This is a genomic window from Kitasatospora sp. Root107 (genome assembly GCF_001424875.1).
In the GTDB taxonomy this organism is placed as follows: domain Bacteria; phylum Actinomycetota; class Actinomycetes; order Streptomycetales; family Streptomycetaceae; genus Kitasatospora.
Genome location: NZ_LMCT01000073.1, coordinates 151,654 through 209,154, shown reverse-complemented (window position 1 = coordinate 209,154; position 57,501 = coordinate 151,654). Strand labels below are relative to the sequence as shown.

At 71.1% G+C, this 57,501-nt stretch carries 50 protein-coding genes (2 of these 50 cut by a window edge); 31 read left to right on the top strand and 19 right to left on the bottom strand.

The genetic code is table 11. From position 1 onward, the window contains the following. On the bottom strand, nucleotides 1–415 hold the 5' portion of the coding sequence (locus ASC99_RS36555; RefSeq protein WP_082598929.1) for a maleylpyruvate isomerase family mycothiol-dependent enzyme. Its footprint begins 365 nt before the window's first position; only the first 415 of its 780 coding nucleotides appear in the window; its start codon is at nucleotides 413–415; the stop codon falls past the left edge of the window. Between the two features lie 303 nt (nucleotides 416–718). Here ASC99_RS36555 and uvrA point away from each other — a divergent pair, with 303 nt between their 5' ends. The 3 genes from uvrA to ASC99_RS36540 all read left to right on the top strand — a co-directional run bounded on the left by uvrA (nucleotide 719) and on the right by ASC99_RS36540 (nucleotide 5,421). Next, nucleotides 719–3,646: an excinuclease ABC subunit UvrA gene (gene uvrA / locus ASC99_RS36550; RefSeq protein WP_057240369.1), complete on the top strand. Its 2,928-nt coding sequence runs from the start codon at nucleotides 719–721 to the stop codon at nucleotides 3,644–3,646. A 120-nt stretch (nucleotides 3,647–3,766) separates the two neighbouring features. Then, complete coding sequence (locus ASC99_RS36545; protein ID WP_057240367.1) at nucleotides 3,767–4,210, top strand: Rieske (2Fe-2S) protein; 444 nt, start codon at nucleotides 3,767–3,769, stop codon at nucleotides 4,208–4,210. A gap of 179 nt (nucleotides 4,211–4,389) precedes the next feature. Continuing rightward, a complete protein-coding gene (locus ASC99_RS36540; protein ID WP_063857284.1) occupies nucleotides 4,390–5,421 on the top strand; it encodes a helix-turn-helix transcriptional regulator in 1,032 nt (343 codons plus the stop codon). A 106-nt stretch (nucleotides 5,422–5,527) separates the two neighbouring features. Here ASC99_RS36540 and ASC99_RS36535 read toward each other — a convergent pair whose 3' ends face one another. Further along, nucleotides 5,528–6,625, bottom strand: coding sequence for a hypothetical protein (locus ASC99_RS36535; protein WP_057240365.1), 1,098 nt, complete (start codon nucleotides 6,623–6,625; stop codon nucleotides 5,528–5,530). A gap of 293 nt (nucleotides 6,626–6,918) precedes the next feature. On the opposite strand from ASC99_RS36535, the gene ASC99_RS36530 reads away from it, so the two are divergent. From ASC99_RS36530 to ASC99_RS36480, 11 genes are all read left to right on the top strand, one after another. Continuing rightward, nucleotides 6,919–8,346, top strand: a complete 1,428-nt coding sequence (locus ASC99_RS36530; protein WP_082598935.1) for an APC family permease — start codon at nucleotides 6,919–6,921, stop codon at nucleotides 8,344–8,346. A gap of 23 nt (nucleotides 8,347–8,369) precedes the next feature. Continuing rightward, nucleotides 8,370–10,034, top strand: coding sequence for an NAD(P)/FAD-dependent oxidoreductase (locus ASC99_RS36525; RefSeq protein ID WP_057240362.1), 1,665 nt, complete (start codon nucleotides 8,370–8,372; stop codon nucleotides 10,032–10,034). A 47-nt stretch (nucleotides 10,035–10,081) separates the two neighbouring features. Continuing rightward, nucleotides 10,082–12,058 (top strand): excinuclease ABC subunit UvrC, encoded by a 1,977-nt coding sequence (gene uvrC / locus ASC99_RS36520; protein ID WP_057240360.1) that lies wholly within the window; start codon nucleotides 10,082–10,084, stop codon nucleotides 12,056–12,058. Between the two features lie 55 nt (nucleotides 12,059–12,113). Next, complete coding sequence (rapZ, locus tag ASC99_RS36515; protein WP_057240359.1) at nucleotides 12,114–12,998, top strand: RNase adapter RapZ; 885 nt, start codon at nucleotides 12,114–12,116, stop codon at nucleotides 12,996–12,998. Nucleotides 12,999–13,097: 99 nt separating this feature from the next. After that, nucleotides 13,098–14,168 (top strand): uridine diphosphate-N-acetylglucosamine-binding protein YvcK, encoded by a 1,071-nt coding sequence (yvcK, locus tag ASC99_RS36510; RefSeq protein ID WP_082598927.1) that lies wholly within the window; start codon nucleotides 13,098–13,100, stop codon nucleotides 14,166–14,168. Continuing rightward, the gene (gene whiA, locus ASC99_RS36505; RefSeq protein ID WP_057240357.1) at nucleotides 14,159–15,139 is read left to right on the top strand and encodes a DNA-binding protein WhiA; all 981 of its coding nucleotides are present in this window, start codon (nucleotides 14,159–14,161) and stop codon (nucleotides 15,137–15,139) included. The genes yvcK and whiA overlap by 10 nt, the downstream gene beginning before the upstream one ends. Nucleotides 15,140–15,426: 287 nt before the next feature. Beyond that, nucleotides 15,427–16,431, top strand: coding sequence for a type I glyceraldehyde-3-phosphate dehydrogenase (gene gap / locus ASC99_RS36500; RefSeq protein WP_057240355.1), 1,005 nt, complete (start codon nucleotides 15,427–15,429; stop codon nucleotides 16,429–16,431). Between the two features lie 138 nt (nucleotides 16,432–16,569). Beyond that, nucleotides 16,570–17,775, top strand: coding sequence for a phosphoglycerate kinase (pgk, locus tag ASC99_RS41630; protein ID WP_057240353.1), 1,206 nt, complete (start codon nucleotides 16,570–16,572; stop codon nucleotides 17,773–17,775). A 6-nt stretch (nucleotides 17,776–17,781) separates the two neighbouring features. Further along, a complete protein-coding gene (gene tpiA / locus ASC99_RS41625; protein WP_057240351.1) occupies nucleotides 17,782–18,567 on the top strand; it encodes a triose-phosphate isomerase in 786 nt (261 codons plus the stop codon). Between the two features lie 86 nt (nucleotides 18,568–18,653). Beyond that, nucleotides 18,654–18,890 (top strand): preprotein translocase subunit SecG, encoded by a 237-nt coding sequence (gene secG / locus ASC99_RS36485; protein WP_057240349.1) that lies wholly within the window; start codon nucleotides 18,654–18,656, stop codon nucleotides 18,888–18,890. A 265-nt stretch (nucleotides 18,891–19,155) separates the two neighbouring features. Continuing rightward, a complete protein-coding gene (locus ASC99_RS36480) occupies nucleotides 19,156–19,491 on the top strand; it encodes an RNA polymerase-binding protein RbpA (protein ID WP_082598926.1) in 336 nt (111 codons plus the stop codon). Between the two features lie 57 nt (nucleotides 19,492–19,548). Here the strand turns inward: ASC99_RS36480 and pgl are convergent, their stop codons facing one another. From pgl to tkt, 5 genes are all read right to left on the bottom strand, one after another. Continuing rightward, nucleotides 19,549–20,322 carry a 6-phosphogluconolactonase gene (gene pgl, locus ASC99_RS36475; protein ID WP_082598925.1) on the bottom strand — a complete coding sequence of 258 codons (774 nt, stop codon included), beginning with the start codon at nucleotides 20,320–20,322 and terminating at the stop codon, nucleotides 19,549–19,551. Continuing rightward, nucleotides 20,319–21,404, bottom strand: a complete 1,086-nt coding sequence (gene opcA / locus ASC99_RS36470) for a glucose-6-phosphate dehydrogenase assembly protein OpcA (protein WP_057240345.1) — start codon at nucleotides 21,402–21,404, stop codon at nucleotides 20,319–20,321. Before opcA ends, pgl begins: the two co-directional genes overlap by 4 nt. Continuing rightward, on the bottom strand, nucleotides 21,401–22,921 hold the full coding sequence (zwf, locus tag ASC99_RS36465) for a glucose-6-phosphate dehydrogenase (protein ID WP_057240428.1): 1,521 nt from the start codon (nucleotides 22,919–22,921) through the stop codon (nucleotides 21,401–21,403). The genes opcA and zwf overlap by 4 nt, the downstream gene beginning before the upstream one ends. Nucleotides 22,922–23,007: 86 nt before the next feature. After that, the gene (tal, locus tag ASC99_RS36460) at nucleotides 23,008–24,123 is read right to left on the bottom strand and encodes a transaldolase (protein WP_057240343.1); all 1,116 of its coding nucleotides are present in this window, start codon (nucleotides 24,121–24,123) and stop codon (nucleotides 23,008–23,010) included. A gap of 77 nt (nucleotides 24,124–24,200) precedes the next feature. Beyond that, nucleotides 24,201–26,297, bottom strand: coding sequence for a transketolase (tkt, locus tag ASC99_RS36455; RefSeq protein WP_057240341.1), 2,097 nt, complete (start codon nucleotides 26,295–26,297; stop codon nucleotides 24,201–24,203). Nucleotides 26,298–26,743: 446 nt separating this feature from the next. On the opposite strand from tkt, the gene ASC99_RS36450 reads away from it, so the two are divergent. Continuing rightward, nucleotides 26,744–27,685, top strand: coding sequence for a heme o synthase (locus tag ASC99_RS36450; protein WP_082598934.1), 942 nt, complete (start codon nucleotides 26,744–26,746; stop codon nucleotides 27,683–27,685). Nucleotides 27,686–27,723: 38 nt separating this feature from the next. On the opposite strand, the gene ASC99_RS36445 is transcribed toward ASC99_RS36450, so the two are convergent. Further along, nucleotides 27,724–28,365 carry a DUF2461 domain-containing protein gene (locus ASC99_RS36445; protein WP_057240337.1) on the bottom strand — a complete coding sequence of 214 codons (642 nt, stop codon included), beginning with the start codon at nucleotides 28,363–28,365 and terminating at the stop codon, nucleotides 27,724–27,726. Nucleotides 28,366–28,453: 88 nt separating this feature from the next. Between ASC99_RS36445 and ASC99_RS36440 the strand changes: the two genes are divergently transcribed. Further along, nucleotides 28,454–28,795: a hypothetical protein gene (locus tag ASC99_RS36440; protein ID WP_369824316.1), complete on the top strand. Its 342-nt coding sequence runs from the start codon at nucleotides 28,454–28,456 to the stop codon at nucleotides 28,793–28,795. Between the two features lie 55 nt (nucleotides 28,796–28,850). Here the strand turns inward: ASC99_RS36440 and ASC99_RS36435 are convergent, their stop codons facing one another. From ASC99_RS36435 to ASC99_RS39270, 3 genes are read right to left on the bottom strand one after another with little or no spacing between them, the layout of a single operon-like run. Beyond that, on the bottom strand, nucleotides 28,851–29,819 hold the full coding sequence (locus tag ASC99_RS36435; RefSeq protein ID WP_369824317.1) for a heme A synthase: 969 nt from the start codon (nucleotides 29,817–29,819) through the stop codon (nucleotides 28,851–28,853). Between the two features lie 57 nt (nucleotides 29,820–29,876). After that, complete coding sequence (locus ASC99_RS36430; protein ID WP_235502791.1) at nucleotides 29,877–31,136, bottom strand: acyltransferase family protein; 1,260 nt, start codon at nucleotides 31,134–31,136, stop codon at nucleotides 29,877–29,879. Between the two features lies 1 nt (nucleotide 31,137). Continuing rightward, on the bottom strand, nucleotides 31,138–31,293 hold the full coding sequence (locus ASC99_RS39270) for a hypothetical protein (protein WP_157531976.1): 156 nt from the start codon (nucleotides 31,291–31,293) through the stop codon (nucleotides 31,138–31,140). Between the two features lie 200 nt (nucleotides 31,294–31,493). Between ASC99_RS39270 and ASC99_RS36425 the strand changes: the two genes are divergently transcribed. Continuing rightward, a complete protein-coding gene (locus ASC99_RS36425; RefSeq protein ID WP_057240331.1) occupies nucleotides 31,494–32,741 on the top strand; it encodes a choice-of-anchor A family protein in 1,248 nt (415 codons plus the stop codon). Between the two features lie 7 nt (nucleotides 32,742–32,748). Here ASC99_RS36425 and ASC99_RS36420 read toward each other — a convergent pair whose 3' ends face one another. Further along, nucleotides 32,749–33,513: an ABC transporter permease gene (locus ASC99_RS36420; protein WP_057240329.1), complete on the bottom strand. Its 765-nt coding sequence runs from the start codon at nucleotides 33,511–33,513 to the stop codon at nucleotides 32,749–32,751. Then, the gene (locus tag ASC99_RS36415; protein ID WP_057240328.1) at nucleotides 33,510–34,433 is read right to left on the bottom strand and encodes an ABC transporter ATP-binding protein; all 924 of its coding nucleotides are present in this window, start codon (nucleotides 34,431–34,433) and stop codon (nucleotides 33,510–33,512) included. The genes ASC99_RS36420 and ASC99_RS36415 overlap by 4 nt, the downstream gene beginning before the upstream one ends. Before the next feature lie 176 nt (nucleotides 34,434–34,609). On the opposite strand from ASC99_RS36415, the gene ASC99_RS36410 reads away from it, so the two are divergent. From ASC99_RS36410 to ASC99_RS36375, 8 genes are read left to right on the top strand one after another with little or no spacing between them, the layout of a single operon-like run. Next, nucleotides 34,610–35,449 carry a metalloregulator ArsR/SmtB family transcription factor gene (locus ASC99_RS36410; RefSeq protein ID WP_157531975.1) on the top strand — a complete coding sequence of 280 codons (840 nt, stop codon included), beginning with the start codon at nucleotides 34,610–34,612 and terminating at the stop codon, nucleotides 35,447–35,449. Next, nucleotides 35,446–36,861 (top strand): Fe-S cluster assembly protein SufB, encoded by a 1,416-nt coding sequence (gene sufB / locus ASC99_RS36405; RefSeq protein ID WP_057240325.1) that lies wholly within the window; start codon nucleotides 35,446–35,448, stop codon nucleotides 36,859–36,861. Before ASC99_RS36410 ends, sufB begins: the two co-directional genes overlap by 4 nt. 54 nt (nucleotides 36,862–36,915) lie before the next feature. Then, nucleotides 36,916–38,148, top strand: a complete 1,233-nt coding sequence (gene sufD, locus ASC99_RS36400; RefSeq protein ID WP_057240324.1) for a Fe-S cluster assembly protein SufD — start codon at nucleotides 36,916–36,918, stop codon at nucleotides 38,146–38,148. 4 nt (nucleotides 38,149–38,152) lie between these two features. After that, nucleotides 38,153–38,470 (top strand): bifunctional 3-phenylpropionate/cinnamic acid dioxygenase ferredoxin subunit, encoded by a 318-nt coding sequence (locus ASC99_RS36395; RefSeq protein WP_057240322.1) that lies wholly within the window; start codon nucleotides 38,153–38,155, stop codon nucleotides 38,468–38,470. Between the two features lie 6 nt (nucleotides 38,471–38,476). Continuing rightward, nucleotides 38,477–39,241, top strand: coding sequence for a Fe-S cluster assembly ATPase SufC (sufC, locus tag ASC99_RS36390; RefSeq protein WP_057240320.1), 765 nt, complete (start codon nucleotides 38,477–38,479; stop codon nucleotides 39,239–39,241). Between the two features lie 29 nt (nucleotides 39,242–39,270). Further along, nucleotides 39,271–40,524: a cysteine desulfurase gene (locus tag ASC99_RS36385; protein WP_057240422.1), complete on the top strand. Its 1,254-nt coding sequence runs from the start codon at nucleotides 39,271–39,273 to the stop codon at nucleotides 40,522–40,524. 14 nt (nucleotides 40,525–40,538) lie between these two features. Continuing rightward, a complete protein-coding gene (gene sufU / locus ASC99_RS36380) occupies nucleotides 40,539–40,985 on the top strand; it encodes a Fe-S cluster assembly sulfur transfer protein SufU (RefSeq protein ID WP_057240318.1) in 447 nt (148 codons plus the stop codon). Nucleotides 40,986–41,005: 20 nt separating this feature from the next. Continuing rightward, nucleotides 41,006–41,401, top strand: coding sequence for a metal-sulfur cluster assembly factor (locus ASC99_RS36375; protein ID WP_255359311.1), 396 nt, complete (start codon nucleotides 41,006–41,008; stop codon nucleotides 41,399–41,401). A gap of 39 nt (nucleotides 41,402–41,440) precedes the next feature. Here ASC99_RS36375 and ASC99_RS36370 read toward each other — a convergent pair whose 3' ends face one another. Continuing rightward, nucleotides 41,441–42,766, bottom strand: coding sequence for an MFS transporter (locus tag ASC99_RS36370; protein ID WP_082598924.1), 1,326 nt, complete (start codon nucleotides 42,764–42,766; stop codon nucleotides 41,441–41,443). 366 nt (nucleotides 42,767–43,132) lie between these two features. Here ASC99_RS36370 and ASC99_RS36365 point away from each other — a divergent pair, with 366 nt between their 5' ends. Then, the gene (locus ASC99_RS36365; RefSeq protein ID WP_057240316.1) at nucleotides 43,133–44,713 is read left to right on the top strand and encodes a hypothetical protein; all 1,581 of its coding nucleotides are present in this window, start codon (nucleotides 43,133–43,135) and stop codon (nucleotides 44,711–44,713) included. 7 nt (nucleotides 44,714–44,720) lie between these two features. On the opposite strand, the gene ASC99_RS36360 is transcribed toward ASC99_RS36365, so the two are convergent. Beyond that, entirely contained in the window at nucleotides 44,721–45,176 is a 456-nt protein-coding gene (locus ASC99_RS36360) for an SRPBCC family protein (protein ID WP_057240314.1), read from the bottom strand. Between the two features lie 10 nt (nucleotides 45,177–45,186). Then, complete coding sequence (locus ASC99_RS36355) at nucleotides 45,187–45,633, bottom strand: VOC family protein (protein WP_057240312.1); 447 nt, start codon at nucleotides 45,631–45,633, stop codon at nucleotides 45,187–45,189. 203 nt (nucleotides 45,634–45,836) lie between these two features. On the opposite strand from ASC99_RS36355, the gene ASC99_RS36350 reads away from it, so the two are divergent. Both ASC99_RS36350 and ASC99_RS36345 read left to right on the top strand, forming a co-directional pair. Continuing rightward, complete coding sequence (locus ASC99_RS36350; protein WP_057240310.1) at nucleotides 45,837–47,012, top strand: hypothetical protein; 1,176 nt, start codon at nucleotides 45,837–45,839, stop codon at nucleotides 47,010–47,012. A 202-nt stretch (nucleotides 47,013–47,214) separates the two neighbouring features. After that, nucleotides 47,215–48,696 carry an alkaline phosphatase PhoX gene (locus tag ASC99_RS36345; RefSeq protein WP_057240308.1) on the top strand — a complete coding sequence of 494 codons (1,482 nt, stop codon included), beginning with the start codon at nucleotides 47,215–47,217 and terminating at the stop codon, nucleotides 48,694–48,696. Nucleotides 48,697–48,754: 58 nt separating this feature from the next. Here ASC99_RS36345 and ASC99_RS36340 read toward each other — a convergent pair whose 3' ends face one another. Further along, nucleotides 48,755–50,377, bottom strand: coding sequence for a helix-turn-helix domain-containing protein (locus ASC99_RS36340; protein WP_235502792.1), 1,623 nt, complete (start codon nucleotides 50,375–50,377; stop codon nucleotides 48,755–48,757). 197 nt (nucleotides 50,378–50,574) lie between these two features. Between ASC99_RS36340 and pruA the strand changes: the two genes are divergently transcribed. Beyond that, a complete protein-coding gene (gene pruA / locus ASC99_RS36335; protein WP_057240306.1) occupies nucleotides 50,575–52,203 on the top strand; it encodes an L-glutamate gamma-semialdehyde dehydrogenase in 1,629 nt (542 codons plus the stop codon). Between the two features lie 90 nt (nucleotides 52,204–52,293). Continuing rightward, on the top strand, nucleotides 52,294–53,223 hold the full coding sequence (locus tag ASC99_RS36330; protein WP_057240303.1) for a proline dehydrogenase family protein: 930 nt from the start codon (nucleotides 52,294–52,296) through the stop codon (nucleotides 53,221–53,223). A gap of 58 nt (nucleotides 53,224–53,281) precedes the next feature. Here ASC99_RS36330 and ASC99_RS36325 read toward each other — a convergent pair whose 3' ends face one another. Further along, nucleotides 53,282–54,496: a TerD family protein gene (locus ASC99_RS36325; protein WP_057240416.1), complete on the bottom strand. Its 1,215-nt coding sequence runs from the start codon at nucleotides 54,494–54,496 to the stop codon at nucleotides 53,282–53,284. A 194-nt stretch (nucleotides 54,497–54,690) separates the two neighbouring features. Between ASC99_RS36325 and pepN the strand changes: the two genes are divergently transcribed. Further along, on the top strand, nucleotides 54,691–57,174 hold the full coding sequence (gene pepN / locus ASC99_RS36320; RefSeq protein ID WP_057240302.1) for an aminopeptidase N: 2,484 nt from the start codon (nucleotides 54,691–54,693) through the stop codon (nucleotides 57,172–57,174). A gap of 46 nt (nucleotides 57,175–57,220) precedes the next feature. Here pepN and ASC99_RS36315 read toward each other — a convergent pair whose 3' ends face one another. Continuing rightward, on the bottom strand, nucleotides 57,221–57,501 hold the final stretch of the coding sequence (locus ASC99_RS36315) for a hypothetical protein (RefSeq protein ID WP_057240299.1). The gene runs 733 nt beyond the window's last position; only the last 281 of its 1,014 coding nucleotides appear in the window; the start codon falls outside the window, past its right edge; its stop codon occupies nucleotides 57,221–57,223.

Sequence of the window (57,501 nt, the reverse complement as noted above, 5' to 3'; positions counted from 1 at the left end):
CGGCGCGGTGTCGGATCTGCACCGTCCAGGCTTCATCGGGCAGCTCGGCGGCGGCCGCGGCGAAGCGCTCGTGGCTGGCCGCCAGATCGGCCAGCTGCTCGGCCAGCGGACGCGGCGCGCCCCGCTCGATGTCCTCGTCCCGGGCACTGGGGGAGGCGTACTGCGGGATGTCCTGGCCGGTCCGGGCGCCGTTCAGCAGGTTGACCAGCGAGTCGGCGTTCCGGGCGAGGTGGGTCAGTACGTGGCCCTTGGTCCAGCCCGGCAGGGCGGACGGTTCGCCGACCGCTTCGGGCGTCAGGCCACCGGTCTCCCGCAGCAGGGTCGCGGTGGACTCCTCGACGGCCCGCAGGCGGGCGGCCGCGATCGCCGCGGCGCTCTGGGCAGCCGTGCTGGAGTCGGTGCTGGAGTCGGTCATGTTGCGGCCTCCGAATCGGTGTGCACTCGAGCGTTGCCCCGAGGGGCGTGACTCGTTGACACCGTGACGGTACCGGGGGTGCCAGGCCCTGAGCAGGGGTTTTCCGGACGGGGAAGGTACGGATCCGGACCGGTCGTCACCCGTTCGGGTGGACTCGGCTGGACAGGCTCGATATTCGAACGCCTGAGCTAGTAGGCTGACAGGCGCACACTGGAAGAATTCACCCGATTGCGCTTGTTGGTCCCGGCAGTGGGCCACGCAGCCCTTCCCAGCCACCTCCCCCGGAGAAAGGCGCCAGAAGCAGTGGCCGACCGCCTCATCATCCGCGGTGCTCGCGAGCACAACCTCAAGAACGTCTCGCTGGACCTGCCGCGGGATTCCCTCATCGTCTTCACCGGCCTCTCCGGCTCCGGCAAGTCCTCGCTCGCCTTCGACACGATCTTCGCGGAGGGCCAGCGCCGCTACGTCGAGTCGCTGTCCTCCTACGCGCGCCAGTTCCTCGGCCAGATGGACAAGCCCGACGTCGACTTCATCGAGGGCCTCTCCCCGGCCGTCTCGATCGACCAGAAGTCCACCAACCGCAATCCGCGCTCCACCGTCGGCACCATCACCGAGGTCTACGACTACCTCCGGCTGCTGTTCGCCCGGATCGGCAAGCCGCACTGCCCGCACTGTGCCCGCCCGATCGCCAAGCAGTCGCCGCAGGCGATCGTCGACCGGGTGTTGGAGCTCAAGGAGGGCACCCGGTTCCAGGTGCTCAGCCCGGTGGTCCGGGAGCGCAAGGGTGAGTTCGTCGACCTCTTCGCCGACCTGCAGTCCAAGGGGTACGCGCGCGCCCGGGTGGACGGCGTCACCGTCCAGCTGACCGAGCCGCCGACGCTGAAGAAGCAGGAGAAGCACACCATCGAGGTGGTCATCGACCGCCTGACGGTCAAGGAGAGCGCCAAGCGCCGCCTGACCGACTCGGTGGAGACCGCGCTCAAGCTGGGCGGCGGCATGGTGGTGCTCGACTTCGTCGATCTCCCCGAGGGGGATCCGGAGCGCGAGCGGATGTACTCCGAGCACCTGTACTGCCCGTACGACGACGTCTCCTTCGAGGAGCTGGAGCCGCGCTCGTTCTCCTTCAACTCCCCGTTCGGCGCCTGCCCCGACTGCTCGGGCCTGGGCAACCGGATGGAGGTCGACCCGGAGCTGGTCATTCCGGACGAGGAGAAGTCGCTCGACGAGGGCGCCATCCACCCGTGGTCGCAGGGCCACACCAAGGAGTACTTCCAGCGCCTCACCGACGCGCTCTCCGGCGAGCTCGGCTTCCGTACCGACATCCCGTGGGCCGGGCTGCCCGCCCGGGCCAAGAAGGCGCTGCTGTACGGCCACAAGACCCAGGTCGAGGTGCGCTACAACAACCGCTACGGGCGCGAGCGTTCGTACACCGCGCCGTTCGAGGGCGCGATCCCGTTCGTGACGCGCCGTCACTCCGAGTCGGAGAGCGACAGCAGCCGCGAGCGCTTCGAGGGCTACATGCGCGAGGTGCCCTGCCCGTCCTGCCAGGGCTCCCGGCTCAAGCCGGTGATCCTCGCGGTCACCATTCTCGACAAGTCGATCGCCGACGTCTCCGCGATGTCGATCGCCGACTGCGCCGAGTTCCTCGGTGCGATGAAGCTCAACGCGCGCGACAAGCAGATCGCCGAGCGGGTGCTCAAGGAGGTCAACGAGCGGCTCCGCTTCCTGGTCGACGTCGGCCTGGACTACCTCTCGCTGAACCGCGCGGCCGGCACCCTGTCCGGCGGCGAGGCCCAACGGATCCGGCTCGCCACCCAGATCGGCTCCGGCCTGGTCGGCGTGCTGTACGTGCTGGACGAGCCCTCGATCGGTCTGCACCAGCGGGACAACCACCGGCTGATCGAGACCCTGGTCCGGCTCCGCGACATCGGCAACACGCTGATCGTGGTCGAGCACGACGAGGACACCATCAAGACCGCGGACTGGGTGGTCGACATCGGCCCCGGCGCCGGTGAGCACGGCGGCAAGGTGGTGCACTCCGGTTCGCTCAAGGAGCTGCTCACCAACGACGAGTCGATCACCGGCCAGTACCTCTCCGGCCGCCGCGCCATCCCGACCCCCGAGATCCGCCGCCCGCGCGACAAGAAGCGGCAGATCATCGTGCACGGCGCCCGCGAGCACAACCTGCAGGACGTCACGGTCGCCTTCCCGCTCGGCACCTTCACCGCGATCACCGGGGTGTCAGGTTCCGGCAAGTCGACGCTGGTCAACGACATCCTCTACACCCACCTGGCCCGGGAGTTGAACGGGGCGCGCAGCGTCCCCGGCCGGCACACCCGGGTCACCGGCACCGACCTGGTCGACAAGGTCGTGCACGTGGACCAGTCGCCGATCGGCCGCACCCCGCGCTCCAACCCCGCGACGTACACCGGCGTCTTCGACAACGTCCGCAAGCTCTTCGCGGAGACCCAGGAGGCCAAGGTCCGGGGCTACCTGCCCGGCCGGTTCTCGTTCAACGTCAAGGGCGGCCGCTGCGAGCACTGCTCCGGTGACGGCACCATCAAGATCGAGATGAACTTCCTGCCGGACGTCTACGTCCCCTGCGAGGTCTGCCACGGCGCCCGCTACAACCGGGAGACGCTGGAGGTCCACTACAAGGGCAAGTCCATCGCCGAGGTGCTGGACATGCCGATCGAGGAGGGCATGCACTTCTTCGAGGCCGTCCCGGCGATCCACCGCCACCTGCGCACGCTGAACGACGTCGGCCTCGGCTACGTCCGGCTCGGCCAGTCCGCACCGACCCTCTCCGGCGGCGAGGCGCAGCGCGTGAAGCTCGCCTCCGAGCTGCAGAAGCGCTCCACCGGGCGGACGGTCTACGTGCTCGACGAGCCCACCACCGGCCTGCACTTCGAGGACATCAGCAAGCTGATCAAGGTGCTGGACGGCCTGGTGGAGAAGGGCAACACGGTCATCGTCATCGAGCACAACCTCGATGTGATCAAGACCGCGGACTGGGTCGTGGACATGGGTCCCGAGGGTGGCAGCGGCGGTGGCCTGGTGGTCGCCGAGGGCACCCCCGAGGAGGTGGCCGCCGTCCCGACCAGCCACACCGGCAAGTTCCTCCGCGACATCCTGGCGGGCCGGGTCTCGGACGCGGCGGTCCCGGCCACGGCTGTGGCTCCGGCTGCGGCCAAGGCCCCGCGCAAGCGGGCCGTCGCGAAGAAGAAGTAACGCCACTGCTGTGGAGCCGTCGTACTGGGGTTCGCTCCGGTACGGCGGCTCTCTCAGTTTCCCCGCATAGACTGCGGCCGGTTCCGCCCGTACCGTCGACCCGCTGAGGGAGCGTCACCGATGACCGAGCCCACCCCCGCACCCACCCGCCGGACCCTGCTCTGCTGCGGCGCCGCGCTGGCCGCCGGAGGCGCGGCCGTCGCGGTGGCCGGCTGCGGCTCGTCCACCTCCTCCGACAGCGGGTCCGGCAACGGCTCCGCCGGGGCGGCCGCCCCGGTGACGGTCGGTGCGGTGGCCGACGTGCCGGTCGGCGGTGGCAAGGTGTACCGGGACGCCAGGATCGTCATCACCCAGCCGACGGCCGGTGAGTACAAGGCGTTCAGCGCCAAGTGCACCCATGCGGGCTGCGTGGTGGACGAGATCAAGGACGGCACCGTCAACTGCCCGTGCCACTACAGCAAGTTCGCCATCGCCGACGGTTCGGTCAAGGACGGCCCGGCCCCGAGCCCGCTCCCGGCCTACCAGGTCACCCTCAAGGACGGCGCCTTCCAGGTGACCAAGTAGGTGACGAAGTAGGTGACCGACTAGGTGACCGACCAGGCCAGGGAACGGCGGTTTCCCGGTGCCCGGACCCCCGTACCGGGCACCGGCACCTGGGATCATCCTGAGGGGTGGGCCCGGGTCGGGGACAGGGGTTTCAGGGGTGCCTTAAAGGTGCAGCCTGAAACGGACAGGGGGAAGCCGTGCTGCGTGTCCATCTGACCACCGAAGACCTGCTCCGGGTACGAGTGGCGCCCACGGTCGGGCCGCTGGCCGAGGCGTACCACAGCCTGGAGGCGCTGACCGGGCCCGGCGGCTGCGCCCAGTTCCGGCCCTGGCGGCAGAAGTTCGGCGGTGGTCCGCTGGCCGAGGAGATCCGCCCGCTCGCCTCGCTGATCCCGGGCCCCGGCCCCTGCTTCGATCTGGGGGCGCTGACCGGCACCGACACCTCCGTTCAGGAGGGCCTCGACCGGCTGCTCGGCGCCCCGGACGAGCTGGTCCGGCTGGAGCTGGGCCATGTCGCGACGCCCCGGGCCGACCCGCGCTGGATCCGGGCTCTGAAGGAGGGCGACCTGACCGCCCGTCAGCGGTTGGCCGACTCGGTGGCGGCCTGTCACCGCCTCACCGTCGGCCCGTACTGGGGCCGGATCCAGGCCCATCTGGACGCGGTCCGGGCCGACCTGGCCCGTGCGTTGCTGGGCGGCGGGGTGGAGCAGCTGCTCGGCACCTTCTGCGCCCCGACGATCCGCTGGCAGGCACCGGTGCTGGAGATCGGCTACCCGCGCTCGGTCGACGTCCATCTCGGCGGCCGGGGGCTGGTGCTGGCCCCGATGGTCTTCCTGGCCGATCCGCCGGTGCTGCTGACCGACTCGCTGGACCGGGACGCCCCTGCGGTGCTGGCCTTCCCCACCGTCCGCGACCCGCTGGCCGGCGCCCGGCTGTGGAGCGAGGACCCGACGGCCCGGCAGTCGCTCACCGCGCTGCTCGGCCGCACCAGGGCGGCCGCCCTGGACATCGTCACCGAGGGCTGTACCACCACCGAACTGGCCCGCCGTCTCAACGTCTCCCCGGCCTCGGCCAGTCAGCACGCCACGGTGCTGCGCAACGCCCACCTGATCACCACTCAGCGCCGGGGCGGCGCGGTGCTGCACTCCATCACCGCGCTCGGCATCGACCTGCTCAACCGCGCGGCCGGCGGCCCGGCCCCGGTCGGCGCGCCGGGACGAACGGGCTGAACAGGCTGAACGCGATGAACGGGCTGAGCATCCGGATTCCGCGCCTGGCCCGTGACTGAACCGCACCCACCGATGGCCCCGGGTCGGGCGGGGCACACCTGGTGGGTCAGCTCTGCCGGAGCGGTGGCATCGGGATCGCCACCGAGTGCGCGGTCGCCCCCGCGCCCACGCCGGCCTCACAGCTGTTCGGCGGCGTGGTGGTCACCCCGCGCACCGAGGGCCGCTCGGCCGCCCAGAACATGTAGCCGAGCAGGCCGGAGCTGGTCCCGGCCCCATCGGGGGCGGCGCCCCGCAGCCAGCTGCCGGTCGAACTCTGCAGCGAGGCGGCGAAGTTGTTGCACTCGGGCCGGACCTTCGAGCCCTCCGCCACGTACAGCCCCGCGGTGAACTTGGCCGGGGCCAGCGGCAGGACCGGCGGGTTGTAGGTGGGCTTGCCGGTCAGGTGCTCCTGCCAGTTGGCGATCGCACCGCTGGTGGACGGCTGCCGGGCGGGCACCATCGCGTTGGCGAAGTCGAGCACCGGCCGGTCGGTGCGCAGCCAGTTCGCGGTGGCGTACTGGTTGATGCCGATCAGCCAGCGGTCGCCCGCCGCCACGTCGATGGTGAACCGGGCGGCCGGGTCGCTGCCGCTCGCGTCGTACGGGTGCACGGCGCGGTAGGCGTCCACGAAGGCCTGCAGGCCGGTCAGGTTCGGGTTGGTGTTCTCCTCGTAGTCGATCTCGATGCCGACCCCGAGCCGGGTGGCGAGCGCGGCGGCCCGCTGCCCGAACAGGGTCGGGTTCTTGGCCAGCGCCTGGTTCCAGGCGTCGGTGTAGGTGATGCCGCCGATCGAGAGCATCACCCTGATGCCCCGGCTGGTGAAGTAGTCGACGACGGCCTGGTTGATGCCGATCGGCACACCGTCCACGGTCTGGGCGTCGTTGGTGCCGTCCAGCAGCCGGAGCGGGTGGACGAAGCTGAGCACCACCAGGTTGACCGAGGGGCGGCCGTCGCCCCGGTCCACCAGCCAGTGGTTGGCCTGGTCGAAGTCGGTCATGTTCCGCACCGTGCCCCAGGTGCAGGCGTCGTTGCTGCACTGCCAGGCGCCGTACACCTCCATGGGGGGAGTGGCGGCGACGGCGGGCGGGGCGGACGGGACGAGGGCGGCGGCCAGCAGGGCCGCCGTGGTGCCGAGCGTTCTGAGCCGGTCGAACGGAACGCGCATGTACGCCTCCTGTACGAGTGGGGTCCCCGGACGGATCACAGCGTGGGGCTGGGCGTGCTCGCGGTCAATGGCGCGTACCGAACCGGCCTTCGTACAGATGACAGGCCGTCAATCCTTTAACAGTCCCGGCTACACCCTGCTCATCCCGCCGACGCCGTGCTCCGCACCACACTGGGCGCTCCCATCCCCCTTGCGTCCCCCGGGAGTTCACGGTGTCCCCAACCGATCAGCAGTCCCCGCCCCAGGTGCAGCGGCTGAGAGCCAACTCGGTCGGCCTGGCCGGTGTGGTCTTCATGGCGCTGGCCACCGCGGCCCCGATCACCGCGATGACCGGCAACCTGCCGGTGGTGGTCGGCGGCGGCAACGGGGTGCACGCACCGGCCGGATTCCTGTTCGTCACCGTGGTGCTGACCGTCTTCACCGTCGGGTACGTGTCGATGGCCAAGCACATCACCACCGCCGGGGCGTTCTACGGCTTCGTCTCGCAGGGGCTCGGCCGGGTGGCCGGGATGGCCTCCGGGCTGCTCGCGGTGCTCGCCTACGTGGTCTTCGAGGCCTCCATCGTGGGCATCTTCGCGTACTTCTCGCAGCAGGCGTTCGAGTCCCAGTTCGGGCTCGATCTGCCGTGGCAGGTCTTCGCGTTGGCGATGCTGGCGATCACCGCCGTGCTGTCCTACTTCGATCTGGAGGTGGCCTCCAAGGTGCTGGCCGTCTTCCTGGTCGGCGAGGTGGTGATGCTGACGCTGCTGGGCGGTTCGGTACTGGTGCACGGCGGCGGCCCGACCGGGCTGCACTGGGGCACGCTCAACCCGACCGGCGCCTTCGCCGGGGTGAACGCGGGCGTCGGCCTGTTCTTCTGCTTCTGGTCCTGGATCGGCTTCGAGTCCACCGCGATGTACGGCGAGGAGTCCCGCAACCCGCGCCGGATCATCCCGCGCGCCACCCTGCTCGCGGTGCTCATCCTGGGCGTGCTGTACACCTTCGTCACCTGGATGGTGCTGGCCGCCGACACCCCCGAGGCCGCGGTCGGCCTGGCCACCAGCTCAAGCCCGCTCGACCTGTTCCTGGTCCCGGCCAAGACGTACCTGGGTGACTGGGCGGTCACCGCGCTCCAGTGGCTGATGGTCAGCAGCGCCTTCGCCTGCGGGATGGCCTTCCACCAGTGCGCCGCGCGCTACCTCTACGCGATCGGCCGGGAGGGCTTCCTGCACCCGGCGCTCGGCCGCACCCACGCCAAGCACGGCTCGCCGTACGTCGCCTCGTTCACCCAGACCGGCATCGCGCTGGCCGTGGTCTGCGGCTTCTGGTTCACCGGGCAGGACCCGTACGTCGGCCTGTACACGCTGACCGCGATCCTCGGCACGCTCGCGCTGCTGGTGGTGCAGACGCTCTGCTCGTTCGCGGTGATCGCCTACTTCCGCCGCAACCACCCCGAGTCCAGGCACTGGTTCCGTACCCTCACCGCGCCGCTGCTCGGCGGGCTCGGCATGCTCGCCGCGATCGTGCTGCTGGTGGTCAACCTGGACACCGCCGCCGGGGCCGCCTCCGAGATCTTCTTCTTCAAGCTGATCCCCTGGATCGTCGGCGCGGTCTTCCTCGGCGGTGTCGGCCTGGCGCTCTACATGCGGGCCCGCCACCCGGCCCGCTACGAGGTGATGGGCCGACTGGTGGTCGAGGACGCCCAGGAACGCACCGAAGAGCCCACCCCCGCCACCGTCTGAGCCTTTCGGAAGGGAACCCCCACATGTCCCGCTCCCCGTACGCCCGCCTGCTCCGCTCCGCCTTCGCCGACCAAGCCACCGCCGATCGGCTCCGGCTCCCCGTCGACGAGTACGTCGGCCTCCGGGACGCCGCCCGCGCCGAGCCCGAAGGACCCTCCCGTCGCGCCCTGCTCGGCCGCGCCGCCGCCCTCGGTCTCGGGGTCGGCCTGGCCGGGATCGCCGCCACCCCCAAGGCGCGGGCCGCCGTCACCACCAAGTTCACCGGGACGATGCCCCGGGTCGCGATCATCGGCGCCGGGATCTCCGGCCTGAACGCCGCCCTCACGTTGGCCGACAAGGGCATCACCTCCACCGTCTACGAGGCCGAACCGGCCCGGGTCGGCGGCCGGATGTACTCCAAGGCCGACTGGGCCCAGGGCCAGGTCTCCGAGTACGGCGCCGAGTTGATCGACACCGGCCACCACACGATGCTCCAGCTCTGTCAGCGCTTCGGCCTCTCCACCACCTCGATCCGGCACTTCTCCGACGGCGAGCAGACCCTGCACTTCCAGGGCGGCTACTACCCGCGCGCCACCGCCGACGCCGAGTTCAAGCAGATCTGGCAGACCATCAAGAACGACATCCAGGCCGGCGGCTCGGGGCCGACCTGGGACAACCACAACCAGGCCGCCGTCACACTGGACCGGATGTCGGTCCGGGAGTGGATCAACACCCGGGTCCCCGGTGGCACCTCCAGCCGGCTCGGCGCGCTGCTCGACGTCGCCTACGCGGTCGAGTACGGCGCCGACACCACCGCCCAGTCCGCGTACGCGCTGCTGCTGATGCTCTCCTGGCAGGCCAACCCGGGGAACTTCAACATCTGGGGCGGCAGCGACGAGCGCTACCACGTCACCGGCGGCAACGACCAGGTCCCCCGGGCCATCGCGGCCGCGCTCCCGGCCGGCACCGTGCAGGCCGGCCACACCCTGGTGGCGGTGGTCCGCAACGCCGACGGCAGCCAGACCCTCACCTTCCGGCTGAACGGCGGCGGCACCCGTACCGTCACCGCCGACCACACCATCCTGGCGCTGCCGCTCCCGGTGCTCCAGCAGCGGGTGGACCTGACCGGGGCAGGGCTGGACCCGATGATGCGCAAGGTGCTCACCGACATGACGATGGGCTACTGCACCAAGCTCAACATGCAGTTCAGCAGCCGCCCGTGGACCGGCACCGGACCCTGGCCCGGCGTCTCCGGCGGCGAGTGCTTCAGCGACCAGCCGTTCCAGCAGGCCTGGGACGTGACCAAGGGTCAGCCCGGCTCCAACGGCCTGCTGATCCAGTACCACGGCGGCACCCCCGCCAAGTCGCTCGCCCCGGGAGCGCCGTTCACCGACGCCACCAACAGCTACACCCGCAACCTCGCCACCACCTACCTGACCCAGATCGACCGCCTCTGGCCCGGCACCAAGGCCGCCTGGACCGGCAAGGCCACCCTCTCCGCCTGGCACCTCAACCCGAACACCCTCGGCGCCTACTCCTGCTGGCCGGTCGGCTACCTCACCACGGCAGCCGGCTACGAGGGCACCGCCCAGGGCCGCCTGCACTTCGCGGGCGAGCACACCTCGTACGACTTCCAGGGGTACATGGAAGGCGGCGCCACCGAAGGCGCCCGGGCCGCTCAGGAGGTGCTCTCCGCGATCGGGGCATAGCTGACACGGCGGCCCCGGGTGTCAGAGCGGATCGGTACGGTAGGGGCATGGCAGACCCATCCACCTACCGGCCCGCACCCGGGGCCATCCCGACCTCGCCCGGGGTCTACAGGTTCCGCGACGCGCACGGGCGGGTCATCTACGTGGGGAAGGCCAAGAGCCTGCGGCCCCGGCTGTCCTCGTACTTCCAGGACGTGGCCAACCTGCACCCGCGCACCGCGACCATGGTGACCACGGCCGCCGCCGTGGAGTGGACGGTGGTGGCCACCGAGGTCGAGGCGCTCCAGCTGGAGTACTCCTGGATCAAGGAGTTCGACCCCCGCTTCAACGTCAAGTACCGGGACGACAAGAGCTATCCGGAGCTGGCGGTCACCCTCAACGAGGAGTACCCCAGGGTCCAGGTGATGCGCGGCGCGCACAAGAAGGGCGTGCGCTACTTCGGTCCGTACGGCCACGCCTGGGCGATCCGCGAGACGGTCGACCTGATGCTCCGGGTGTTCCCGGTCCGGACGTGCTCCAACGGGGTGTTCAAGCGGGCCCGGCAGATCGGCCGGCCCTGTCTGCTCGGGTACATCGGCAAGTGCGCCGCACCCTGCGTCGGCAAGATCTCGCAGGCCGAGCACGTCGAACTGGCCGAGGAGTTCTGCGACTTCATGGCCGGGCGGACGGGCAACCACCTGCGCAGGATCGAGCAGGAGATGCAGGACGCCGCCGCCGCGATGGAGTACGAGAAGGCCGCCCGGCTGCGCGACGACCTCGGGGCGCTCCGGAGCGCGATGGAGAAGAACGCGGTGGTGCTCGGCGACGGCACCGACGCCGACCTGTTCGCCCTCGCCGAGGACGAGTTGGAGGCGGCCGTGCAGATCTTCCACGTGCGCGGCGGCCGGGTCCGCGGCCAGCGCGGCTGGGTCACCGACAAGGTCGAGGACGTGGACACCGCCGGGCTGGTCGAGCACGCGCTCCAGCAGCTGTACGGCGGCGGCACCGAGAGCGTCCCGCGCGAGGTGCTGGTGCCCGCACTGCCCGAGCCGCTGGCGCCCGTGCAGGAGTGGCTGACCGGGCTGCGCGGCGCCCAGGTGGACCTGCGGGTGCCGCAGCGCGGGGACAAGAAGGACCTGATGACCACGGTCCAGCGGAATGCCCAGCAGTCGCTGATCCTGCACAAGACCAAGCGCGCCTCCGACCTGACGACCCGTAGCCGGGCGCTCCAGGAGATCGCCGACGCGCTGGAGCTGGACTCGGTGCCGCTGCGGATCGAGTGCTTCGACATCTCGCACCTGCAGGGCGAGGACGTGGTCGCCTCGATGGTGGTGTTCGAGGACGGGCTGGCGCGCAAGAGCGAGTACCGGCGGTTCCAGATCAAGAGCTTCGCCGGCCAGGACGACGTCCGCTCGATGCACGAGGTGATCACCCGCCGGTTCCGCCGCTACCTCCAGGAGCGCGAGCAGACCGGCGAGTGGGCGGTGCCCGAAGAGGACGGCCCCAGAGAAGAGGATGGCCGCCCGAAGCGGTTCGCCTACCCGCCGCAGCTGCTGGTGGTCGACGGCGGTCAGCCGCAGGTCGCCGCCGCCCGCCGCGCGCTGGACGAGCTCGGCATCGACGACGTCGCACTCTGCGGGCTGGCCAAGCGACTTGAGGAGGTCTGGCTGCCCGGCGCGAGCGACCCGGTGGTGCTGCCGCGCTCCAGCGAGGGCCTCTACCTGCTCCAGCGGGTCCGCGACGAGGCGCACCGGTTCGCCATCACGTACCAGCGGACCAAGCGCGCCAAACGGCTCACGGCGGGGGAGCTGGACTCGGTCCCCGGCCTCGGAGAGACTCGCCGCCAGGCGTTGCTCAAGCACTTCGGTTCGCTGAAGAAGCTGCGGGCGGCCACGGTGGCGGAGATCTGCGAGGTGCCGGGGATCGGCCTGCGCACGGCGGAGACTGTTGTCGCGGCGTTGGCTGCCCGTACACCGGTCGCTCCCGCCGTGAACACCGCCACTGGCGAGATCATTGAGGACAGTACCGAGGAGGAGACGAAGTGACGGTCGACGCCGCCCGTCCGCGCTCCGGCAGAATCAGCGAGAACGGGGATCAGACGTGACAGTGGCCGATGTGGGAGAGAGCGCACCGGAGCTGGTGATCATCTCCGGTATGTCCGGAGCCGGCCGCAGCACCGCGGCCAAGTGCCTGGAGGACCTGGGCTGGTTCGTGGTGGACAACCTGCCGCCCGCCCTGATCCCGACCATGGTCGACCTCGGCGCCCGCTCGCAGGGCGCGGTGCCGCGGATCGGCGTGGTGGTCGACGTCCGCGGCCGGAAGTTCTTCGACGACCTGCTGACCTCGCTGGAGGAGCTGGCGAAGCGCGGCGTCCGGCTCCGGGTGGTCTTCCTGGAGTCCTCGGACGACGCCCTGGTGCGCCGCTTCGAGTCGGTCCGCCGCCCGCACCCGCTGCAGGCCGCCGACCGGATCGTGGACGGCATCGAGCGCGAGCGCGACCTGCTCCGCGAGCTGCGCGGCGAGGCCGACCTGGTGATCGACACCTCCGATCTGAACGTGCATCAGCTCCGGGCCAAGCTGGACGCCGCGTTCGCCGACAACGACGAGCCCGAGCTGCGCGCCACCGTGATGTCCTTCGGCTTCAAGTACGGCCTGCCGGTCGACGCCGACCTGGTGGTGGACTGCCGCTTCCTGCCGAACCCGCACTGGGTCCCCGAGCTGCGCGCCCGCACCGGAACCGACCCCGACGTGGCGGGTTACGTCTTCCAGCAGCCGGGTGCGAACGAGTTCCTGGACGGCTACACCGAGCTGCTCAGGATCATCACGGAGGGTTACCGCAGGGAGGGCAAGCGGTACATGACACTTGCCGTAGGCTGCACCGGTGGGAAGCACCGCAGCGTAGCGATGTCGGAGCGGCTGACGAAGCGTCTGATCGCGGACGGCGTCGAGACGGTGCTGGTCCACCGCGACATGGGCAGGGAGTGACCCGGGGGGAGTGACGGCGGAGCTCCGGCGGCCGCTCTTACAGAGACAAGGGGCGCCGCCGCACCAGGGCGGCGCCGACGAGCAGAACGTGGGGTCGGTGTGTCGGGATACTCGCTGACGCGGCAGCACAAGACCGCAGACCGGGCCCAGCACGCCGGCGGCCGGACCAGAGGCGCGCCGCGGCCCAAGCCCATCAGTGTGGCCGCGCTCGGCGGCGGCCAGGGCCTGTCCGCCTCGCTCTCCGCGCTGCGCCGGCTGACCACCGAGCTGACCGCCGTGGTGACCGTCGCCGACGACGGCGGCTCCAGCGGCCGGCTCCGCAGCGAGCTGGGCGTCCTGCCACCCGGTGACCTGCGCAAGGCGCTGGCCGCGCTGTGCGGGGACGACGACTGGGGCCGGACCTGGTCCGAGGTGCTCCAGCTGCGCTTCACCGGCGACGGTGAGCTCGGCGGCCACGCGGTCGGCAACCTGCTGATCGTGGCGCTCTGGGAGAAGCTCGGCGACCCGGTGGAGGCGCTCAACTGGGTCGGCCGGCTGCTCAACGTGCACGGCCGGGTGCTGCCGATGTCGGCCGTCCCGCTGGACATCGAGGCCGTGGTCCGGGGCCACGACCCGCTGCTGCCGGGTGAGTTGAGCTCCGTACGGGGTCAGGCCAACGTGGCCGTCACCCCCGGCACGGTGCAGTCCATCCGGCTGCTGCCGGAGCAGCCGCCGGCCGTCCCGGAGGCGGTGGCGGCCGTGCTGGAGGCGGACTGGGTGGTGCTCGGCCCCGGCTCCTGGTTCACCAGCGTGCTGCCGCACCTGCTGGTCCCCGAGCTGGCGGACGCCCTGGTGCAGACCCGGGCCCGCCGCCTGCTCACCCTCAACCTGGCCCCGCAGCCGGGCGAGACCGAGGGCTTCACCCCGCAGCGCCACCTGGAGGTGATCGCCGACCACGCTCCGGAGCTTGCGGTGGATGCGATCCTGGTGGACGAGCGCGCCGTCACCGGCGGTGCCTTCGGTCAGGCGGACCTGGCCGGTCTCGAGAAGGCCGCCGGACGGATGGGTGCCGCTCTGGTGCTCGACCGGGTCGCCGCCGCGGACGGTACGCCGCGACACGACCGGGAGCTTCTGGCGGCTGCGTACGACCGGATTTTCCGGACACATGGAAGGATCGGCCCATGGCGATGACGGCAGCGGTGAAGGACGAAATCAGCCGGCTCCCCGTCACCCGGGCCTGCTGCCGCAAGGCTGAGGTTTCGGCGATCCTCCGATTCGCGGGCGGGCTGCACATTGTGAGCGGCCGGATCGTGATCGAGGCGGAGCTGGACACCGGCATTGCGGCTAGGCGGCTGCGCAAGGACCTGCTGGAGATCTTCGGACACTCCTCGGATCTGGTGGTGATGGCCCCCGGCGGGCTGCGACGCGGCAGCCGGTACGTGGTGCGGGTGGTGAAGGACGGCGAGTTGCTGGCCCGGCAGACCGGGCTGGTGGACGGACGAGGACGGCCGATCAGGGGCCTGCCCCCGGCCGTGGTGTCGGGCGCGACCTGCGACGCGGAGGCCGCCTGGCGCGGGGCCTTCCTGGCGCACGGCTCGCTCACCGAGCCGGGACGGTCCTCCTCCCTGGAGATCACCTGCCCGGGTTCGGAGGCGGCGCTGGCCCTGGTCGGCGCGGCCCGCAGGCTGGGCATCCCGGCCAAGGCCCGCGAGGTCCGCGGGGTGGACCGGGTGGTGATCCGGGACGGTGACGCGATCGGCGCGCTGCTCACCCGGCTCGGCGCGCACGAGTCGGTGCTGGCCTGGGAGGAGCGCCGGATGCGGCGCGAGGTGCGGGCCACCGCCAACCGGCTGGCCAACTTCGACGACGCGAACCTGCGCCGCTCGGCCCGCGCGGCGGTCGCGGCCGGCGCCCGGGTGCAGCGGGCGCTGGAGATCCTCGGCGAGGAGGTGCCGGAGCACCTGGCGGCGGCCGGCCAGCTCCGGATGCAGCACAAGCAGGCCTCGCTGGAGGAGCTGGGCGCGCTGGCCGACCCGCCGCTCACCAAGGACGCGGTGGCCGGCCGGATCAGGCGCCTGCTGGCGATGGCCGACAAGCGCGCCTCCGAGCTCGGCCTGCCGAGCACCGAGGCCAACCTGACCGACGAGATGGCGATGAGCTGACGCTGTCTCACTTTTCGAACGGCCGGTGTCCGCATCGCGGGCACCGGCCGTTCCGTGTTCGAACTGCGCGGCGTACCCTCCGGTAGCCCATTCGGGCCGCAGGGCCAACTCCCCTGCGGCGCAGGGACCGAAGCCCCGATTGCGGTGTTCGAGGCGTCAGGCCCGGTCGGTGCCGGTGAGGCGATGTGCCCGGGCCGCCTTCGGAGAGGTAGGGTCATGGGTGGTCGGGGACATCCCATTTCCACCCCGTCGGCACAGTCCGGCGCACCTAACGAGGAGATCGGTTCGTGACGATCCGGGTAGGCATCAACGGATTCGGCCGCATTGGCCGCAACTTCTTCCGCGCGGTCAAGTCCCAGGGCGCGGACATCGAGATCGTCGGTGTCAATGACCTGACCGACACCAAGACCCTGGCTCACCTGCTCAAGTACGACTCCATCCTGGGCACCCTCCAGGGCGAGGTCAGCCACACCGCCGACAGCATCACGGTCGACGGCCACACGTTCAAGGTGATCGCCGAGCGCGACCCGGCCAACCTGCCCTGGGGCGAGCTGGGCGTGGACATCGTGATCGAGTCCACCGGCATCTTCACCAAGGCCGACGCTGCGAAGAAGCACGTCACCGCCGGTGCCAAGAAGGTCATCATCTCGGCCCCCGCGACCGACGAAGACGTCACCATCGTGATGGGCGTCAACGACGAGAAGTACGACGCGGCGAACCACACCGTCATCTCCAACGCCTCCTGCACCACCAACTGCGTGGCGCCGATGGCCAAGGTTCTCCAGGAGAACTTCGGCATCGTCAAGGGCCTGATGACCACGGTGCACGCGTTCACCAACGACCAGGTCACCCTGGACTTCCCGCACAAGGACCTGCGTCGTGCGCGCGCCGCGTCCATCAACATCATCCCGACCTCGACCGGTGCCGCCAAGGCCACCGCGCTGGTCCTGCCTGAGCTCAAGGGCAAGCTGGACGGCACCTCGCTGCGCGTCCCGGTCCCGACCGGTTCGATCACCGACCTGGTCGTCACCCTCGAGCGCGAGGTCACCGTCGAGGAGGTCAACGCCGCCTTCCAGAAGGCGTCCGAGGGCTCCCTCAAGGGCATCCTGCAGTACACCGAGGACCCGATCGTCTCCTCCGACATCGTGAACTCGCCGTTCTCCACGATCTTCGACTCGCTGATGACCATGGTTCAGGGCAACCAGGTCAAGATCTTCGGCTGGTACGACAACGAGTGGGGCTACTCCAACCGCCTGGTGAACCTGACCACCCTCGTCGGTGGCCAGCTCTGAACCCAGCGGAAGCTGACGTGATGTGAGGGAGGGCCCGGACGAAGACCGTTCGGGCCCTCGCTCTGCGTTCCCTCTCGCTTCATCGGTGGCCCGCCGCAGTGCCTCCGCCACTTTTTCTCCCCAGGAGATTCGAAGACCGTGAAGACCATCGAAGACCTCCAGGTCAACGGCCAGCGGGTGTTCGTCCGCGCCGACCTGAACGTGCCGCTCTCGGACGGCCGGATCACCGACGACGGCCGGATCCGCGCCGTCGCCCCGACCATCGCCAAGCTGGTCGCGGCCGGCGCCAAGGTGATCGTCGCCTCCCACCTGGGCCGCCCCAAGGGTGAGCCCGACCCGCAGTACTCGCTCGCCCCCGTCGCGGTCCGCCTCGGCGAGATCCTCGGCCAGTCCGTGTCCTTCGCGACCGACACCGTGGGCGACAGCGCGAAGGCCACCGTCGCCGCCCTGGCGAACGGCGAGGTCACGCTGCTGGAGAACCTGCGCTTCAACGCCGGCGAGACCGCCAAGGACGACGCCGAGCGCGGCGCCTTCGCCGATCAGCTGGCCGAGCTGGCCGACCTCTACGTCGGCGACGGCTTCGGTGCGGTGCACCGCAAGCACGCCTCGGTCTTCGACCTGCCGGCCCGCCTGCCGCACGCGGTCGGCGACCTGATCGCCACCGAGGTCGGCGTGCTCAAGCGCCTGACCGAGGAGGTGGAGCGCCCGTACGTGGTGGTGCTCGGCGGCTCCAAGGTCTCCGACAAGGTCGGCGTGATCGACAACCTGCTGGGCAAGGCCGACCGCATCCTGATCGGCGGCGGCATGGCGTACACCTTCCTCGCGGCCCTGGGCCACGAGGTCGGCATCTCGCTGCTGCAGAAGGACCAGATCCCGGTCGTCCTGGAGTACCTGGAGCGGGGCAAGGCCAACGGCGTCGAGTTCGTCATCCCGGTGGACGTCGCGATCTCCGCGAGCTTCCCGGACACCAAGACGCACAAGCCGGTCGAGGACTTCGAGGTCGTCGACGCGGACAAGATCCCCGCGGACAAGGAGGGCCTGGACATCGGCCCGAAGACCCGGGAGCTGTTCGCCTCGAAGCTGGTCGACGCGAAGACCGTGTTCTGGAACGGCCCGGTCGGTGTCTTCGAGCACCCGACCTTCGCCGAGGGCACCAAGGCCGTCGCGCAGGCGCTGCTGGCGAGCGACGCGTTCACCGTGGTCGGTGGCGGCGACTCCGCCGCGGCCGTCCGCATCCTGGGCTTCGACGAGACGAAGTTCGGGCACATCTCGACCGGCGGTGGCGCGAGCCTCGAGTACCTGGAGGGCAAGACCCTCCCCGGTCTCGCCGCACTGGAAGGCTGAACACAGATGACTGACCGTCTCCCGCTGATGGCGGGCAACTGGAAGATGAACCTCAACCACCTCGAGGCCATCCAGCACACCCAGAAGCTGGCCTTCGCGCTGGCCGACAAGGACTACGAGGCCGTCGAGGTCGCCGTCCTGGTCCCGTTCACCGACCTGCGCTCCGTGCAGACCCTGGTGGACGGCGACAAGCTGAAGATCAAGTACGGCGCCCAGGACCTCTCGGCGCAGGACTCCGGTGCCTACACCGGTGAGATCTCGGGCCCGATGCTCGCCAAGCTGAAGTGCACCTACGTGGCGATCGGCCACTCGGAGCGCCGCCAGTACCACGGCGAGAACGAGGACATCGTCAACGCCAAGGTGCAGGCCGCCTACCGGAACGGGATCACCCCGATCCTGTGCATCGGCGAGCCGCTCGAGATCCGCAAGGCGGGCACCCACGTCGAGCACACCCTGGCCCAGCTCGACGGCGCGCTCCGCGAGATCTCGGCCGAGCAGGCCGAGACCATCGTGGTCGCGTACGAGCCGGTCTGGGCGATCGGCACCGGCGAGGTGGCCACCCCCGAGGACGCGCAGGAGGTCTGCGCCGCGATCCGGGTCCGCCTCGGCGAGCTGTACTCGGCCGAGCTGGCCGACAAGGTCCGCGTCCTGTACGGCGGTTCGGTCAAGTCCTCGAGCGCGGCCGGCCTGATGGCCAAGCCCGACGTGGACGGTGCACTGATCGGCGGTGCCTCGCTGGACGCCGACGAGTTCGTCAAGATCGTGCGTTACCGCGAGCAGGCAGTAGGCTAACGCCGCACCGGCAACGTAGTCTTTGGGGCCGGACCGCGTCGAGCGGCCCGGCCCCTTCGCCGAAGATACGAGAGATTGGTCCCGCTGTGGTTCTCGGGTTCACGATTGCCCTGATCGTCTTCAGCCTGCTGATGATCCTCCTGGTGCTGCTGCACAAGGGGAAGGGCGGCGGTCTCTCCGACATGTTCGGTGGCGGCGCGATGTCCACCGGCGGCGGTTCGGCCGTGGCCGAGCGCAACCTCGACCGCATCACGATCATCGTCGCGCTCGGCTGGTTCGTGTGCATTGTGGTGCTCGGTCTGGTGCTCAAGTACAAGAGCTGAGCCAAGCCCAAGGGCCAAGCTTTCGCACACATCTGACGCTCTGTCGGTTCGCCGCTTATGCTCGGTACGGTGAAGTGCCGGAGGTGGTGCGGACAGATCCTTAACCGCTGCTTACACTAGGACGACTTCGCCACCGTTCGCCGGCCTCGGCCGGGCGGCAGTGGATATCGGCTGCCGTCCTGCCGTCAGACACCGGGCACGGGTGAACGGCCCTCTCCGGGCAGCGGCCGAGATCGCATCGCACCAGCACGCAGGGAGTCAGACCGTGGCAAGTGGCAACGCCATCCGTGGCAGCAGAGTCGGCGCCGGGCCGATGGGTGAGGCGGAGCGCGGCGAGTCCGCCCCCCGAAACCGGATCTCCTTCTGGTGTGCCAACAAGCACGAGACCAAGCCGAGTTTCGCCGCCGAGGCGGTCATCCCGGACACCTGGGACTGCCCCCGCTGCGGTTTTCCGGCCGGACAGGACGAGCACAACCCGCCCGCCCCGTCTCGCAACGAGCCCTACAAGACCCACCTCGCGTACGTCCGCGAGCGGCGCACCGACGCCGACGGCGAGGCGATCCTCGCCGAGGCGCTCGCCAAGCTCCGCGGCGAGATCTGAGCAGTACCGAAAGGGCCCGGCTCCGCACTGCGGAGCCGGGCCCTTTCTGACGCTGCCTCAGGCGGAGGCGGGCGGGTAGAGCTGCGGCGGGATCTTCGCGGCCGCCGTGCGGTCGAGCAGCCAGAGCGTGCGGGCGGTGCCGTACGCGCCGGAGGCCGGGGCCTGGATCTCGCCGGGGCCGGTGAGGGCCAGTGCGACGGCGTCGGCCTTGTCCTCACCGGCCGCCAGCAGCCAGACCTCGCGGGCCGCCCGGATGGCCGGGAGGGTGAGCGAGATCCGGGTGGGCGGGGGCTTGGGAGCGCCCCGGACGCCGACCACGCTCAACTCGGTCTCCCGTACGCCGGGGTGGCCGGGGAAGAGCGAGGCGACGTGGGTGTCCGGGCCGACGCCGAGCAGCAGCACGTCGAAGGCGGGCACCCGGCCGCGGCCGGCCTTGGTCAGCTCCTCGGCGTAGCGGGCCGCGGCGGCCTCCACGTCGGAGCCGTCGACGCCGTCCGAGGCCGGCATCTCGTGCACCCGGGCCGGGTCGAGCGGGACGGCGTCGAGCAGCTCGGCCCTGGCCTGGACGGCGTTGCGATCCGGGTCGGCGGCGGCGACGAACCGCTCGTCGCCCCACCAGAGGTCGAGCCGGGCCCAGTCCACCGCGTCGCGCGCCGGGGAGGCGCCGATCGCGCCGAGCAGGGCGTTGCCGTTCCGACCGCCCGTCAGCACCACCGAGGCGGTGCCGCGCGCGGCCTGGGCGTCCACGATCCGGGTGATCAGCCGGGCGGCGGCGGCCTGCGCCATCAGCTCCTTGTCCCGGTGGACGACGAGCTGCGGGACGGTCGTCACGAGCCCGCCTTCTTGGTGGCGCGCTTGGCCGGAGCCTTCTTCGCCACCGCCTTCTTGGCCGGGTCCGGAGCCTTGGCGGACACCTTGGCGGTGACCCGGGCCGGTGCGGCCACGGCCGCCTCGATCACCGGGGCGTGCGAAGCGGTCTCGGCGGCCGGCTCCCTGAGCCGCTCCACCGGAGTCCGGACCGCGGCCGCGTAGATGTCGTCCGGGTCGAGCCGGCGCAGCTCCTCGGCGATCAGCTCCGAGGTCTCCCGCCGCTTGAGCGCGACCTGACGGTCCGGCGCACCGGGCATCGACAGCGTGCCCATCAGCCCGTCCGGACGGTCCAGGACGATGTCGCCGCCCTTGGTCCGCAGGGTGACCGAGGTGATGCCGGGGCCGCCGGTGACGACCCGTTCGACCGGGATGTGCAGACGGGTCGTCAGCCAGAGGCCGAGCAGCTCGACGCTCGGGTTGTACGACTCGCCCTCGACCACGGCCGAGGTGATCTCGACCGGGCGCTGGTCCAGGGCGGCGGCCAGCATCGAGCGCCAGCCGGTGATCCTGGTCCAGGCGAGGTCGGTGTCGCCGGGGGTGTAGCTGGCCGCCCGCTGGGCGAGCTGGCCGACCGGGGACTCGGCGGTGACCGCGTCGGTGATCCGGCGCTGGGCGATCGCACCGAGCGGGTCCTGGGCCGGGTGCTGCGGGGCGTTCTCCGGCCACCAGACCACCACGGGGGCGTCGGGCAGCAGCAGCGGCAGCACCACCGACTGGGCGTGGGCGACGAGTTCACCGTGCATCCGGAGGATGACGGTCTCGCCCGAGCCCGCGTCGGTGCCGGCCAGGATCTCGGCGTCGAGCTTGGTCTCGGCCCGGGCCCGGGGTGAGCGCCCGGCCCGCTTGATGACCGCCAGGGTGCGCGAGGGGTGCTCGCGGGAGGCGTCGTTGGCGGCCTTGAGGGCGTCGTACGCGCTGCCCTCGTCGGTCACGATCACCAGGGTGAGCACCATGCCGGCCGCGGTCGAGCCGCCGGCCCGGCGGGCGTCCATCAACGCTGCGTTGATCTTGCTGGACGTGGTGTCGGTCAGGTCGATCTTCATGGGCGCCGCCAGCTCCTGCCGTCTCGTGCCAGCATCTCGTCCGCCTCGGTCGGTCCCCAGGTGCCGGAGGAGTACTGGGCGGGCTTGCCGTGGGTGTCCCAGTACTGCTCGATGGGGTCGAGGATGTCCCAGGACAACTCGACCTCCTGGTGACGGGGGAACAGGTTGGCGTCGCCGAGCAGCACATCGAGGATGAGCCGCTCGTACGCCTCGGGGCTGGACTCGGTGAAGGACTCGCCGTAGGCGAAGTCCATCGTGACGTCCCGGACCTCGAAGGAGGTGCCGGGCACCTTGGAGCCGAACCGCACCGTGACGCCCTCGTCCGGCTGCACCCGGATCACCAGGGCGTTCTGCCCCAGCTCCTCGGTGGCGTAGGAGTCGAACGGCAGGTACGGGGCGCGCTGGAAGACCACCGCGATCTCGGTGACCCGGCGGCCGAGCCGCTTGCCGGTGCGCAGGTAGAACGGCACGCCCGCCCAGCGGCGGTTGTTGATCTCCAGCTTGATGGCCGCGTAGGTGTCGGTCTTGGAGTTGGGGTCGATGCCGTCCTCGTCCAGGTAGCCGACCACCTCCTCGCCGCCCTGCCAGCCGGCCGCGTACTGGCCGCGCACGGTGTGCTTGCCCAGGTCCTCGGGGAGCTGGACGGCGCTGAGCACCTTGAGCTTCTCGGCCACCAGCGCCTTGGGGTGGAACGACGCGGGCTCCTCGATGGCGGTCAGTGCCATCAGCTGGAGCAGGTGGTTCTGGATCACGTCGCGGGCGGAGCCGATGCCGTCGTAGTACCCGGCCCGGCCGCCGATCCCGATGTCCTCGGCCATGGTGATCTGCACGTGGTCGACGTACGACCGGTTCCAGATCGGCTCGAACATGGTGTTGGCGAAGCGGAGCGCCAGGATGTTCTGGACGGTCTCCTTGCCGAGGTAGTGGTCGATCCGGAAGACCTCGTCACGGGGGAAGACCTCGTGCACGATCCGGTTCAACTCCTGGGCGCTCTCCAGGTTGTGACCGAACGGCTTCTCGATCACCGCGCGCCGCCAGGAGCCCTGCGGCGGGTCGGCCAGCCCGTGCTTCTTGAGCTGCTGCACGACGTTCGGGAAGAACTTCGGCGGCACCGAGAGGTAGAAGGCGAAGTTGCCGCCCGTCCCCTGGGCCTGGTCCAGCTCCTCGATGGTCTTGCGCAGGGTGTCGAAGGCGTCGTCGTCGTCGAAGGTGCCCTGGACGAACCGCATGCCCTTGGCCAGCTGCTGCCAGACCTCCTCGCGGAAGGGGGTCCTGGCGTGCTGCTTGACCGCGTCGTGGACCTCCTTGGCGAAGTCCTCGTCCTCCCACTCGCGGCGGGCGAAGCCGACCAGCGAGAAGCCCGGCGGCAACAGGCCCCGGTTCGCCAGGTCGTAGATGGCGGGCATCAGCTTCTTGCGGGACAGGTCGCCGGTGACCCCGAAGATGACCAGGCCCGACGGCCCCGCGATGCGCGGGAGCCGTCGGTCTGCGGGGTCACGTAGCGGATTGGAGGGCACGAGCGGGGGATCGCCCTGCTCGACCTCCGGGTATTCGTTGCTCACTGTTGGGGCTCCGCTTCCGTGAACGTGCTTGTGAGCAGGTGTCAGTTCTCGTCGGCGAAGGAGGCCAGCGAGGCGGTGACGGTGTCGAGCAGCTCGATCCAGGACTGCTCGAACTTCTCCACGCCCTCGTCCTCCAGGACCTGGACCACGTCGTCGTAGTCCACGCCCGCGGCGGCGATGGCGTCCATCACGGCCTTGGCGTCGGCGTAGTTGGGGGTGATGGTGTCGCCGGTGATCACGCCGTGGTCGCCGGTGGCGTCCAGGGTGCCCTCGGGCATGGTGTTCACGGTGCCGGGGGCGACCAGCTCGGTGACGTACAGGGTGTCCGGGAGGTTCGGGTCCTTGACACCGGTGGAGGCCCAGAGCGGACGCTGCGGCTTGGCACCGGCGGCCTCCAGCACCGACCAGCGGTCGCTCGAGAAGACCTCCTCGTACGCCTGGTACGCGAGCCGGGCGTTGGCCAGCGCGGCCTTGGAGCGAAGGTTCTTCGCCTCGCCGCCGATCTTGTCCAGGCGCTTGTCGATCTCGGTGTCCACCCGGGACACGAAGAACGAGGCGACCGACTCGATCTGCGACAGGTCCAGGCCGGCCGCCTTGGCGGTCTCGAGACCCGTCAGGTAGGCGTCCATCACCGCGCGGTAGCGCTCCAGCGAGAAGATCAGCGTGACGTTGACGCTGATCCCCTTGCCGAGCACCTCGGCGATGGCGGGGAGGCCGGCCTTGGTGGCGGGGATCTTGATCAGCACGTTCGGGCGGTCCACCAGCCACCACAGCTGCTTGGCCTCGGCGATGGTCGCCGGGGTCTGGTGCGCCAGGCGGGGGTCGACCTCGATCGAGACCCGGCCGTCGCGGCCGTTGCTGGCGTCGTAGACCGGGCGCAGCACGTCGGCCGCGTCCCGCACGTCCGAGGTGGTGATCATGCGGATCGCCTCGTCGGTGGTGACCTTGCGGACCGCCAGGTCGCGCAGCTGGACGTCGTACGCGGCGCTGCCGCCGCCGATCGCCTTCTGGAAGATGGTCGGGTTGGTGGTGACACCGACCACGTGCTTGCTCTGCACCAGCTCAGCCAGGTTTCCGGAGTTCAGCCGGTCACGGCTCAGGTCGTCCAGCCAGATCGCCACGCCCTCGTCGCTGAGGCGCTTCAGTGCGTCAGTCATGGTGCTACTTCCTCTTGTTCTGTTGGACAGTCAGACGGGGCCGGGCGCCCGAAGGCACCCGACCCCCCGGGGTACGACTAGCGCGAGATGGCCTCGACGGTGCGCAGCGAGGCGCGGGCGGCGTTGGCCACCGCGTCGGCGGTCAGGCCGAACTCGCGGAAGAGGACCTTGTAGTCGGCCGAAGCACCGAAGTGCTCCAGGCTGATGATCCGACCGGCGTCGCCGACCAGCTCACGCCAGCCCTGCGCGATGCCGGCCTCGACCGAGACCCGGGCCCGGACGTTCGGGGGCAGCACGCTGTCCCGGTACGCCTGGTCCTGCTCGTTGAACCACTCGATGGACGGCATCGACACGACGCGGGTCGGGATGCCGTCGGCCTCCAGCTCCTCGCGCGCGGTGACCGCGAGCTGGACCTCGGAGCCGGTGGCGATCAGGATCACCTTCGGCGCCGCGTCGGAGGCCTCGGCCAGCACGTAGCCGCCCTTGGCGGTGCCCTCGGCGGAGCCGAAGACCTCGCGGTCCCAGGTCGGCACGTTCTGCCGGGTGAGCGCCAGGCCGACCGGGCCGGGGTGGCTGGTCTGCCGCTCCAGGATGGTGTGCCAGGCGACCGCGGTCTCGTTGGCGTCGGCCGGGCGGACCATGGCCAGGCCCGGGATGGCGCGCAGCGAGGCCAGGTGCTCGACCGGCTGGTGGGTCGGGCCGTCCTCGCCGAGACCGATCGAGTCGTGCGTCCAGACGTAGGTGACCGGGATCTTCATCAGCGCGGCCAGTCGGACGGCCGGGCGCATGTAGTCCGCGAAGACCAGGAAGGTGCCGCCGAACACGCGGGTCTTCCCGTGCAGCGCGATGCCGTTCATGGTCGAGCCCATGGCGTGCTCGCGGATGCCGAAGTGGATGGTCCGCCCGTACGGGTTGGCCGACTTCAGCGGGTTGCCCTCGGGCAGGAAGGAGCTGCCCTCGTCGATCGTGGTGAGGTTGGACTCCGCGAGGTCGGCCGAGCCGCCCCACAGCTCCGGGATCACCGCGCCGAGCGCCTTGAGGGTGTCGCCGGACGCCTTGCGGGTGGCGACCTCCTTGCCGGCCGGGAAGACCGGGACGGCCTTCTCCCAGCCGTCGGGCAGCTCACCGGCGCTGATCCGGTCGAACTCGGCGGCCCGCCCCGGGTTGGCCTCGCGCCAGGCGTGGAAGCCCTTCTCCCACTCGTGCCGGGTGGCCTTGCCACGCTGCACGACCTCGCGGGCGTGGTTGATCACCGTGTCGGTGACCTCGAAGGTCTTCTGCGGGTCGAAGCCCAGCACCTTCTTGGTGGCCGCGATCTCGGCCTCGCCGAGCGCCGAGCCGTGCGCCTTCGCGGTGTTCTGCGCGTCGGGGGCGGGCCAGGCGATGATGGTGCGCATCGCGATCATGGACGGGCGCGAGGTCTCGGCCTTGGCCGCGTCCAGTGCCGCGGCCAGCGCCAGCACGTCGATGTCGCCGTCCGACTTCGGGGTGACGCGCTGGACGTGCCAGCCGTACGCCTCGTAGCGGGCCAGCACGTCCTCGGAGAAGGCGGTGTCGGTGTCGCCCTCGATCGAGATGTGGTTGTCGTCGTACAGCGCGACCAGGTTGCCGAGCTTCTGATGCCCCGCCAGCGAGGACGCCTCGGCGGAGATGCCCTCCTCCAGGTCGCCGTCGCTGACGATCGACCAGATGGTGTGGTCGAACGGGGAGGTGCCGGGGGCGGCCTCCGGGTCGAACAGGCCGCGCTCGTAGCGGGCGGCCATCGCCATGCCCACCGCGTTGGCGATGCCCTGGCCGAGCGGGCCGGTGGTGGTCTCGACCCCGGCGGTGTGACCGTGCTCCGGGTGGCCCGGGGTGCGGCTGCCCGCGACCCGGAACGCCTTCAGGTCGTCCAGCGACAGTCCGTAACCGGACAGGTACAGCTGGGTGTAGAGAGTCAGCGAGGTGTGCCCGGGAGAGAGCACGAAGCGGTCGCGGCCCACCCAGGCCGGGTCCGTGGGGTCGTGGCGCAGGAAGCGCTGGAAGATCAGGTACGCCGCGGGGGCCAGCGACATGGCCGTCCCCGGGTGTCCGTTGCCGACCTTCTGGACCGCGTCCATGGCCAGGACCCGGGCCGTGTCGACCGTCCGCTGATCCAGCTCGGTCCACTCGAATACGTTCGGCGTGGTGCTCACCCTGTCTCAGGGCTCCTTCCATATATGAAGAGTGACCCCGTGAGGGACCGGGTCAGCCACGTCGCTGTGGGCCTGACGTCTCGTTGGTTCCGGTCACGGAGGGTTGATCCCGCTTCTCTGTGCGAGCCTACCGCCCGGGCGGACCTTCACCCTGCGTGGCGGGACAACCAGGACTTTCCGGCTCGGATTCCCGAATACCGTGTCACCTGCCGCCCGTCCTACCCTCACCCGGATCGGCCGGGTCGGCGCGTCCACGGAGCAAGACGGGGGAAGGGCCGATTTGCGGTGGTTCACCCGCCGGTGTGCGGTTCCGCCTCGCCGGAGGACCCCGGGGCCGATCGCGGTATATGGAGCGTCTAAGGTGGCGTGGTACGCGCAGCGCGGACGGATCGGCACATTCTGGTTCCGAGGACGCCTGTGAAGATTCATCGTGAGTTGGGGTGTCCGTGACCGCCGTTGAATCCCGCCCTGCCGGGGTGGTGGGGACAACTCCCGCGCGCCGGCCGATCGGGGCCCGTGTCGGAGCGTTCGTCGCACTGACCAAGCCTCGGATCATCGAACTGCTGCTGATCACCACCGTCCCGGTGATGTTCCTGGCGCAGCGCGGGGTGCCCGATCTGCTGTTGGTGCTCTGGGTGGTGATCGGCGGGTACCTCTCCGCCGGTGGCGCCAACGCGCTCAACATGTACATCGACCGCGACATCGACGCGGTGATGTCCCGCACCGAGCGCCGCCCGCTGGTGACCGGCATGGTCTCGCCGCGCGAGGCGCTGGTCTTCGGCATCGCGCTGGCGATCGGCTCGACCGTCTGGCTCGGCCTGCTGGTCAACCCGCTGGCCGCCGGTCTGGCGCTGACCGCACTGCTCTTCTACGTCTTCGTCTACACGCTCGGTCTGAAGCGGCGGACGGCGCAGAACATCGTCTGGGGCGGCATCGCGGGCTGCATGCCGGTCTTCGTCGGCTGGGCCGCGGTGACGAACTCGGTCTCCTGGTCGGCCCTGGTGCTCTTCCTGGTGATCTTCTTCTGGACGCCGCCGCACTACTGGCCGCTCTCGATGAAGGTGCGCGACGACTACATCCGGGCCGGCGTCCCGATGCTGCCGGTGCTCAAGGGCAACCTCGCGGTGGCCCGGCAGATCGTGGCGTACTCCTGGGTGATGGTGCTGGTCTCGCTGGCGCTCTGGCCGCTGGCCCACACCAGCTGGCTGTACCCGGTCTCGGCGGTGCTGCTCGGTGGCTTCTGGCTCAAGGAGGCGCACGGCCTGCACGCCCGCGCCAAGGCCGGTCTGGCCGGAGCCAAGCTCAAGGAGATGCGGCTGTTCCACTGGTCGATCACCTATCTGACCCTGCTCTTCGTGGTCATCGCGGTGGACCCGTTCATCCCCTGACGGACCGTCGGGAAAAGGGGCCCCTCGGGGCCCCTTTCTCATCTCCCGGGCAGCTCGCTCGGGCCGACGTGTCCGTCCAGCCAGGCTCGCAGCGGCTGCGAGGCGCGGAGGAACCCCACGACCCGGTCGAGCGCCTGCGGGGTGCCCAGCCAGGCGGCGGGCTCCCACTCCTGCCAGGCCACCAGGCCCTTGTTGCGCAGCAGTTCGATCCTCGGGTGGTCCTTGGCGAAGCCGCGCGGGGCGGTCTTCAGCGCGTCCCGGCCGTGCACCTTGGGCCCGGCGGCCTCGACCGCGGCGATCACCCGCTGCAGCTCGGCGCCGCTGACGTCCTCGGCCACCGCGGCGCGGTAGCGGGCGAGTTGGTCGGTGGCCAGCTGGTACATGCCGTTGCCGCAGGCCAGTCCGTCGGCGGAGAGCTGGATGTAGCCGCCGCCCTCCAGGTAGCCGCCGATGTGCGTCTTGTACGGCGACTTGTCGGCGCTGAACCGGACGTCGCGGTTCGGCCGGAAGATCTTCCCGGGCCCGAACTCCGGCTCCAGGGCCTCCAGCAGGGCCGCCATCGGGTCCCGGACGTCGTGCTCGTACCGCGCTTTGTGGGCTTGCCAGAAGACCCGGGAGTTGTCGGTCTCCAGCTGCTCGTAGAACTCAAGGGCCTCGGCGGGCCAGCCTTCGAAGGTCACACCCCCAGCCTAGGTACTCCGCCCGTGTGTTGGGCTCCACACGCCGCTCCCGTCGCCAGTGCGACTACTGATCGGTAGCATGCCGGACATGAGCAGCGCAGACACCGCCACCACCGCCGCCGCGCCGGACGCCCGCGCCGAGCGCCGCGCCAAGCGCATCGCCAAGAACATCCAGAGCTTCGCCAAGCAGCACGGCGGCAGCGCCGAGGGTGTGGTCGAGTACGTCGGCCGTACCGCCACCCGGATCGTGCTGGTCGGGGCGGACGGCTCCTGGGGCGACCAGGTCGCCCCGACCTTCGCCGTCGGCAAGCGAGCGGCCGAGCTGGCCGGGCTCAAGCTGCACGACGACTTCGAGGGCGAGCTGGCGCTCAAGGTGCGCACCAGCTCGTACGAGTGGAAGCGGATGGCCGGTATCCAGATCGGCGGCTGACGGTACGTCGAAGGCCCGGACCCGATGACGGGTCCGGGCCTTCTGTCTTGGCTCGTCAGGCGTCCTGCAGCTCCTGCGCTGGGACTGCTGCCGGCGCGGGCAGACCGGCCCGGCTGCGCAGCGCCAGCGGGATGCGCAGGGCGGCGATCCAGACCAGGGCGGCGCCCAGCATGTGCAGGCCGACCAGCACCTCGGGGGCGTCGGTGAAGTACTGGACGAAGCCGATCAGGCCCTGCGCGAGCAGCACGATCAGCAGCTCCTTGGCCCGGGCCCGGGCGGCCGGCGGGGCCTTGACCGCCGCGAGGACGAAGACCGCGGCGATGGCCAGGCCGAAGGAGAGGAAGGCCAGGTCGGTGTGCAGCTGCGCCAGCCGGTCGTAGTCGATCGGGATCCGGTAGACCGGCTTGCCGTCCGCCTTGGAGGCGCCCGGATGGTGACCCGCGCCGGTCACCAGCGTCCCCGCCACCACCAGCAGGCCGATCACCAGCACCAGCACGTCGGCGAACCGGGCGACCGGCCGGGTGACCAGCGGTTCCGGCGCGCCGTCACCCTCCTTGGTCCGCTCCCAGGTCAGCAGGGCGACCCAGACCAGGGCCATCGCGGCGATCAGGTGTGCGCCGACGATGTACGGGTTGAGGCCGGTCAGCACCGTGATGCCGCCGAGTACGGCGTTGCTCATCACCAGCCAGAACTGTGCCCAGCCCAGCTTGGTGATGCTCCGTCGCCACGGGCGGTGGCAGCGGGCGGCCAGGGTGACCCAGGCGACCGCCGCGCAGAGCACGTACGTCAGCATCCGGTTGGTGAACTCGATGATGCCGTTGATGCCCATCTCGGGGGTCGGCGTCAGGCTCTCGGGAGTGCAGCGCGGCCAGGTCGAGCAGCCGAGGCCGGAGGCGGTCAGCCGGACGGCGCCGCCGGTGACCACGATGACCACGCTCATCACCAGGGCGGCGAGCGCGGCCCGCCGGACGGTCACGGCGGTCGGCTGCCAGCGGGCGGCGAGGAGGGAGGAGGGGGTATGCACGGGAATCACTGTAATTCGCCTTACAGATGATCAATGCGCGCCCCCTCCGCTGCCGCTCTAGGCGGCGCGGCGGCGGCCCTTGATCCGGCGCGGCCAGGGGAAGAGGCGGGGTGGGCGGCCGGCGGCGAGGTCCTCGATCCAGCCGAAGGCCAGCACGAACAGCGCGATCAGTGGCAGTGCGACCAGCAGCGGGGGGTAGCGGGTGCGCAGCAGCCAGGCCAGGTGGTCGGCTGCCCAGTCGCTGCGCCAGGCCAGGTCGATGATCGGAATCGAGATCACCAGGGCCAGGGTGTGCCAGAGGTAGACACTCACCGCCCGGGCGTTGAGCAGGCTGATCAGGCCGTTCCAGCGTTGCAGCGGGCCTGGCCAGTCCTGCCACGACGGGCTCAGGTGGAGCAGCAGCAGGACGAAGCCGAAGGACCAGACGGCCTGCGCGATCGGCACGTTCTCCAGGTCGCCGACCGCGGTCGGGTCGAGCACCGGACGGCTGGTCAGCCACCAGTAGCCGGCCAGCATCACCAGGGGGGCGATCGAGGGCGCGACGTACTGCGGCAGCTTGCGCAGCAGGCCCTCCTGGTGGGCCATGCCGAGCACCCAGCAGGAGCCGAAGGTGGTGAAGTCCGAGAAGGTCTCCCAGATCCGGCCGCCGCCCTCCGGTAGGAAGCCGGAGCAGAGCGCCAGCGCCAGCGGGGTGAAGATGGTGACCACCGGGAAGCGGCGCAGTGCCTTCAGCATCAGCGGCGAGAGCAGCACGTACCAGAGGTAGGCCCGCAGGTACCAGAGCGGCACCCCGACCTGCACGGCCCAGCCGTGCTCCAGCAGGCCGCCGAAGCCGGACAGGGAGACCTCGGCGAACGGCGGGGTGCTCAGCGGCAGGATCCAGAACGCCAGCTTGCCCCACCACCAGTTGGGGTGCCCCTCGGCGTTCGGGCCCCAGCCGTCCAGCAGGCTCAGGCCGATCGTGATGATGCCGAACAGCCAGAGCGGCGGCAGCAGCCGGCGCAGTCGGCCGCGGATCACGGTGAGTGCGGGGCGGCTCAGCGAACGGGCCATCAGCGAGCCGGCCAGCGCGAACATCACGCCCATCGAGGGGAAGACCAGCGGCAGCCAGGCCCAACCGAAGTTGTGGTAGATCACCACCCGGAGCAGCGCCAGCGCGCGCAGCAGGTCCAGGTAGCGGTCCCGGCCGCCCGAGCGGGGCTTGGGGGCGGGCGGCGGATCGGTCGCGAGCAGCTCGGGCTCGAGTTGCGGCTCCGGCTGCCGGGGCAGCGGGACGCGCAGTTGCATGGTCTCGATGTGCTGCGGGAACGAGGACACGTCACACCTCCACTACGGGGGCCGAGACCTCGCCGGTCAGTGCGGTGATCGAGGACTGGAGCAGGACGGACTGCCGGGGGCGCTGGTGGCGGGACAGTCGCGGCAGGAGCCTGCTCGGGAGACCGTAGTCGACCCGGACGACCTGATTCGGAGTCAATGTCCGTTCTGTGTTGGTCTGGCGCAAGCTTGTAATCGGATCGAAATTACGTACACCGTTGCCAAGCACTGCGCGTATCCCGAACGGAACGGGACGTACCGGCCAGAACGGTCATTGGTCTTGACCAATGCCCGTCCTGCTCGACAGAGTGCGCCCTGACCCATACCTGTTGGGCCGCACCTACAGCGGAGATCCTGCACATGCGCATATCCGTACCCGCCGCCGCGCTCGCGCTCGGTGGCTCCCTCGCTCTCGGCGCCCTGGTCGCCCCGACGGCCCTCGCGACCCCGGCTGCCGAGAACTGCCGCACCTTCGGGGTGGCCAACCTCTACGGCGAGTTCGTCGAAGGGGACGACACCCACACCCCCGACGCCGAGGGCGCGGTCGCGATCGGCGGCAACGCCGACTTCACCGGCGGTTTCTCGGTCGGCAACGAGCTGACGGCCGACCAGGTCGCCAAGCTCCCGGGCGGCAACGCCCTGGTGGTCGGCGGCAACCTGACCGGCAACGTCCAGGTGATGAAGGGCGACGGCGTCTACGCCGGCAAGCTCACCGGCAAGGCCGAGGCGCACGCGGGCAAGGTCGTCCAGGGCCCGTCCCCGATCGACTTCACGGCGGAGTTCGCCAAGCTGCGGTCACTCTCCGCCGAGCTGGTCAAGCCCGGTGCGGGGACGATGACCCTGGACGGCACCAAGCTCACCCTGACCGGTACGGACGCGACGCTGAACAGCTTCGTCCTCCCGAAGCACGTGCTCACCGGGGCCAAGGAGTTCTACCTCAAGGTGCCGGTCGGCTCCGTGACGGTGATCAGCTCGGTGGAAGACTCCTACGACCAGGACCAGGCCGGTACCACCGGCTTCTTCCTCTGGGACGAGGCCGCCAAGACGTACGTGAACGACGACAAGCAGCAGAGCGCGGCCGGTGGCCAGATCCGGGCCAAGCTGCTGTGGAACTTCCCGAACGCCACCAAGGTGACCAAGAAGAGCGGCAACGCCTGGCCGGGCAGCGTGCTCGCCCCGAACGCCGCCTTCGACCTCGGCAGCGGCGGCCCGGTGAACGGCTCGGTGATCGCCAAGTCGCTGACCGGCAAGGGCGGCGCGGAGACCCACCACTACCCGTTCACCGGCTGCCTGCCGGCTACCACCGTGGTGGTGACCACCCCGCCGACCACTCCGGCGCCGAGCACCAGCGGCACGCCGTCCGGCACCCCGTCCGCGAGCACCAGCGGCAAGCCCACCCCGAGTGGTACGCCGACCCCGGGCGGCAGCGCCGGCCCGTCCGTCGCGGTGCCCGGCACGCCCGCCCCGAGCGCGTCGGCCCCCGGTAACGGTGGCGGCGGCCTGGCCTTCACCGGTGTCAGCGGCCTGCTGCCGCTGACCATCGGTGGTGTGCTGGTGCTCGGCGCCGGTGTCGGCATCGCGGTGGCCGTCCGCCGCCGCTCGCGCTAGCCAGTAGTCACTCCCAGCGGAAGAACCGGGCCGCCAGGCCCAGACCGACCGCTGCCCAGGCGCCGAGGATGCCCAGGTCCGCCCAGGGCATCCCGGCGCCGTTCTGCAGGACGTCCCGCAGCCCGTCCGAGAGCGCACTGATCGGCAGCAGCTCCAGCACCGGCTGGACCGCCGCCGGGAACTTCGACAGCGGCACGACCACGCCGCCCGCCAGCAGCAGCAGGACGAAGACCAGGTTGGCGGCGGCCAGCGTGGCCTCCGCCTTGAGCGTGCCCGCCATCAGCAGCCCGAGGCCGGAGAACGCGGCCGTGCCCAGCACCAGCAGCGCCGCCACCGCGAGCGGGCTGCCCTGCGGCGACCAGCCCAGGCCGAGCGCGATCACCGCGAGCAGCGTCACCTGGAGCAGCTCGGTGACCAGCACGCAGCCGGTCTTCGCGGTCAGCAGCGCCCAGCGCGGCAGCGGCGAGGCGCCGAGCCGCTTGAGCACGCCGTACCGCCGCTCGAAGCCGGTGGCGATCGCCTGCCCGGTGAACGCGGTGGACATCACCGCCAGCGCCAGCAGCCCCGGCGCCAGGAAGTCGACCCGCTTGCCGGGCCCCGTCACGTCGACCACGTCCACGGCGCTGAACAGCACCAGCAGCACGGTCGGGATCACCACGGTGAGCAGCAGCTGCTCCCCGTTGCGCAGCAGCATCCTGGTCTCGAACGCGGTCTGCGCCAGCAGCATCCGGCCGACCGGCGCGGCGCCGGGCCTGGGTTCGTACGTGGTCATCGGAGCTCCCGGCCGGTCAGTTCGAGGAAGACGTCTTCGAGGCTGCGCCGACGCACCGTCAGGCGTTCGGGCATCACCCCGACCGAGGCGCACCAGGCGGTGACGGTGGCCAGCAGCTCCGGCCCGAGTGGCGCCTCGACCCGGTACGAGCCGGGGCTCGGCTCGGTGGCGGCGGCTCCGTCCGGCAGCACCTTGTGCAGCGAGCCGAGGTCGAGCCCGGCCGGGCCGTCGAAGTGCAGGCTGCTCTCCGAGCCGCCCCGGCAGAGCTCCTCGACGCTGCCCCCGGCGATCACCTTTCCGCCGTCCACGATCGCCACCCGGTCGGCCAGTTGCTCGGCCTCGTCCAGGTGATGGGTGGTCAGCACCACGGTGACGCCGTCCCGGCGCAGGTCGCGGACCAGCTCCCAGGTGGCCCGGCGGGCCTGCGGGTCGAGCCCGGCGGTGGGCTCGTCCAGGAAGACCAGCTCGGGCCGGCCGACCACAGCCATCGCCAGGGCCAGCCGCTGCTGCTGGCCGCCGGAGAGCCGCCGGTAGGCGGTCCGGCCGCAGGAGCCGAGGCCGAGCCGTTCGACCAGGGCGTCCACGTCCAGCGGGTGGGCGTGCAGCTTGGCGGTGTGCCGGAGCATCTCGACCGCGCGGGCACCCGGGTAGACGCCGCCGGACTGGAGCATCACGCCGACCCGGGGCCGGAGCGCGGCGGCGTCGGCGACCGGGTCGAGGCCGAGCACCCGGACCGTCCCCGCGTCGGGGCGGCGGAAGCCCTCGCAGGTCTCGATCGTGGTGGTCTTCCCGGCGCCGTTCGGCCCGAGCACGGCGGTCACGGTGCCGCGCGCGATGGTCAGGTCCAGCCCGTCCACCGCCGTCTTCGGCCCGTACCGCTTCACCAGGCCGGTCACCTCGACCGCAGGTTCGCTATGCATGCCCCGGAGTCTATGAGGCGACCCCTACCACCCCTGCCGTGGGCCAGGTTGATCGTTTGCGCAGGTCAGGCGAGAAGTGAGGTAAGCCTTGCCTGCGTGATTGACGCCACCGATGCGTCGTGGATCACGGGTTGTCGCAACGGAATGAATTACGCAACAATCGTGTTGTGAAAAACATGCGCGAGTATGCCCAGCTGCCGGAGGCCGAGTCGGCCCCCGGTTCTGTGCTGCCCGCAGCCGAGGGGGACGGCCACCGCGCCACCCGGGACAGGGTCGCCCGGTCGATCCTCGACCACGGCCCCTCCTCCGCCGCAGACCTGGCCACCCGGCTGGGCCTGACCTCCGCCGCCGTCCGCCGGCACCTGGACGGTCTGGCCGCCGCCGGCCTGGTCGACGCCCGCGAACAGCGGGTCTACGGCAGCCGCGGCCGGGGCCGCCCGGCCAAGGTCTTCGCGCTCACCGAGTCCGGCCGGGACGCCTTCTACCAGGCCTACGACCAGCTCGCGGCCGACGCGCTGCGCTGGATCTCCGAGGCGGTCGGCGGCGGCAAGGCGGGCGAGGAGGCGGTCACTGCCTTCGCCCGGGCCCGGTTCGGGCGCCAGGGCGACCGCTACCGCGACGCGCTGGAGCAGGCCGGGGCGGAGTCCAGGACCGAGGCACTCGCGCAGGCGCTGAGTGCCGACGGGTACGCTGCCACGGTGCGGCGAGTGCCCTCGGGAGCCTCTCCGGCGGCCCCGGTCGGCGCCCAGCTCTGTCAGCACCACTGCCCGGTCGCGCACATCGCCGAGCAGTTCCCGCAGCTCTGCGAGGCGGAGACCGAGGTCTTCTCCCAGCTCCTGGGCACCCATGTGCAAAGGCTGGCCACCATCGCCCACGGCGACGGGGTCTGCACCACCTATGTGCCGGCACCCGGTGCCGCATCGTCAGCAGGCGTCCGCCCGCTGCCCGGTGCAGTGCCGACTGCCGGTACGTCTACTCCATCCGAACCTGCGTCCGCGCGGAGGAACCTCGCATGACTGACACCGTTTCGCACCCCGAGCTCGATGGTCTGGGCACCTACGAGTACGGCTGGTCCGACCCGGACGCCGCCGGTGCCACCGCAAAGCGCGGGTTGAGCGAGGAGGTCGTCCGCGACATCTCGGCGAAGAAGTCCGAGACCGAGTGGATGCTCAACCTCCGCCTCAAGGGCCTGAAGCTGTTCGGCAAGAAGCCCATGCCGACCTGGGGCTCGGACCTCACCGGCATCGACTTCGACAACATCAAGTACTTCGTCCGCTCCACCGAGAAGCAGGCCGAGTCCTGGGAGGACCTGCCCGCCGACATCAAGGCGACGTACGACAAGCTCGGCATCCCGGAGGCGGAGAAGCAGCGCCTGGTCGCCGGTGTCGCCGCGCAGTACGAGTCCGAGGTGGTGTACCACCAGATCAACGAAGAGCTCGAGGCTCAGGGCGTGATCTTCATGGACACCGACACGGCGCTCAAGGAGCACCCGGAGCTCTTCAAGGAGTACTTCGGCACCGTCATCCCGACCGGTGACAACAAGTTCGCCGCGCTGAACACGGCGGTCTGGTCCGGCGGCTCGTTCATCTACGTGCCGAAGGGCGTGCACGTCGAGATCCCGCTGCAGGCCTACTTCCGGATCAACACCGAGAACATGGGCCAGTTCGAGCGGACGCTGATCATCGTCGACGAGGACGCCTACGTCCACTACGTCGAGGGCTGCACCGCTCCGATCTACTCCTCGGACTCGCTGCACAGCGCCGTGGTCGAGATCATCGTCAAGAAGGGTGGTCGTTGCCGCTACACGACCATCCAGAACTGGTCGAACAACGTCTACAACCTGGTCACCAAGCGCGCCGTGGCGTACGAGGGCGCGACCATGGAGTGGGTCGACGGCAACATCGGCTCCAAGGTCACCATGAAGTACCCGGCCGTCTACCTGATGGGCGAGCACGCCAAGGGCGAGACCCTGTCGATCGCCTTCGCGGGCGAGGGCCAGCACCAGGACGCCGGCGCCAAGATGGTGCACATGGCGCCGAACACCTCCTCCAACATCGTCTCCAAGTCGGTGGCGCGCGGCGGCGGCCGGACGTCGTACCGCGGTCTGATCGAGATCGGCGAGGGCTCCAAGGGCGCCAAGTCCAACGTGCTCTGTGACGCGCTGCTGGTCGACACCATCTCCCGCTCGGACACGTACCCGTACGTGGACGTCCGCGAGGACGACGTGTCGATGGGTCACGAGGCCACCGTCTCCAAGGTCAGCGAGGACCAGCTCTTCTACCTGATGAGCCGTGGCATGACCGAGTTCGAGGCGATGGCGATGATCGTCCGTGGCTTCGTCGAGCCGATCGCGCGTGAGCTGCCGATGGAGTACGCGCTGGAGCTCAACCGGCTGATCGAGCTGCAGATGGAGGGCTCGGTCGGCTGACGCCAGCCGCTCGTGGTCCAGTCCGTTTTCCAGAAAGAGAGCACTACGACAGCTATGGCTGACGTTCAGAACACCACCGGCTCCACGACCGCCGGTTCGATCGAGGTCGGCACCGCCGGCGCCGGTGCGCAGCTGGCCGGTCCCGGTACCGGCCGGGCCACCGTGCAGCAGCCGATCGACGCCCGCGTCGCGGTCAAGCCCTCGTACGACGTGACCGACTTCCCGGTGCCGAACGGCCGCGAGGAGGACTGGCGGTTCACGCCGATGCACCGTCTCCTCGGCCTGCACGACGGCACCGCGGCCGACGGCGCGTCGGGTACCGACAAGGTCGAGTTCGTGCTGCCCGAGGGCGTCACCGCCGAGACCGTCGGCCGCGACGACGCCCGGCTCGGCAAGGCCGGCAAGCCGGTCGACCGGGTCGCCGCGCAGGCGTACAGCGCCTTCACCCAGGCGCTGGTCGTCACGGTGCCCCAGGACGCCGTGCTCACCGAGCCGGTGAAGATCGACGTGCACGGCGAGGGCGGCGTCGCCTTCGCCCACGTGCTGATCGAGGTCAAGCCGTTCGCGGAGGCGGTCGTGGTGCTCAACCACACCGGCACCGGCGTCCGCGCCGCCAACGTCGAGCTGGTGCTCGGCGACGGCGCCAAGCTCACCTTCGTCTCGATCCAGGACTGGGACCGGGACGCGGTGCACGCCGCCCAGCAGACCGCGCTGATCGGCCGGGATGCCTCGCTCAAGTCCGTCGTGGTCACCTTCGGCGGCGACCTGGTCCGGCTGCACCCGCGGGTCAACTACGCGGGCCCCGGCGGCGAGGCCGTGCTGTACGGCCTGTACTTCGCCGACGCCGGCCAGCACCTGGAGCACCGCCTGGTGATCGACCACGACACCCCGCACTGCCGGTCGAACGTGGTCTACAAGGGCGCCCTGCAGGGCAAGGACGCGCACGCGGTCTGGGTCGGCGACGTGCTGATCCGCGCCACCGCCGAGGGCACCGACACCTACGAGCACAACCGCAACCTGGTGCTCACCGACGGCGCCCGGGTCGACTCGATCCCGAACCTGGAGATCGAGACCGGCGAGATCGTCGGTGCGGGCCACGCCTCCGCGACCGGCCGCTTCGACGACGAGCAGCTCTTCTACCTGCAGTCCCGTGGCATCCCGGCCGACGACGCCCGCCGTCTGGTGGTCCGCGGCTTCTTCGCCGAGCTGGTCCAGCAGATCGGCGTCGCCGAGATCCAGGACCAGCTCATGGAGAAGATCGAGGCCGAGCTGGAAGCGACGGTCTGACCCGATGACCTTTCTCCGAGCCTGCTCGCTGGCCGACTTGGCGGAGGACACCCCCAAGCGAGTCGAGCTGAACGGCGTACCGGTCTCGATCGTCCGCACCGAGGGCGAGGTGTTCGCGATCAACGACATCTGCTCGCACGCGAACGTCTCGCTCTCGGAGGGCGAGGTCGAGGACTGCGCGATCGAGTGCTGGCTGCACGGCTCCAGCTTCGACCTGCGCAGCGGCAAGCCCTCGGGCCTGCCCGCGACCAGGCCGGTCCCCGTCTACCCCGTAAAGATCGAAGGGGACGATGTGCTCGTCTCCGTCAACCAGGAGTCCTGAGTACATATGGCAACGCTTGAAATCCGTGACCTGCACGTCTCCGTCGAGACCGAGAGCGGTCCCCGCGAGATCCTCAAGGGCGTCGACCTGACGGTCAAGCAGGGTGAGACCCACGCCATCATGGGCCCGAACGGCTCCGGCAAGTCCACCCTGGCGTACACCCTGGCCGGGCACCCGAAGTACACCGTCACCAGCGGCTCGGTGCTGCTGGACGGCGAGAACGTGCTGGAGATGACCGTCGACGAGCGCGCCCGGGCCGGCGTCTTCCTGGCCATGCAGTACCCGGTCGAGGTCCCCGGCGTCTCGGTCTCCAACTTCCTGCGCACCGCCGCCACCGCCATCCGCGGCGAGGCCCCCAAGCTGCGGACCTGGGTCAAGGAGGTCAAGGAGGCGATGTCGACCCTCCAGATGGACCCGGCCTTCGCCGAGCGCAACGTGAACGAGGGCTTCTCCGGCGGCGAGAAGAAGCGCCACGAGATCCTCCAGCTGGAGCTGCTCAAGCCGAAGATCGCGATCCTCGACGAGACCGACTCCGGCCTCGACGTCGACGCGCTCCGTCAGGTCTCCGAGGGCATCAACCGGGTCGCCTCCTCCGGCGAGGTGGGCACCCTGCTGGTGACCCACTACACCCGGATCCTGAAGTACATCAAGCCCGACTTCGTGCACGTCTTCTCGGCCGGCCGGATCGTCGAGTCCGGTGGCGCCGAGCTCGCCGACAAGCTGGAGAACGAGGGCTACGCGGCCTATGTGAAGGGTGGCGCTTCCGAGTGACAACACATCCCGACTCGGCGCTCGCCGGTCTGCTGGCCGAGGCACAGGAGTTCGGCGAGACGATCCGCAAGGACTTCCCGATCCTGCAGCGCGTGCTGCACGACGACAAGCCCCTGGTCTACCTGGACAACGCGGCGACCTCGCAGAAGCCCCAGCAGGTGCTCGACGCGCTGAACGGCTACTACGAGCGGCACAACGCCAACGTGCACCGCGGCGTGCACGTGCTGGCCGAAGAGGCCACGGCGCTGTACGAGGGCGCCCGCGACAAGGTCGCGGCGTTCATCAACGCGCCGAGCCGGGACGAGGTGATCTTCACCAAGAACGCCTCGGAGTCGCTCAACCTCGTTGCCAACATGCTGGGTTGGGCCGACGAGCCGTACCGCGTCGACGCCGACGCCGAGGTGGTCATCACCGAGATGGAGCACCACTCCAACATCGTGCCGTGGCAGCTGCTCTCGCAGCGCACCGGCGCGAAGCTGAAGTGGTTCGGCCTGACCGACGAGGGCCGGCTCGACCTGTCGAACATCAACGAGCTGATCACCGAGAAGACGAAGATCGTCTCCTTCACGCTGGTCTCCAACCTGATGGGCACGGTCAACCCGGTCGAGGCCATCGTCCGGCGCGCCCAGGACGTCGGCGCGCTGGTGCTGATCGACGCCTCGCAGGCCGTCCCGCACATGGTGCTGGACGTGCAGGAGCTGGGCGCCGACTTCGTCGCCTTCACCGGCCACAAGATGCTGGGCCCGACGGGCATCGGTGTGCTGTGGGGCCGTCAGGAGCTGCTGGAGGACCTCCCGCCGTTCCTCGGCGGCGGCGAGATGATCGAGACCGTCACCATGGGCGCCTCGACCTACGCCCCGGCGCCGCACAAGTTCGAGGCGGGCACCCCGCCGATCGCCCAGGCGGTCGGGCTCGGTGCGGCCATCGACTACCTGTCGGCCATCGGCATGGACCGGATCGCCGCGCACGAGCACACCCTCACCGAGTACGCGGTGCGGCGGCTGCTCGAGGTCCCCGACCTGCGGATCATCGGCCCGCGCACGGCTGTCGACCGGGGCGCGGCGATCTCGTTCGTGCTCGGCGACATCCACCCGCACGACGTCGGCCAGGTGCTCGACGAGCAGGGCATCGCGGTCCGGGTCGGCCACCACTGCGCGCGGCCGGTCTGCCTGAGGTACGGAATTCCGGCGACCACCAGGGCGTCGTTCTACCTGTACTCGACGCCGGCCGATGTCGACGCACTGATCGACGGCCTGCACCACGTCCGGAACTTCTTCGGCTGAGGGGTGAGCGCGGAATGAAGCTCGACTCGATGTACCAGGAGATCATCCTGGAGCACTACAAGAACCCCCACGGCAAGGGGCTGCGGGACGGCGACGCCGAGGTGCACCACGTCAACCCGACCTGCGGTGACGAGATCACCCTGCGGGTGCGGCTCGACGGCGCGGTCATCGCCGACGTCTCGTACGAGTCCCAGGGCTGCTCGATCAGCCAGGCCAGCGCCTCGGTGCTGAACGACCTGGTGGTCGGCAAGTCCGTGGGCGAGGCGCAGGCGATCCAGGAGGCCTTCCTGGAGCTCATGCAGAGCAAGGGCAAGGGCGTCGGCGACGAGGACGTGCTGGAGGACGCGGTCGCGTTCGCCGGTGTCTCCAAGTTCCCGGCCCGGGTCAAGTGCGCGCTGCTGAGCTGGATGGCCTGGAAGGACGCCACCGCAAAGGCGCTCGCCGAACACCCCGCCGTCTGACGACCTTTAAGGAAGCACTCATGAGCGACACCGAGACCGGCACGCCGGCCGAGGCGGCGGCGCCCTCGACCGAGGGCCCGACCGTGATCGTCGGCACCACGGCCGGCACCGTCTCCGTCGAGGACCTGACCGAGGCCCTGATGGACGTCGTCGACCCCGAGCTGGGCATCGACGTCGTCAACCTGGGCCTGATCTACGGCATCCACATCGACGAGTCCGACGTGGCCACCATCGACATGACCCTCACCTCGGCGGCCTGCCCGCTCACCGACGTGATCGAGGACCAGGCGAAGACCGCCACCGACGGCCTGGTCCAGGATCTCCGGATCAACTGGGTCTGGATGCCGCCGTGGGGCCCGGACAAGATCACCGACGACGGCCGCGACCAGCTCCGCGCGCTCGGCTTCAACGTCTGATCAGCTCCACCACGGAGTGCCGGGCCCTTGCCGTATGCCCTACCTGGTCTTGCGGAGCACCACGCCCGCCAGGCCGAGGCAGGCCAGCGCCGCGACGCAGACGAAGCCGCTGACGGCCGGGAGCAGGCCGTAGCGCTGGGTCAGGGCGCCGACGGCGACGATCGGGAGGGAGGAGCCGAGGTAGACGATCACCCAGAGGGTGGAGAGCTCGCTGCCGCGTCGCTCCGGGTTCATCGCGGCGACGGCGGTGGTGAAGAGCGAGCGGAAGGCCACGCCCTGGCAGCAGCCGCCGAGCACGCTGCCCAGGAAGAGCAGGGCCGGGGTGCCGGTGTAGAGGGCGGTGACCACCAGGGCCAGCCCGGCGGCCAGGCCGGCCATGCCGAGGGCGACCACCACGCGGTCGGCGGTCGGCGGCACCAGCAGCTGGGCGGTGGCGGAGGAGCCGAGCAGCAGGGCGGCGACCACCGCGCCGGTCAGCGAGGAGGTGGTGTCCAGCAGCTTGGCGGAGAAGGCCGGGGCCAGGCTGAGGTAGACCCCGAAGACCGCGTACGAGACGAAGCCCGCGCCGGAGGCGAGCAGGAACTCGCGGCGGCCGGTGCGCGGCAGCCGCAGGCGCTGCGGGCGCAGGTGGGCGGGGGTGGTGATGCGCGGCGGTGCGGCGGGCGCACGTCGGCGTCCGGGCATCCGGGGGTGCACCAGGGCGAGCGGGACGCAGAGCGCCAGCAGCGCGATGGCGTGCAGCAGGAAGGGCGTCAGCAGCGGGTGCTCGCCGGAGGAGAGGGTGGCGCCGACCACCGGGCCCAGCGCCACGCCACCGGCCGAGCAGGCCAGGGTGAGCTTGGCGGCCAGCGTCGGGTGGTCGGGCAGCAGGTCACCGAGCGCGGCTCCGGCGGCGCCGGTGGCGAAGCCGACCGCGATGCCCTGGACGGCCCGGCCGAGGGCCAGCTGCCAGAAGCTGCCTGCGGTGGCGAACAGTACGTCGCCGCCGGCCGCCAGGGCCACGGCGGGCAGGATCATCGCGCGCCGGCCGAGGTGGTCGGACCAGTGGCCGACCGCGGCCAGCACCGGGACCAGGGCGAAGACGTACACGGTGAAGAGGACGGTGGTGTCGAGCGCGGTCAGGCCGAGCTGCCGCTGGAGCACCGGGTAGATCGGGGTGGCCAGGTTGGCGCCGATCAGCAGGAACAGCAGGGCGGCGGCCACCAGGCCGACCCGGATGCCGCGCAGCGCGTTCCAGCGGCTGATCGCGGCGAGCTGGAGCTGCGTGCGTGGTGCGAGCTCCAGGGGGAGCAGGGCCTCCGAGAGTCGGCGTCCTTCGAACTGTGCGGTGGACAGTCGGGCGCCGGCGGGGGAGAGGTCCGCCATGTCAGGGATCTCCTGTGGCCGGGCACCACCGGGACCGGCCCGGGCCCATGGGTGGTGGCCGGACGTGCGAAGCCCTGGTGGGGCGGGGGTGAGGGGGGTGGGCTTCGTTGCCCGTCGGCCGGTACGAGGGTTGTGCACCGCGCCTGATGCAGGATACGTGGCGCGGGGAGCGCGCCAGGCCGGTCCTGAGTGTCATCTCTGCCACGTCGTCAGGTCCCGGCGGTCCCCCGGCGAGGTGGTGTCCGGGCGGCTCGGCGTGCGGCTCCGGCATGCCGGGGCTGCTGCGGATACGCTGAGCCGACGGGCCGTTACCCATCCGGCTCGTCGGGCAGTGACCACCGCCACAACCGGGGAGACCTAGTAACGATGTCCGGACGCAGCAGCAGCACCCCTGACAACCCGTCGGACCAGGCGGCCACGGAGCGCCTGCTGCCCGCCGACTACGACCTGGCCGACCTGTACGGCGCGTTCGCCGCACACGGGCAGGACGAGGACGAGGACGACGCGGCGGTGCTGGTGCCCCCGATCCAGCTGCCCTCCGAGCGGGAGCTGGCCGAGGCCGCGCTCGCGGTGCCGCTGATCGCGCAGGCGCTGAAGCTGGCCCGCTGGGCCGCACCGCACCGCCCGGTGGACGAGTTCGGCGACCTGGTCGGCGAGGACCGGGCGCCGGCCGCCGAGCTGCTCGGTCTCGGGACGGGCGAGGAGGCCGAGGTCGAGGCGATGCGGTCCTGGTCGCTGGCCTGCGACCTGGACCTGGTGGAGATCGGTACCACCGAGGCGGGCGAGCACGTGGCGATCCCGGGCCCGGACCTGGAGCCGGCCGAGGCGGGCGACGAGGAGACCGTCCTGGAGCTCTGGCTGACCGCCGCCGGGATCGTCCGGGAGCTGGCCACCGAGGCGGACTCGCTGGACCTGGCGGACGAGGAGGCCGAGGCCGAGGAGGACGACGAGGAGCGGCTCGCGGCGGTGGAGGAGTCCCGCAAGGCGGCGGCCGAGCTGCTGGACGAGGCGCTCCAGGTGCTCTACGAGACCACCGCCTTCGCCGAGCCGGGCGAGGAGACCGTGCCGCTGGGCGTGCTGGCCGCGCTGCTGGTGGTGCCGGAGGGCGAGGAGCCGGACGAGGAACTGCTCGGCGACATCACCGATCTGATGATCGCTCTGGATCCGATGCTGGCTGACCTGGCGGAGATGGGTCTGCTGGAGTACCAGCCGATCGACCCCGAGCTGTTCGAAGAGGAGGACTCCCCGGTCGGCGAGGGCGAGCTCAGCGACGAGGAGTCGGCCCGCTTCGGGATGGTCCGGCTGACCCCGCTCGGCCAGTACGGGGTCCGGCAGTGGCTGCTCGAGGAGGGCTACGACGCCCCGCTGGTGGGCGAGTTGGCGCAGGGCGACGCCGAGGCCCTGCTGCGTGCGATCTCCGAGACCGCGAACGTGCTGCCCGAGCGCGAGATGCTGGTCTGGCTGGCCGGACGTGACCCGGAGACCGCCGCGCGGGAGCTGCTGGCGGCCTCCCGGGGCACCGACCCGTACAGCCCGGTCCGGCGGCTGCTCAGCGTGCAGGCGCTGGAGACGATCGGCGAGGCGGCCCGGCCGGCCGCGGTCGAGGTGCTGGACGACCCGGAGCTGGGCGGGGCGGTCCGGGCCTGGCTGCGCGGGCAGGGCCAGGAGGTGACGGCACCGGAGCGCGGCATGGTGCTGTGGACGATGGTGGACGGCTTCGCGGCTCAGCTGCTGACCAGCGAGGGCGAGGCGGAGGTGCTGCACCGGCTGATCGCCGAGCTGCCGGTGACCGACAACCCGGCCAGCTACTTCGGCGAGCTGTGGCGCGTCCGGCACCCGTACACGGCAGACGTGCTGGAGGCGATCGGCGAGCTGCACCTGAACCGTACGGTGGCCAAGGAAGCCCGGAAGGCCGCGTTCAAGGCGCGCTCCCAGCAGAACGGCTGACGAGCGGTCAGAGCGGCCCGGGCCCGGTCAGCAGGCGCTGGAGCCCCCGGTGGCCGCCGCGCATCATGGCCGCGTGGTTGGCCAGGAAGAGCGGGCGGGCGACCGGGGCCAGCCGGCGCATCAGCGGCTTGGCCGGGCGGACCTCCTCCTGGAAGACCGCCCGGCTGCCGGTGCCCTCGGGGTGGACCGTCCAGCGGGACCAGCCGACCAGGTCGCCGGTCAGGTCGGCGGTCAGGGTCAGGGCGGTCTCGTCCTGCTCGCGCTCGGTGGCGGTCAGCCGGAGCCGGTACGGCAGCACGGAGCGGATCAGCAGCTCGCCGCTGTGGTCGGTCAGCCGGTGCACCGACCGGACCTGCGGCCACCACTTCGGGTACTGCTCGACGTCCTGGAGGGTGCGGTAGACCCGGGACGGCTCGGCGGACAGCCGCCAGACCGAGGTCAGCAGGTAGTGGTTGGCGTCCACGGCCCGGAGCCTACGGCAGGTCGAGCTGGCCGCTCTCGGTGAACGGGAAGAACGGGTTGTGCGCCAGCTCCCAGAGGTGGCCGTCCGGGTCCTCGAAGTAGCCCGAGTAGCCGCCCCACTCGGTGGCGGCGGGGGGCTTGACCACGGTGGCGCCGGCCTCGATCGCGACCTTCAGGGCGGCGTCCACCTGCTCGGTGGACTCCAGATTCACCGCCAGGGTGACGCCGCGGAAGGAGGGCTCGCCCATCGCCGGGACGCCCGCGTCGGCGGCCAGCTCCTCGGTGGGGAAGAGGCCGAGCGCCGAGTCGGCGGTGCGGAACCAGACGATGTTGTCGTTGGAGGCGGTGGAGCGCGACCAGCCGAGCGCCTGGTAGAAGGCGGTGCTGGCGGCCAGGTCGGTCACCCCGAGGGTGACGATGCTGATCCGGGCGGGGAAGGCCGGAGTGGCTGCGGTCATACCTCCCAGAGTAGGCAAGGCTACTGACAATCCGTGCCGGACGGGGCCGGGACGCCGGGCTGCCAACCGTACGAGCGAAGCTGATGGCCCAGCAGACCCCCGGCCCCGTATCGTGGGGCGGACGCGGCGCGGGGCGCCGGGCCAGGCCCGGTGCGGTGGGTCGTGAACGACGGTCAGGCGAGCACGCGGGGGTGCGGCAGAGGATGACGAGGCAGAACGCGACCAGGCCCCAGGAGCCCGAGGACTACTACGCCGACCACGAGGAGCACAGCCGTCAGGTGCTCGCGGACGCGGACTTCCCGGTCTACGGGGTCGACCGTTCGGAGCGGGGTCCTGGCCTGCGCCGGGCCGACCGGGCGCACGGCGACGAGAGCGCGCCCCGGCCGGCCCCCGATCCGCCGGAGGACAGCGACGCGCTCGCCGAGTACGAGGTGCAGAACGGCCGGCTGGGCTGGGTCGAGGTCCGCTCGGGCGACTGGAGTTCCGCCGAGGGCCCCTATGTGACGGTCCGTACCTACCGCCCCGGCGCCGAGCAGCGGCCGCTGCCGGAGCTGGAGGACGTGGTCGAGGACGAACGCGACCGGGTCTACGAGCAGTTGGAGATCGACGAGGGCGATGGCCCCGGTGCGGTCCGGGCGTTGCGGGAGTGGATCACGGTCGAGGGCGAGCCCCGGGCGGTGCAGATCCACGAGGACAGACGCCCCGAGGGTGACACCCCGGCCCCGGTCTGGGCGGGCCGGCTGCGGGTGGACGGCGTGACCGTCCAGGTGACCGGGCGGGGCGTCCCACCGGGCGGGGTCGAGCTGCGCCGGATCGAGGACTTCGAGAAGTACGTGCTCGGCCGCACCGACCTGATGCGCAAGCTGGCCCGCCAGCAGGCCCAGCGGGCCATCCTGGAGGAGCGCGAACTCCCGCCGGTGGCAGGCCTCGAGGCGCACCGGGCGGTGGTCGAGCACGCGGTGCACGAGGCGGTGCTGCTGGCCGCGCAGGTCCGGGCCCGGCGGGTGCCGAGGCTGCCCCGGCGGCTGCGCGGCGAGGCGGGCGCGGTGCGCTGGGAGGCGGCCGTCCGGCAGCAGATGCGGCTGGCCTCGGAGACCAGGGACGAGGCGGGCGACGCGGTCACCGCGATGGTCAACCACCTGACCCGGCTGGCCCAGAACACCGACTGGGCGATCGGCACGCCGGAGGGGCAGGCCGCCGTCGAGGAGGTCATCCGGTTCACCGCGTTCGCCAGCGAGGTGCCCAGCCTGCCGGCCCAACGGGCTTGGGAGCGCCTCTGGTTGGGCGGCGCGCCGCGTACCCCGGGCACCGCCCCGGTGACCGAGGAGGCCTGGCTGACGGCCTGGGAGCAGTGGCGGGTGGAGCGGGTCGAGCGCTGACGGACCGTATCCGATCTGACGGTGTCCCGTCCGTTTGTTCGGATACGGTCCGCAAATCACCACCTGATGGCGGTGTCGGGTTCACCGAGGGTTCACTGCGAGCGCGGAGTCTGCAGGTCGGCGGCGGCCCACCCCGCCGTCACCGAGTACGCCGTCGGCCGGGACCGTCCGGACAGCGGCCCCACCTCTCAGGAGTGACTACATGTCGCTGTCCCGTCGGGACTTCGTCAACCGTTCCACCGCCATCGGGGCCGGCGTCCTGATCGCCGGCAGCGCCGAGGTGCTGGCCACCGCCCCCGGTGCCATCGCCGCGCCGTCCGGCGGCGAGGCCCCCGCCGCCGAGTCGGTCGAGGCGGCCCGCTGCGCCACCGGCTACGGCGAGCTGCTCCCGGACCCGGACGGCATCCTCGCGCTGCCGCGCGGTTTCAAGTACCAGGTGATCACCTACACCGGGAAGACCAAGCTGGTCACCGGTGAGAGCACCCCGAGCAACCACGACGGCACCGCGGCCTTCCAGGGCCCGCGCGGTGGCACCGTGCTGGTGAACAACCACGAGATCCGTGGCCCGCGTGCCAACTGGCCGCACCCCGTGCCGCTGCTGGAGGGTCACGTCTACGACCCGGGCGCGGCCGGCGGCTGCACCGTGGTCGAGGTCCGCAAGAACGGCAAGGAGGTCAGGGAGTGGGTCGGCATCGCCGGCACCTCGACCAACTGCGCCGGTGGCGCGACCCCTTGGGGCACCTGGCTGACCGGCGAGGAGACCGAGGACAAGGCCGGCCAGAACGGCATGACCAAGGACCACGGGTACATCTTCGAGGTCGACCCGCACGACCAGGACGCCAACCGTGACCCGCAGCCGATCAAGGCGCTCGGCCGGTACGCCCACGAGGCGGTCGTGGTGGACCAGAAGCGTGGCCACCTCTACCTGACCGAGGACGCGTCCAACCCGAACGGGCTGCTGTTCCGCTGGACCCCGCCGGCCGGCTTCAAGCACGGCAAGGGCAAGCTCCGCGCGCTGGCCGCCGACGCGGGCAAGCTGGAGGCCTTCAAGGTCTTCGACTCGCACGGCGCCTTCGTCGACGACCTGTCCCGGGCCGTCAAGGTCGGCACCACCTACGGCGTGGACTGGGTCGACGTCCCGGACCGCGACGCGAAGACGGTCTCCGTCCGCAAGCAGTTCACGGCCGGTCAGGTCACCCGCTCCCGCAAGCTGGAGGGCATGTGGTGGGGTGACGGCGGCTTCTACTTCGTCGCCAGCTTCGCCCGCACCGAGAGCCCGGTGCAGCACGACGGCCAGGTCTGGTTCTACGACCCGGCCCGACGCACCATCACCCTCAAGGTGCTGCTCGGCGTCAACACCGACGTGACGGGCGACCACGGCAACTACGACGGTCCGGACAACATCACCGTCTCCCCGTACGGCGGCCTGGTCATCGCCGAGGACGGTGAGGGCGTGTCGCACCTCTTCGGCACGACCGAGGACGGGCGCACCTACCCGATCGGCCGCAACGACCTCAACATCGGCACCGCCACGGAGCCCGTGTTCAGCGAGTTCACCGGCGTGACCTTCTCCGAGGACGGCCACACGCTGTTCGCCAACATCCAGGAGCCGGGCATCATGCTCGCCATCACCGGCCCGTGGTGGCGCCTGCGCCACCGCAGCGGCCACGGCTACAACGACTGATCCGCGCCGCTCACGACGACTGCCCGCCGACCGCTCAGGTCGGCGGGCAGCCGTCGTTTCAGGAGTGCCCCTGGTCCGGCTCGGCCGGGAGCCGGAGCTGAAGCATCGCCAGCAGGCGCTGCTGCGGCTGGGCCAGGTCGATGCCCGTCAACTGCTCGGCCCGGCGCACCCGGTAGCGCAGGGTGTTGGGGTGGATGTGCAGGGCGTCGGCCGCCACCCGGACCTCGCCGAGCGCGTCCAGCCAGGCGAGCACCGACTCGGCCAGCCGGGTGCCGTGCCTCAGGTCGTACGCGCTGAGCGCGGTCAGCCGGGGGTCGCGCAGGCCGCCGCGCTCCTGGAGCAGCGCCAGCACCTCGCTCACCAGCACCTCGGCCTGCACGTCGATCAGCGCCGCGACCTCGGTGGCCACCCCGCCGCGCCCCATCGCGTCCAGGATCCGGTCGGCCTGGGCCCGGGACTCGGGCACCGCCGCCAGCCCGTCCACGGTCGAGCCGATCGCCGCCCGCAGCTGCACCCCGAGGTGCTCGCGGGCCGCCAGCACCACCTCCTGGGCCCAGTCCCGGACGGTGACCATCGCCAGCCCGGCGGGCAGTTCTGGCAGCAGCACGTACACCCGGGAGTCGATCGGCGCGAGCAGGGCGGAGCGGTGCCGGGCGGCCGTGTGCACCGAGATCAGGCCGGTCACCTCGGCCCGGGTGAGCTCCAGGTCGGAGCCCTCGGAGGGCGAACTCGCCGCGTAGGCCAGCACGGTGGCCGGGCGGCGGAGCTCCAGGCCGAGGTGGGTGGCCAGCGACTGCGGCCCGGTGGAGCCTTCGAGCAGGCCGGTCAGCAGGGTCTGGGTGAGCCGGACATCGGCCGACAACTCCCGCCGCCGCCGCACCAGTTGGGCGGCCGCCACCCGGGCCGCGCCGACCAGTGCCTGGTCCGCCAGCGGGGCCAGCGGCCGGGAGCCCTCCTGGACCCAGATGGTGCCCAGCGGCTGCGCCCCGGCCCGGATGCCGATCGCCAGCCGGCGCCGGATGCCGAGCTCGGGGTGCGGGTCGATCCGGATCACCGCGTCCGAGCTGCGCAGGTGCTGGAAGATGCCCCACTCGCGGAGCTTGGACAGGTACGGCTCGGGCCCCTGCCAGCCCAGGATGGAGAGCCGCCGCAGGTCGTCCACCTCGTCGCTGTCCGAGGAGCGCGAGTACGCCAGCACCCGGCTGGAGGTGTCCTCGATGCTGACGATCCCGCCGGTCAGTGCGGCCACCGTCTGGGCCAGCGAGAACAGGTCGCCGGTGTTGTGCTCGCCGCCTTCCGGGGCGTCGGGGCCGGCGATGATCGCCCGGGCCAGCGAGTCCAGGTGCTCCCAGCGGGTCTCCCGCCGCACGCTCAGCAGCGCCACGCCCGCCTCGGTGGCCGCCTCGCGCAGCGCGTCCGCCTGGCCCGGGCCGTCCAGCTTCACCGCGACCGCCGCCGCCTTCGCCCGCCCGGCCGCCCGCAGCGCGGGCAGCGCGGCCCGGCCGCGGGCCCCGATCGCCAGCACCAGCTCGCCGGGCTGCGCGGTCGCCGGGTCCTCCGGATCCAGGATCGCCACGTCCCGGACCGGCACGTCCAGACCGGCCGGCGCCGCCTGCAGCTCGACCAGCGGTTCGCCCAGCGCCATCAGGAGTTGGCGCAACGGCAGCCCGGGGGTGGTCACCGGCGGCCTCCTCTCTGATGGGAACGGAACCGACTTTAGTCGCGTTCCGGACAGCTGTTCATCCGGTCCGACAACTCCGAACGGATGACTTTGGCCGCCCGGCCAATCTGCTGCACGGGGCGGGCGGGCTAGCGTTTCGTCATGGCCGGAGTGCGACCCTCACCGGCCTTCCCATGACGAGAAGGAGAGCGTGCGCCATGGATGCTGTGACCCAGGTCCCCGCGCCGGTTAACGAGCCGGTCCACAGCTATGCCCCCGGGAGCCCCGAACGGGCCCGGCTGGAGGCCAAGCTGAAGGAGCTGGGCGGCCAGGAGCCGGTCCAGCTGACCATGACGATCAACGGGGAGCGCCGCATGGGCGGCGGCTCCGAGTTCCACGTCGTCCAGCCGCACAACCACGCGGCTCGGCTCGGCACGCTGCGCAACGCCACCCAGGACGACGCGCGCGAGGCCATCGACACTGCCCTGGCCGCTGCCCCGGCCTGGCAGGCGCTCTCCTTCGACTCCCGCGCCGCGATCTTCCTCAAGGCCGCCGACCTGCTGGCCGGCCCCTGGCGCGAGACGCTGGCCGCCGCCACCATGCTCGGCCAGTCCAAGACCGCGCAGCAGGCGGAGATCGACACTCCCTGCGAGCTGGTCGACTTCCTGCGCTTCAACGTGCACTTCGCCCGGCAGATCATCGCCGAGCAGCCGATCTCCTCCGAGGGCGTCTGGAACCGCAGCGACCACCGTGCGCTGGAGGGCTTCGTCTACGCGATCACGCCCTTCAACTTCACCGCCATCGCGCTCAACCTGCCCACCGCCCCGGCCCTGATGGGCAACGTGGTGCTGTGGAAGCCCTCCCCGACCCAGCAGTTCTCCGCGCACCTGCTGATGCAGCTGCTCGAGGCCGCCGGTCTGCCCAAGGGCGTCATCAACATGGTCACCGGTGACGGCAAGGACGTCTCCGAGGTCGCGCTCAAGCGCCCCGAGCTGGCGGGCATTCACTTCACCGGCTCCACCGCGACGTTCCAGCACCTGTGGCGCGAGGTCGGCGCGAACATCGCCAACTACCGCTCCTACCCGCGGATCGTCGGCGAGACCGGCGGCAAGGACTTCCTGGTCGCCCACCCGTCCGCCGACCCGGCCGTGCTGAAGACCGCGATGACCCGCGGCGCCTTCGAGTTCCAGGGCCAGAAGTGTTCGGCGCTCTCCCGCGCCTACGTCCCGGCCTCGCTCTGGGCCGAGATCAAGGACGACTTCCGGGACGAGGTGGACGGCCTGACCATGGGTGACGTCACCGACCTGACGAACTTCATGAGCGCCGTCATCGACGACCGCTCGTTCGCCAAGAACAAGGCCGCGATCGACCGCGCCCAGGCCGACCCCTCGGTCGAGGTGCTGGCCGGTGGCACGTACGACGACTCGGTCGGCTACTTCGTCCGCCCGACCGTGCTGGTCTGTTCGGACCCGGCCTCCGAGTACTTCAAGGACGAGTACTTCGGTCCGATCCTCTCGGTCCTCGTCTACCAGGACGACGAGTACGACGCGATGCTGACCCAGATGGAGTCGGTGTCCAGCTACGCGCTGACCGGCGCGATCATCTCCCAGGACCGCGAGGCCGTCCAGCACGCGATGCTGAAGCTCCGTAACGCGGCGGGCAACTTCTACATCAACGACAAGCCGACCGGCGCCGTGGTCGGCCAGCAGCCCTTCGGCGGTGCCCGGGCCTCCGGCACCAACGACAAGGCCGGCGCCAAGCAGAACCTGATGCGCTGGACCTCCACCCGCTCCATCAAGGAGACGTTCGTCCCGCCGACGGACTACCGCTACCCGCACATGGGCTGACCAGCCCTGAGTGCTCATGGGGCGGCGGCAAACACCCTCAGCCGCCGCCCCACCCCTTCTTCCCCCGCTGAAACATCGCCAGGAGTACCGATGCTCCGTTCCGCCCTCCTCGCCGCCTCCCGCTCCCCGCAGGTGCGTACCGTCGTCGAGAAGTTCCCGCCCACCCACGCGATAGTCGAGCGCTTCGTCGCCGGTGAGCAGCTCGACCAGGCGGTCTCCGCGACCGACGAACTGATCGCCACCGGCCGCAAGGTGACCCTGGATCACCTGGGCGAGGACACCAAGGACGCCGAGCAGGCGGCCGGCACCGCCGAGGCGTACGAGCACCTGCTCTCCGCGCTCAAGGACACCGGCCTGGCCGCCGACGCCGAGGTCTCGGTCAAGCTCTCGGCGGTCGGCCAGTTCCTGCCGGTCGACGGCGAGAAGATCGCGCTGGAGAACGCCCGGCGGATCTGCGTCGCGGCCGCCGAGGCGGGCACCACGGTCACCCTGGACATGGAGGACCACACCACCACCGACTCCACCCTGTCGATCGCCCGCGAGCTGCGCGCCGACTTCCCGTGGCTCGGCGTGGTGCTCCAGGCGTACCTGCGCCGTACCGAGGCGGACTGCCGTGACCTGGCCACCGCCGGGTCCCGGGTGCGGATCTGCAAGGGCGCCTACAAGGAGCCCGAGTCGGTCGCCTTCCAGGGCAAGCGCGACGTGGACCTGGCGTACGTCCGGGCCCTCAAGGTCCTGATGAACGGCGAGGGCTACCCGATGGTCGCCTCGCACGACCCGAACATGATCAAGATCGCCGGCCAGCTGGCCGAGTGGCACCACCGCGGCCGGGACAGCTTCGAGTACCAGATGCTCTTCGGCATCCGCCCCGAGGAGCAGCTCCGCCTCGCCGAGGCCGGCAACACCATGCGGGTCTACCTCCCGTACGGCCAGGAGTGGTACGGCTACTTCATGCGCCGCCTGGCCGAGCGCCCGGCCAACCTGACCTTCTTCCTCCGGGCCATGGCCACCCGGGGCTGACGGGTGACACCGGAAGGGGCCGGAGACGGCAATCGCCTCCGGCCCCTTCGGCGTTCGGTCAGAGCATCGCGCTCGCGGGCTTGACCATGGCGCGGGCGGTCTTGGCACTGACGTACTCGCCGATGGCGGTCATCACCCACTCGCCGGAGTACTGGCGGACCAGCTTGCACATCACCACGCCGGTCTGCGGCTCGGAGGTGGTGAGGTCGAAGCGGACCAGCTCCTGGCCCGAACCGGCGTCCAGCAGGCGGCAGTAGGCGTTCTTGACGTCGGTGAACTTCTGGCCGGAGAAGGAGTTGACCACGAAGACCAGGCCGCAGACCTCCGGCGGCAGGCCCTCCAGGTGGACGGTGATCGACTCGTCGTCGCCCGCGCCCTCGCCGGTGAGGTTGTCGCCGGAGTGCGCGATCGCGCCGTTGAAGATCGAGAGCTTCATGAACCAGGCGGTCTCGATCTTGTTCCGCTGGGCGTCGAAGGCGATGCAGGAGGCGTCCAGGTCGACGTTGCGGCCCCGGCCGGCCGGCTCCCAGCCGAGGCCCATCCGGATGGCGGAGAGGAAGGGCTTGCCGGCCTTCTCCAGCGAGACCGAGCCGCCCTTGGCCAGGCTGACCTTGCCCTTGTCCAGGGTGACCTTGGTGAGCGAGGCCGGGACAGCGGGCGGGGTGACCGGCCTCGGCGGCGTGGCAGTGGCCGGGGCGGCCGCTGCGGGTGCGGTCGGTGCGGGTGCGGCCGGTGCGGATGCGGTCGGCGCGGACGTCGGCATCGGCGGCGGCGCGGGGGAGTCGTCCACCGAGACGCCGAAGTCGGTGGCGATCCCGGCCAGCCCGTTGGCGTAGCCCTGGCCGACCGCGCGGACCTTCCAGGCGCCGGCCCGCCGGTAGACCTCGACCACCACCAGAGCGGTCTCCCGGGTCAGCCGGGGCGGGGTGAAGGTGAGCAGCACGGCGCCGGTGTCGGCGTCCCGCAGGGTGGCGGTCGGCTCGGTGCCCGCGAAGGTGGCCCCCGCGTCGTCCAGACTGGCCGTCACCACGATCTTGTCGATCCCGGCCGGTACCGCGCCGGTGTCCACGGTGATCGCGTCGGGCGATCCGGCGGAGGCCGGACGGTGCGTCACACCCGGCCCGTTCGGCGCGTTGAAGAAGACGAAGTCGGCGTCCGAGCGGACCTTGCCCGACTCGGTCAGCAGCAGCCCCGAGACGTCCAGTGCCTTGGGTGCGGTCACCTCGACCGTCACCCTGGCCGCGGTCAACGGCGCGTTGCCGCCCTGAGTCAGGACCGTCGTCACTGTGCTCCTCCTGATGCGCGCTCAACTGGCTGGTGTGCCTGGCCCTGAGCCTAACCAACTGACGGCCCGTCCGACCCGGCTCGGCGCCGTGTGGCGACAGCAGTCTGCCGCGCAGTGCCGCTCTGAGCGGAATGCTGCGAAATGGTCTTGAACGGGGTGCCGAGCTGGGGAAGCATGCAGGGATGCCAGCTCTTCAACGTACCGAGGCACGCACCCGTGCCCAGCTCCTGCAGGTGCACGGCTACGCCATCGACCTCGACCTGACCCGGGGCGAGACGGTGTTCGGCTGCACCACCGTGATCCGGTTCGGCAGCGCCGAGACCGGAGCCGGGACCTTCCTCGACCTCCGCCCGCAGACCCTGCACCGGGCCGTGCTGAACGGCACCGAACTCGACCCGGCCGCCCTGGACGGCAACCGGCTGCAGCTCACCGGCCTGCTGGCCGAGAACGAGCTGCTGCTGGAGACCGACCAGAACTACTCCAGCACCGGCGAGGGCCTGCACCGCTACACCGACCCCGCCGACGGCGAGGTCTACCTGTACGCGACCTGCGGTCCCGACCTGGCCCCGCTGGTCTTCCCCTGCTTCGACCAGCCGGATCTCAAGGCACCGCTGACCATCGCCGCCACCGCCCCGGCCGGCTGGACGGTGCTCGGCAACGGCGCGGGCAAGCAGGTCGCCGAGGGGCGCTGGGAGTTCGAGCCCACGCTGCCGATCTCCACCTACCTGTTCACCGTGGTGGCGGGCCCGCTGCACTCGGTGTACGCCGAGCACGACGGCATCCCGCTCGGTCTGCACGGCCGTCGGGCGCTGGCCGCCGACCTGGACCGGGAGGCCGCGGAGCTGTTCGAGGTGACCCGCGCCTCGCTCGACCGGCTGCACGAACTCTTCGACCAGCGCTACCCGTTCGGCCGCTACGAGCAGGCTTTCGTGCCCGAGTTCAACTGGGGCGCGATGGAGAACCCGGGCTGCGTGGTGTTCGCCGAGGAGATGCTCTTCCACTCCGCGCCGACCGAGGCCGAACGGACCTCCCGGGCCATGGTGGTGGCGCACGAGATGGCCCACATGTGGTTCGGTGACCTGGTCACCCTGCGCTGGTGGGACGACATCTGGCTGAACGAGTCCTTCGCCGAGTACCTGGGTTTCCGGGTGGCGGCCGAGGCCACCCGATTCACCAACTCCTGGAGCGGCTTCGCGGTCAAGCGCAAGGGCTGGGGCTACGACGCCGACCAGCGCGCCAGCACCCACCCGATCGCCGCGAACGGGCTGGAGAGCGTCGCCGAGGCGATGAGCAACTTCGACGGCATCTCCTACGCCAAGGGCGCCGCCGCGCTGCGCCAGCTGGTCGCCTGGCTGGGCGACGAGGCGTTCTTCGCGGGCATCAACGAGCACTTCGCCCGGCACCGCTTCGGCAACGCCGAACTCTCCGAGTTCCTCGAGGTGTTGGCGCAGAGCAGCGGCCGGGACGTGCACGGCTGGGCGGAGAGCTGGCTGCGCACCAGCGGCGTCGACACGCTGCGCCTGGCGGTGGAGCACGACGGCGACCGGATCGTCTCGGCCGAGCTGGTGCCGGACGGCAGCCGTCCGCACCTGGTCGGTCTGGGCGTCTTCGACCTGGACGCCGACGGGCGGCCGGTGCTGCGCGAGTCCTTCGAGGTGGAGGTCGAGCCGGGTCGGCCGACCGCCCTGCCGCAGCTGTCCGGTGCACCGCGCCCGGCCCTGCTGCTGCCCAACTTCGGTGACCTCAGCTGGGCCAAGATCCGGCTGGACGAGCACTCCTGGCTGACCGTCAGCTCCTCGCTCTCGCTGATCGAGGACCCGCTGACCCGCGCGGTGCTCTGGGAGCACGCCCGGGACCTCACCCGGGACGGCGAACTGCCGCCCGCCGCCTACCTGGACCTGGTCGCCGCGCACCTGCCGGGCGAGCCGGTGGACGCCATCGTGGAGGCGGTGCTGACCTACTCCCGGCTCCGCCTGCTGCCCTGCCTGGCACCGGCCGAACGGTCGGCTGCCGAAGCCCGACTCGCCACGGTGGCACGGGAGTTGCTGGCCCGGCCGGAGGCCGACCAGGGGCTGCGGCTGGCGGCCCTGAAGTCCGCGATCGAGAACGCGACCGGCCCCGGGCAGCTCACCGAGCTGGAGCACTGGCTGGCCGACGGGGCGCACGGGGCGGAGCTCAGCGCCTCGCTGCGCTGGGCCGCGCTGCTCCGGCTGGCGGCGCAGGGCGTGATCGGCGAGGAGCGGATCGCGGTCGAGCTGGCCGCCGACCCCGGTCTCACGGCGGCCGAGGGCGCCGCCCGGGCCCGGGCGGCGCTGCCCGGCGCCGAGGACAAGGCGCGGGCCTGGGCGCTGCTGTTCGACCCGGCCGGTGGGCTCTCCAACGCGCAGTTGAACGCGACCGCCCAGGGGTTCTGGCAGTCGGGCTCGGAGCAGCTGCAGAGTGCCTATCTGGAGCGGTACTTCGCCGAGATCCCGTCGGCCGGAAAGCGCGGCGACATCACCGCCAGGCTGCTCGCCAGTAGCCTCTTCCCGGCCGGCCGGTCCACTCCGGAGGCCGTCGCGCTGGCCGAACGCACGCTGGCGGACGGGGAGTTGAGCCCGGTGCTGCGCCGGGTGCTGGCCGACCAGCTGGACGACCTGGCCAGGGCGGCCCGGATCCGGGGCTGAGCTGAACGCGGTGGTCCGGGGGCTGCCCCGGGCCACCGCGTACGGATCAGCCGAACAGGCCCCGGACGGCCACCGCGCGCGGCTCGTCCAGCAGGCTGAACGCCGAGGCGGTCCAGGTCTCCTCGGGGGCGAGGCTCGGGCGCGCGGCGAGCGGGTCCAGCGGGGAGGTCGCGCCGTGCACGGCGAAGACGTACGCGCCGGGCTCGACGTCCAGACCCGGGGTGAGGGTGAAGCGGTAGATCACCGTGCCGCGCTCCTGAAGGACCGTCACCACCGTGCCCGGCAGGTTGCTCCAGGGCAGGGTGCCGGGCAGCGCGGTCGGCCGCT

Excerpts from the sequence above, each read along its gene's own strand:
- ASC99_RS36545 (WP_057240367.1), top strand. The coding sequence starts at position 3,767 with ATGACCGAGCCCACCCCCGCACCCACCCGCCGGACCCTGCTCTGCTGC.
- ASC99_RS36535 (WP_057240365.1), bottom strand. The coding sequence starts at position 6,625 with ATGCGCGTTCCGTTCGACCGGCTCAGAACGCTCGGCACCACGGCGGCC.
- ASC99_RS36530 (WP_082598935.1), top strand. The coding sequence starts at position 6,919 with ATGGCGCTGGCCACCGCGGCCCCGATCACCGCGATGACCGGCAACCTG.
- ASC99_RS36525 (WP_057240362.1), top strand. The coding sequence starts at position 8,370 with ATGTCCCGCTCCCCGTACGCCCGCCTGCTCCGCTCCGCCTTCGCCGAC.
- uvrC (WP_057240360.1), top strand. The coding sequence starts at position 10,082 with ATGGCAGACCCATCCACCTACCGGCCCGCACCCGGGGCCATCCCGACC.
- whiA (WP_057240357.1), top strand. The coding sequence starts at position 14,159 with ATGGCGATGACGGCAGCGGTGAAGGACGAAATCAGCCGGCTCCCCGTC.
- tpiA (WP_057240351.1), top strand. The coding sequence starts at position 17,782 with ATGACTGACCGTCTCCCGCTGATGGCGGGCAACTGGAAGATGAACCTC.
- opcA (WP_057240345.1), bottom strand. The coding sequence starts at position 21,404 with ATGAAGATCGACCTGACCGACACCACGTCCAGCAAGATCAACGCAGCG.
- tal (WP_057240343.1), bottom strand. The coding sequence starts at position 24,123 with ATGACTGACGCACTGAAGCGCCTCAGCGACGAGGGCGTGGCGATCTGG.
- ASC99_RS36440 (WP_369824316.1), top strand. The coding sequence starts at position 28,454 with ATGAGCAGCGCAGACACCGCCACCACCGCCGCCGCGCCGGACGCCCGC.
- ASC99_RS36425 (WP_057240331.1), top strand. The coding sequence starts at position 31,494 with ATGCGCATATCCGTACCCGCCGCCGCGCTCGCGCTCGGTGGCTCCCTC.
- ASC99_RS36420 (WP_057240329.1), bottom strand. The coding sequence starts at position 33,513 with ATGACCACGTACGAACCCAGGCCCGGCGCCGCGCCGGTCGGCCGGATG.
- ASC99_RS36415 (WP_057240328.1), bottom strand. The coding sequence starts at position 34,433 with ATGCATAGCGAACCTGCGGTCGAGGTGACCGGCCTGGTGAAGCGGTAC.
- ASC99_RS36410 (WP_157531975.1), top strand. The coding sequence starts at position 34,610 with ATGCGCGAGTATGCCCAGCTGCCGGAGGCCGAGTCGGCCCCCGGTTCT.
- sufB (WP_057240325.1), top strand. The coding sequence starts at position 35,446 with ATGACTGACACCGTTTCGCACCCCGAGCTCGATGGTCTGGGCACCTAC.
- sufD (WP_057240324.1), top strand. The coding sequence starts at position 36,916 with ATGGCTGACGTTCAGAACACCACCGGCTCCACGACCGCCGGTTCGATC.
- ASC99_RS36395 (WP_057240322.1), top strand. The coding sequence starts at position 38,153 with ATGACCTTTCTCCGAGCCTGCTCGCTGGCCGACTTGGCGGAGGACACC.
- sufC (WP_057240320.1), top strand. The coding sequence starts at position 38,477 with ATGGCAACGCTTGAAATCCGTGACCTGCACGTCTCCGTCGAGACCGAG.
- sufU (WP_057240318.1), top strand. The coding sequence starts at position 40,539 with ATGAAGCTCGACTCGATGTACCAGGAGATCATCCTGGAGCACTACAAG.
- ASC99_RS36375 (WP_255359311.1), top strand. The coding sequence starts at position 41,006 with ATGAGCGACACCGAGACCGGCACGCCGGCCGAGGCGGCGGCGCCCTCG.
- ASC99_RS36370 (WP_082598924.1), bottom strand. The coding sequence starts at position 42,766 with ATGGCGGACCTCTCCCCCGCCGGCGCCCGACTGTCCACCGCACAGTTC.
- ASC99_RS36365 (WP_057240316.1), top strand. The coding sequence starts at position 43,133 with ATGTCCGGACGCAGCAGCAGCACCCCTGACAACCCGTCGGACCAGGCG.
- ASC99_RS36355 (WP_057240312.1), bottom strand. The coding sequence starts at position 45,633 with ATGACCGCAGCCACTCCGGCCTTCCCCGCCCGGATCAGCATCGTCACC.
- ASC99_RS36350 (WP_057240310.1), top strand. The coding sequence starts at position 45,837 with ATGACGAGGCAGAACGCGACCAGGCCCCAGGAGCCCGAGGACTACTAC.
- ASC99_RS36345 (WP_057240308.1), top strand. The coding sequence starts at position 47,215 with ATGTCGCTGTCCCGTCGGGACTTCGTCAACCGTTCCACCGCCATCGGG.
- pruA (WP_057240306.1), top strand. The coding sequence starts at position 50,575 with ATGGATGCTGTGACCCAGGTCCCCGCGCCGGTTAACGAGCCGGTCCAC.
- ASC99_RS36330 (WP_057240303.1), top strand. The coding sequence starts at position 52,294 with ATGCTCCGTTCCGCCCTCCTCGCCGCCTCCCGCTCCCCGCAGGTGCGT.
- pepN (WP_057240302.1), top strand. The coding sequence starts at position 54,691 with ATGCCAGCTCTTCAACGTACCGAGGCACGCACCCGTGCCCAGCTCCTG.